Genomic DNA, 57671 nt, shown 5'->3' on the forward strand with positions numbered 1-57671 from the left:
TCGCCGGTTTTGCCTTATTCCATTGTATGTAAAAGGCTGTTATGTGGTGTGAACATTACAAAACGCTGGTTTTGCCTTATTCCATTGTATGTAAAAGGCTGTTATGTGGTGTGAACATTACAAAACGCTGGTTTTGCCTTATTTCATTGCATGTAAAAAGCTGTTATGTGGTGGGAAGCCAACAAGAATTGCATAAGCAATTCTTGCAAGGCAAAACGCTGGTTTTGCCTTTATTGTCGAAAACCGTCAAAGATCTTTTCTGCATCTGTCATGCTTTGACATATTTCGCAGGCCGGATTCGGTATACTTGGTTTCGGAAAGAGAGGAAGGAAACAGACATGAGAGTTTATCTTGATGTTTACTTCATCCTGAACCTGATTTTGAACCTGTTTCTAATGGGGATTACAGGACTTCTTCGAGGAAAGCGCAGTTCCATATCACGAATTGCAGTGAGTGCCTGCCTGGCGGCGGTGTTATCAACGGCAATCTATGCAGTATCTTTTTTGATACATCGGCAGATATTTTTGCTCAGTCTGTTGACAGTATATGGAATGGTCTGGTTTGGCTTTCGTGAACTTGACCGGAGAGAACGTAGAACCGATCTGTTAGTACTGTTGATCGTTGCTTTTGTGACGGGTGGTTTGTTAAATGCGCTGCATGCTATTGGAGCATTAGTGGGCAGTAGTCCAAGATATTCTATTTGGTTTATCTTGCTTGGACTGTTAGGGATCGGCATTGCTTTTTGCGTGCTGGCGCGAGAACTGCAAGGAGCGTATAAGCGGTGTCAGACAACCGTTCAGGCGGTGCTATGTCATGAAGGCAGGGAATATGTGCTTCGTGTACTGTTTGATACGGGAAATGGCTTGGTATCGCCGTATACCGGTGAGAAAGTAGCGGTGTTGTCGGCTGATTTTGCTTCGGGATTGTCGTTAGACCGCACACAGAATCCGGTGTATATCCCGTACCATTCGATCGGCGGTAGTGGCATTTTGCCGGTATACCGTATTGACAGTGTAACGTTTGCCGGTCGTACACCGATTGTACATTTGCCGGTTGCGATCAGTGATGAACTGGGCGGAGAACAGGAAATACAAATGATCTATTAACAAGATTAAAGTGTCGTATTTTGACATAATAGGAACATTGAACACAGAAAGGGGATTGTTATGCTTAAGATATCAGTGGCGAATCGATTTCAACTTCGTATCGCTTCGGAATTTGGAGGAATCTTTCGAAGTAAAAACGGTACGGATATTCATTACATAGGAGGAGCGGAAATATTACCGGCGCCATTTTCGGCAGAAGAGGAAAAAGAAATATTAGCAAAACTAGGGAGCAGTCATGACAAAGAGGCAAGAAGCAGTCTGATCGAACATAATCTCAGACTTGTTGTGTATATTGCAAAAAAGTTTGAGAATACAGGGATAGGAGTAGAGGATTTGATTTCTATCGGGACGATCGGCCTTATTAAAGCGATCAATACCTTTAATCCACTCAAAAATATTAAATTAGCAACATATGCTTCCCGTTGTATTGAGAATGAGATATTAATGTTTTTGCGGCGTAATAACAAGGTGAAGTATGAAGTGTCGATCGATGAGCCGTTGAATGTCGACTGGGATGGTAATGAGTTGCTTTTATCTGATATTTTAGGAACGGACGAAGACGTCATTTCTAAGGGTCTGGAAGATGAGGTGGATCGACGGCTGCTTAGACAGGCGTTAGGTTTATTGAGTGAACGGGAACGTTCGATCATAGAGCTTCGTTTTGGCATTGACAGAAAGGATGGAAAGGAATTTACACAAAAAGAAGTGGCAGATATGATGGGAATTTCCCAGTCCTATATTTCTAGGTTAGAAAAGAAGATAATGAAGCGGCTGAAAAAGGAAATCCTACGCATGCAGCAAGTATAAAAAATATAAATTTGTAAATCCTACTTTATAACAGAATAAGCCGTGGAGGAAGGGTTATGGGAATGTATAAAGTAGAGATTTGCGGAGTAAATACTGCAAAGCTGCCCTTACTGAGCGAAGAAGAAAAAAAGGAACTATTTGATAAGATTGGTAAGGGTGACCGAGCTGCAAGAGAAACTTTTATTAAAGGAAATCTGCGTTTGGTACTTAGCATTATACAGCGTTTTTATAATTCCGGGGAGAATATTGATGATCTGTTTCAGATTGGCTGCATCGGATTGATGAAAGCAGTGGATCATTTTGATGTTACAATGAATGTCAAATTTTCTACGTATGCTGTTCCTATGATCATCGGTGAATTGAGACGGTATTTGCGAGATAATAACAGCATCCGTGTCAGTCGGTCGATCCGTGACACTGCCTATAAAGCAATTTACACGAAGGAAATGCTAATGAAGCAGTCGGACCGTGAACCAACAATTGAGGAGCTGGCAAAGATATTGGAAATTCCGGCAGAGGACATTGTATTTGCGCTGGATGCGATCCAAAGTCCGGTTTCATTGTACGAACCGGTATATGCAGAGAGCGGAGACACCCTATACATTTTGGATCAAATCAGTGATAAAAAGAACAAAGAAGAAAAATGGGTCGAGGAGATATCTTTAAAAGCAGCGATAGACCGTTTGGCTGACAGAGAACATCAGATCATTAATATGCGTTATTTTGAAGGAAAAACGCAAATGGAAGTAGCAGAAGAGATTCAGATCTCGCAGGCACAAGTGAGCCGCCTGGAAAAGAAGGCCCTTCGGGAAATGAAGAATTATCTTGCATAAAAGATCATATATTAGAGATAAGAAATCGTCCGTGTGGAAAGGGGAAAGTGGTGCGTTTATGTGAGCTTCGTGACAAAGAAGTGATCAATGTATGTGATGGAGAACGCTTAGGAAATGTGTGTGACATAGATTTTGATGAAAAAACAGGGCAGATCTGCACACTCATTATTCCGGGACCTTGCAAGGTGTTAGGAATCTTAGGTCGAGACCATGAATACATTGTCCCCTATCAGTGTGTTTGCCGCATTGGATCGGATGTAGTGCTGGTTCAAGTGGATACGGAAAAATGCCTCAAAAAATGTAAATGGGATTGACGATTCCTTGTAACAAAAAGGGGTTTTGCCTTGCGTTTTTAAGATGTGTTCTCTATAATAACAGAAGAGAACAATTGCATATCACGACAACGGATTAACCGGTGGTATGCGGAAAGAGGTAAGAAATGAAATGTCCATTTTGTGGAGAAGATGATACCAGAGTGATTGATTCAAGACCGGCTGATGAAAATATGTCGATTCGCCGCAGAAGACAATGCGATAAATGTCAAAAACGTTTCACTACTTATGAGAAAGTGGAGGCAATTCCGTTGGTAGTGATCAAAAAAGATCAGACTAGGGAACCTTATGATCGCACCAAAATTGAAAAAGGTGTATTCCGTTCCTGCCACAAACGGCCGATTTCGGTTCCTCAGATGAACCACCTTGTGGATCAGGTTGAGGCAAAGGTATTTAGCAAGGAAGAACGAGAGATACCAAGTAGTTATATCGGAGAACTCGTTATGCGATATTTGGAAGAGCTGGATGCAGTTGCATACGTACGTTTTGCATCGATCTACCGTGAATTCAAAGATGTCGATACATTTATGGAAGAATTAAAAAAGATTTTAGACAAATAACTCAAACTTCGCACATAAATTTTAGCTATGCACCTTGAATTGTGGTATCTAACTGATTAACAAATATACAAAGAGACTGTGGCTGAAGCCTTCCTATAACCATCAAGTGGTAGGAGGTGTGAACCAATCCACAGTATCTCCAATTAGTATAGCACAAACAGACCTTGGAGAGGGGCTATAAACACTACTACTATATAATACGAGAAGGAGATGATTATCGTGGAAATACAGCATAAGGGCTGGGATTGGGATGCAGTGAAGTCTGAATCATGGAATGAAATTTCAGAAGAGTTTTTACCTGTGGCACTAAGCTGGGTTAGAAAGTATCACTCAGTATTGGATATTGGAACAGGGAAGGGAAGGCACGCCTTTTTCTTTGCAAAAAATGGTTTTAAGGCGAGTGCAATAGACTTATCGGAAAGTAGCATCACATATGTGAAAGAGCAGATAAAAGAAAAAGGTCTCGATAATATAGATGCGAGAGTGGAGGATATGACGGAGTTATCATATGAAAATCAAAGTTTTGATTGCGTCATATGTTTTCATACAATCTATCATACCAGTTATGATGGAGTTGTTAAGGCATTGAGGGAGATAAATCGAGTTTTGAAGGATAAAGGAGAGGCATTTATTTCATTTAATACAAAGGATAATCCACATTATGTTAAAGAAAAAACGGTGGATGGATATACGATGATAGCAACGGAGGGACATGAAGCCGGTATCCCGCATTGCTATGTGGATGAAAATGACTTGTTTGAATTACTTCAGGATTTTGAGATTCTGTCAATGAATAAAGAAATTAATTATGTGAGAAAAGGAAAAGAAACACATGGTGTTCATTTTTATGTTCACGTTGCGAAAAAATAGCAGATGTGTTTGAGGTACAGGATTATATGATTCTGGATGACTTATAAAAAACCGTTTGATAGATTTAGAAATCTGCTTATCATTTTGAGTCTCTTGTGTTATACTTTATTCACAGCATGAGCCTCCGGTTTGTAATTGTTTTTTGGCAACTCAATTATACCAAAACCATTGATTTCATGCTGTTTTTATGCTAGTTATTATTGAATTTTCAAAGTGCATAGGCACATTTTAATGTGCGAAGAGTTTGAGATAATAATATTTTAAGTTGACAGAACACAACATGTGTATTAAAATATCAAATGAAAGAGAGAAAGTTCTATAAGATAAAGTGAAAGGACGTTATGTTCTGTGAAACTTTTTGTGCCGCCATTCAGGGGATTGACGGCTGTATGATTCAAGTAGAGGCAGATGTGTCTGATGGACTGCCTTGTTTTTCTATGGTCGGATTCTTGGCTTCCGAGGTAAAAGAAGCGAAGGAACGAGTATCTATTGCAATCAGAAATAGTGGTTTTCGTATTCCTCCCAAGAAAATAACAATTAATCTGTCACCGGCGGATTTTCGTAAAGCGGGAACAGGGTATGATCTTGCGATCGCAGCAGCGATTTTAGGTGCGTTAGGTTACTTTCCGCAGGAATATCTGGAGGGCGGTATGCTTTTGGGCGAACTGAGTCTGGATGGAACAATCCAGCCGATCAATGGAGTTCTTCCTATGGTGTATACGGCGTTAGAGCATGGCTGCAATTATTGCATTGTACCAGCTGATAATATGAAAGAAGCTCAGATCGTGGAGGGAATCCGGGTTGTTGGAGTGCATTTGCTTTCAGAAGTCATTGATTTTTTGCAAAATGCTCCGGATATCCATGTAGACACAGAACGTGTGGAATTTATAGGCAATTTGAGAGAGGATTTGCCGGATTTTCGGGATATTTGTGGTCAGGCAGCCGTAAAACGAGCAGTAGAAGTGGCTGTGGCAGGTAGACATAATATATTGATGGTGGGGCCTCCCGGCTCCGGCAAGACGATGATTGCAAGAAGGATACCGGGAATTATGCCACCATTGTCTTTTGAGGAACAGATGGAAATTTCCAAAATTTATAGTGTGAGCGGTTTGCTGGATGAAAAACACCCGCTTGTAATGGAACGTCCCTTTCGTTCACCACACCATACGATTCCACAGACAGCACTTGTCGGGGGTGGACGATATCCGAAGCCGGGTGAGTGCAGCCTGAGCAGCGGTGGTGTTCTGTTCTTAGACGAATTACCGGAATTTCAACGACAGTCTGTGGAGGTGCTTAGACAGCCATTAGAGGAAGGGTTTGTCACGATATCAAGGTTGGAAGGATCATACCGATATCCGGCCAAATGCCAGCTTGTGGCTGCAGCTAACCCGTGCCTATGTGGATTCTATCCTGACCGGCGCAAGTGTAACTGCACCACAGCACAGATCCGTAAATATTTTGGCAGAATCAGTCGTCCGATCTTAGATCGCATCGACATATGTACGGAGACGGTTTCGCTAAATTATGATGAATTGGAGAATCGTGGAGAGGAGGAATCTTCCGCACAGATTCGGGAGCGTGTTATGGAGGCACAAAAAATTCAAACAAAACGGTACGAAGGAGAAAGCTTTCGGTACAATGGAGAACTGACGGCGCAGGGGGTAAAACGTTATTGCGTTCTTTCGGCAGACGCTGAGGCATATTTACGGGGGATTTTTGATCAAAAGTCACTGACTGCAAGAGGGTATCACAAAATATTAAAGGTAGCAAGAAGTATTGCAGATCTAGATCACAGTCAAGAGATTAAACGTCATCATCTAAGTGAAGCAGTTTGTTACCGAAGTTTTCCGCAAGACAACACAGATGTCAATGTCTAAAGAAAGGAGTAGGCTGTGGAGCAGGAATTATTTGCCTATTGGCTGTATACATTACGAGGGATTGGTGCTAAGAAAAGACATGAATTGCAACAAATTTATGGAAATGCAGAGCAAATCTATTATGGTGACAAAACAAAGCTAAAAGAATCACCTGTTTTTTCGGAGCAGGATAAAACGCTGCTTGGTAAGCCGGAGACGGTCAAAGAAATCAAACATAAAATGCAAAGAATGGAACAGCGGGGGATTCGGTTTTGTTCACAGGAAAGCGAGGCGTTTCCGAAGAAACTACGTTATATTCCGGATCCGCCGTATGCGTTGTTTTACCGCGGAATGCTGCCGGATACCGATAGACCGGCGATCGCTATTGTTGGTGGACGCAATACCGGTTATGAAAGTAGAGAGATTGCAGCCGGATTTGGCAGACAATTGGCAGAAAATGGCATTGCGGTCGTAAGCGGATTGGCGCGGGGTATTGACATCAGTGCACAAAAGGGTGCTTTAGACATTCCGGGAGGAAAGACATATGGTGTGCTTGGAACAGGTGTTGATATCTGTTATCCGCGAGAACATATCGAACAATATATGCTGATGCAGAGACGGGGAGCGGTAATTTCGGAGTATGCACCCGGCAGCAGAGGATTTCGGAGTAACTTTGCCAGACGAAATCGAATCATCAGCGGTTTATCAGATGGCGTACTTGTGATCGCAGCCAGAGAAGGGAGTGGCTCATTGATCACGGCAGAGTGTGCATTGGAACAGGGCAAAGAAGTATTTATTGTGCCGGGAAATATTTTAGATCCAAGTTATGCGGGCGGTAATCAACTTCTTAAATCTGGTGCTGCTGTTGTGACAGATATTCAAGATATTTTAGATGGTCTGGGTGCTTTCTGGGACATAAATTACAGTGCTCAGAAGAAAAAAAATGAGGTAATGCTTGAAACTGCTGAAAAAATAGTGTATGCTATTTTAGGTTTTGATGGGATACATATATCGGAAATTGTTGCACAGACAGGACTTAGTGTACCGCAAACGATGGAAGTATTAGCGTCCTTAGAACAGAAGAAGTTGGTTAATATGGTGGGCCAACATTATTATGCTTTAAAAATTTAAGAGATCAGTCGTATTTTCAAAGTATGGTAAGAAAGAAGGGAAAGGCAGGTAGTAACATGGCTAAAAATCTGGTGATCGTCGAGTCTCCTTCTAAGGCAACAACGATTAAGAAGTTTTTAGGAAGTACCTATGAAGTCGTAGCATCTAATGGACATGTTCGTGATTTACCCAAAAGTACACTTGGTATTGATATAGAGAATGATTTTGAACCCAAGTATATTACAATCCGCGGAAAGGGAGATTTGTTGGCAAAATTGCGCAAAGCTGTGAAAAAGGCTGATAAGATATATCTCGCAACTGACCCGGACCGAGAGGGAGAGGCAATTTCGTGGCATTTGTCCAAGGCACTAAAATTAGATGATAAAAATACCAGTCGTATTACCTTTAATGAGATTACCAAAAATGCAGTGAAAAAGTCGATCAAAGAGGCAAGAGACATTGATATGAACCTTGTGGATGCACAGCAGGCAAGACGCGTGTTAGATCGAATGGTGGGTTATCAGATCAGCCCGGTTCTTTGGGCAAAGGTTAAGAGAGGTCTTAGTGCCGGACGTGTTCAGTCGGTTGCATTGCGTATCATTGCTGACCGTGAAACAGAGATCAACAATTTTATTTCCAAGGAGTACTGGACTCTGTCGGGAGAGTTTCGCGCAGAAAAGGACAAAAAGCCGTTTGTCGCAGATTTTTATGGAACGACAAAAGAAAAAATGCCGATCGAAACAGAACAGCAGCTTGATGATATTATCGCTGAATTGAATCAGTCGGAATTTACGGTATCTGATATGAAGACTTCTACAAGAAGAAAGAAAAGTCCATTGCCATTTACCACAAGTACTTTGCAGCAGGAGGCGGCAAAGACGTTGAACTTTTCAACGCAGAAGACAATGCGCCTGGCGCAGGGACTTTATGAAGGTTTTGCAATCAAGGGGCGCGGGACGATCGGTTTGATCACGTATCTTCGTACAGATTCGACACGTATTTCAGATGAAGCTAAGGCGAGTGCCAAAGAATATATAGAAGAAAATTACGGTAAAGATTATGTGGCGCAGACTGCAGCTGCCCGAAAAGATAATAAAAAAATTCAGGACGCACATGAGGCAATTCGACCTACTTATGTAGATCTGTCGCCAACTATGGTCAAGGAGGCATTGTCAAGAGATCATTTTCGTTTGTATCAGTTGATCTGGAAGCGTTTTTTGGCAAGCCAGATGGCAGGGGCCAGTTTTGAAACGACTTCGATCAAGATTGATACGGATAAGTATCGTTTTACGACTGCCGTATCTAAAGTAGTATTTTCCGGTTATCTGACTATTTATCAGACGGAAGAAGATAAGATAGAAAAGAAGTCTTTATCCCGCAATTTGGAGAAAGGCACAAAACTTAAGGCTGGAAACTTTGAAAAGAGTCAACACTTTACACAGCCACCTGCACATTTTACAGAGGCGTCTCTGGTAAAGACCCTGGAGGAACTTGGTATAGGAAGACCAAGTACGTATGCTCCGACGATCTCAACGATCATTAATCGGCATTATGTTGCGAAAGAACAGAAAAATTTATATATCACAGAACTTGGAGAAGTTGTAAATTCCATTATGAAAAAATCTTTTGCGAGTATTGTTGATGTGAATTTTACAGCATATATGGAAGGTCTGTTAGATCGTGTCGAAGATGGGTCGGTTGCATGGAAAACGGTCGTACGTAACTTCTACCCGGATCTTCATGAAGCGGTGGAAAAGGCACAGAAAGAACTGGAAGAAGTTAAGATTGAAGATGAGGTAACCGACGTCATTTGTGAGGAATGCGGACGAAATATGGTGGTTAAATATGGTCCGCATGGTAAATTCTTAGCATGCCCTGGATTTCCAGAGTGCCGCAATACGAAACCATATTTGGAAAAGACAGGTATTCCATGTCCAAAATGTGGCGGGGAGATTGTGATCCGCAAGAACAAAAAGGGAAGACGTTATTATGGATGTCTCTCATATCCTGAATGCGAGTTTATGTCATGGCAGAAACCGTCTACGGAACATTGTCCGGAATGTGGCGGCCCGATGGTCGAAAAAGGTAATAAGCTTGCCTGTATGGATAAACAATGTGGATTTTCAAAGAGTATGCCGAAGAAAACAGAAGAATAAACAGCGTCAAGGAGGACACAGAAAGAGCAGATGGAACTGTAAGGATAGTTATGTCTGCTCCTTTTTTTTAATTTTCACTTGTAATTTATGCGGTTTATATTATAATTAATTATGTGTATTTCTATGTTTAAATAACGCGGACAACCTTACCACCTTGATTTACAGGGTTGGAGATGATGTCCCGGCATATTGCAGATATAGAGCAGTGGATAGAAAGGAGTTGGAGCTATGATATCATCGGGAGCATACAACTACATCAATGTGTTGGAAAAGACATGTGATGCAAGTTGGACTAGAAATTCGTTGATTTCCAACAACATAGCAAATGTGGATACCCCTAATTACAAGCGTAAAGATCTAAAGTTTGAGGAATACTTAAGCAGCGCGGTAACACTTGGGTCTTCTTTGGATGAGGATATTGCAAATGTTGACCTGGATACGCTGACTGGGACCACCTATACAGACTATGGCAATGTTGATTATCGTTTGGACGGTAATAATGTCGACATTGATACGGAAAGTGCGGAATTGGCTAAGAACCAGATCAAATATTATACAATGTTAGATTCGGTCAGTCAGGAGTTTTCGCGTCTTAAGATGGTTATGCAGAAATAATTTGTGTTTCTGAGTGCAGGCTGTAAGCATGAGAGTAAAACAGTTATACAGAAATGGAGAGAACTATGGGAAATGTTTTTTCAGCGATGAACATCAGCGCAACCGGTATGACCGCACAGCGCACTCGTTTAGATGTGATCTCGCAAAATATTGCTAATGTGAACAGTACCAGAGATGCTGATGGTAACGTGTACCGTCGCAAATCTGTTATTTTCGAGGAGAAGAGCTACCCGACATTTAGCGACACGCTCGCCGGTGCAACCGGAATGATGGGTAAGGGAGTTAAGATCTCTGAGATTTTTGAGGATACGGAGGAGCCACTTAAGATGGTGTATGATCCGACGCATCCGGATGCCGATGAAGACGGATATGTTTATTATCCGAACGTAAATACAGTGACAGAAATGACAGATATGATTGATGCCAGTCGTTCTTATGAAGCAAATGTCACTGCGTTCAATGCTTCCAAAAATATGGAATTAAAGGCATTGGAGATTGGGCAGTAATTAAGAGAAAATAACAAAGGAAAGGTATGAAATAATATGGATCTAACGGCATTATCAGGTGTTGATCTGATGACAGCGTTTCAGACGCCGCAGGTTGCTTCCAAATTGACTGACAAGTCTGACTCGATGTTAGTGGAGTCGGAGCAACAGGGAACTGCGTTTGACAGTGTGTTTCAGTCTGCACTGAATCTTATCGAAGAAACCAATGCATACAGCAATGCTGCGGAGGAAGAGGAAATTAAATATGCATTAGGAGAATCCGATAGCATACATGATCTGCAGATCGCACAACAGAAAGCGAATGTATCATTGCAATATACGGTTGCAGTGAGAGATGCAGTTGTTGATGCGTATAAAGAAATTATGAATATGCAGTTCTAATAAAACCCGATACATAAGGGAGTAGGAGAGTCTTGTTATGCAGGAAAGAATTAAACAAATCCCCACGAAATTTGTGGAATTTTGGAATAAATATACCGGAGTGCAGAAGACGATCATTATAAGTGTGATCTGTGTTGTTCTTCTCGCGATCGGACTTACAACGTATTTTGTATCCCGACCGACTTGGGTAAAATTTAATGAATTTAATAATCTAAATGATGCGAATGCAATGGCAAAGGCATTGGATGATGCAAATGTTTCGCACAAATCTTCAAAAGATGGATTGACCTTATATGTCCATGATGATGATATGACGGATGCGTTGTATACAATGAGCGATAACAATTTAGTAGATACCGGATATACATGGGACAGTGCATTTAACAATTCCATGTCGACAACAGAGAGTGAAAAGGACCAAAAGCGTATTTTGGCGTTGCAATCTGATATTCAAAAGAGTATGGTAAAGTATTCTTTTATTGATGATGCGGATGTGTTTATCGATGTTCCGGAGAGTACATACAGCATTTTGGATGAGGAAGGTAAAACATCTATTACAGCGCGCATTACCGTAAATAAAGAAAATGAAGATAAGCTTGATCAGGCGACAGCACAGGCGCTTGCATACTGGCTTGCAAATGCCGTTGGAACGGATGTTGAGAATGTTATTATCAACGATACCGATGGAACATGCTGGTATAATGGTTCGACGTCCGGTGGCCTTGGAACAGCCATAAATGGCGGTGTTGATGAATATTGCGAAAAATTACGTAATACGATGGCGTCCAACGTGACTGATCTTTTGGTGAAATTAGATTACGATGATGTGCAGGTTGGTACGCAGGGTATCGCTTTTGATATGACGAAAGCAGAAGAACTTTCGAAGGAATATAAGGTTGCAGATGGTCGAGATTATGGTTATCCGACAAAACTGTATAATTATGTACAGGAGGGAAGCAACGGTGTATCGGGCGAACCGGGAACCGGTTCCAATGATGACGATACGGATACCGTGATCAATAAAGGAAACAATTCGTCTAATTCTGTTAAGATTGAAAAATATGAGGGACTTCTGACAGATGAAACGATCAAAAACATTAAGAAAGAAATACCGACGGTACAGAAGGATCAATCCAGTCTGGCTATCGTAGCACTGCGTTACAAAGTATATAATGAGGCAGATCTGGAGAAAGATGGCAGTTTGGATAATATGACCTTTGAAGAGTATATTGCAGCCAATAATAAACGTACGGAGATCCAGCTGACTACGGAACAGATCCAATTAGTAGCGAATGCGACAGGTGTAGATACCGGTAAGATAACGGTGTTAGCATATGAAGTACCAAAATTTGTAGCAAAGACAGACACATCCCGCTCTTTGAAAGATTATTTAATGATCATCTTAGCGGTACTTATCATTGCACTTTTGATATTCGTTGTACTTCGCGGAACAGCACCGGTTAAGGTGGCAGATGAAGAGCCGGAACTTTCGGTGGAGCAATTGCTTGCCACAACCAAAGAGAACCAGTCCTTAGAGGATATAGAATTTAGTGATAAATCAGAAACGAGAAAGATGATTGAGAAATTTGTGGATGAGAATCCGGAAGCGGTGGCACAGCTGCTGCGTAATTGGCTGAATGATGATTGGAGCTAAGCGGCAGAAGAACATGAATTAGACAGTTTTCGAGAAAAGAGGGTGAAACATGGCAAGATCAGAAGAACTTAGTGGTGTACAAAAGGCGGCAGTCCTGTTGATCGCATTGGGACCGGACAAGTCTGCAAATGTTTTTAAGCACCTTAAGGAAGATGAAATTGAACAATTGACACTGGAAATATCCAATACCAGAAGTGTCTCACCGGCAATGAAAGATCAGGTGTTGGATGAGTTCTATGATGTGTGTCTGGCACAGCAGTATATTGCAGAGGGCGGTGTTGCCTATGCGAAAGATCTGCTTGAGAAAGCATTGGGAGCAGAACGTGCCAAAGATGTGATCGGAAAATTGACTGCATCTCTGCAAGTTCGACCGTTTGAATTTGTTCGAAAGACAGATGCCAGCCAATTACTTAACTTTATTCAGGATGAGCATCCACAGACAATTGCACTCATTTTATCCTATCTGTCTTCCGGACAGGCATCTGCAATTATTTCTGCATTGCCGCCGGATAAGCAGACGGATGTAGCAAAACGTATTGCGCAGATGGACCGTACATCACCGGATGTGATCAAAGAGGTCGAGAAAGTATTAGAACAAAAGTTATCTTCTTTGGTCAACCAGGATTACACCGTGGTTGGTGGTGTCGATGCTATCGTAGAGATTTTGAATACGGTTGATCGTGGAACCGAAAAACATATTATGGAGAGCATGGAGATCGAGGATCCGGAGCTTGCCGACGAGATCCGCAAGAAGATGTTTGTGTTCGAGGATATTTTGTCCTTGGACGACCGCTCTGTGCAGCGTGTACTTCGTGAAGTGGATAATAACGAATTAGCGATCGCCCTCAAAGGTTCTAATGAGGAAGTACAGAACCTTATCTTCAGCAATCTTTCCAAACGTCTTGCCAGCATGATCAAAGAAGACATGGAGTTTATGGGACCTGTGCGTATGAAAGATGTTGAGGAAGCACAACAGAAGATCGTCAATATTATTCGCAAATTGGAAGACTCTGCAGAGATTATCATTTCCAGAGGTGGAGGTGACGAGATCGTTGTCTAATGTAATAAAATCGGTCTACTTTAATGTGGATGCAAAGCAGAAGCATATCATTGATTCGGAACAACGAATGGAAGAGCTGATCCCACAGATGTATACAGCGGAGGAATCAAAACAGGATTCCTATACATTTCAACCGCTTACGGCTGAGGAGTTAGCATCGGGACAGGCACAATCGTTTCAAGATGGGATACCGGTCATCCACATGGATGATGTACGCGAGGAAGAACGCCAAAAACTATCTGATGAAGTGAACGAACAGGTAATGCAGGAAAAGAATGACATTCTTGCAAAGGCGGAGGCAGAAGCAGAGGAACTCGTACAACATGCGACACAACAAGCTGAACAGATTAAAACTATGGCACATTCTGAGGGATTTGATGCCGGTAAGCAGGAAGGACTTGCGGCTGCGGAGGAACAGTTACAGCAGATAGAAGAGGAACTGCATCAGTCGGTGGAGCAGGAGTTAGATCAGATCAGACAGCAGAGACAGCAGATGGAACCATTTTTTGCGGATCTGACAGCAAAACTTGTCGAGAAATTAACCGGACAGGTGTGTGCAGAAAATAAAGAGGTAATTTTACATCTGATCCAAAATGCAGAAGGCACGTTGGATCGGCCTAAACAGGTTGTTCTTCGGGTTTCAGGAGAAGATATGGCAGTTGTGTCAGGACATAAAGCGGAGTTAAAGGAACAGCTCCCGGAGCAGACGGAATTTGATATTTTAGAAGATGCCAGCTTGTCTGCCAATCAATGTATTATTGAGACAGAGGATAAAATGATTGACTGCAGCTTGGATGTACAGTTACAGAATCTGCAGGAAAAGCTGCATACTTTGGCGTTATAAGAGCATCGCATACAGAAAAGTTAGTTTGCCGCAGAGATAGAGGAAAAGGAGTGAGACCGGATGGATTTCATGGATTTATCGAAATATAATATATTGTTGGAACAGTCCTATGAAAAGCGTCTGGGCAAAGTGGCGAAAGTAGTCGGCCTTACGGTGGAATCGATAGGACCGAGCGCAAAATTGAATGATTTATGTCACATTATCACCAAAGATACGAATCAGGTGATCAATGCAGAAGTGGTAGGATTTCGTGATGATCGTGTATTGTTGATGCCGTATGATTCTACAGAGGGTGTTGGCGTTGGCAGTCGCGTAGAAAATACGGATGCACCGCTTCAGGTAATGGTCAGTGATGATATTTTGGGATGTGTGTTAGATGGACTGGGCAGCCCGATGGATCATCATGAGATTCAAGGTGGGGTGCCTTATTCAGTTGAAGCACAACCGCCGGATCCATTGACAAGACAGCTGATCGATGAAGTGCTGCCGCTTGGAGTGAAAGCGGTAGATGGTCTGATCACGGTAGGTAAAGGACAGAGAATCGGCATCTTTGCTGGTAGTGGCGTTGGTAAGAGTACGCTGCTCGGTATGTTTGCCCGCAATACAAAAGCGGATATTAACGTGATCGCACTGATCGGAGAGCGTGGCAGAGAGGTGAGAGAGTTTATTGAACGTGATCTTGGCCCGGAAGGAATGAAACGATCTGTGATGGTCGTCGCAACTTCCGATAAGCCGGCACTGATCCGTAAGAAAGCGGCGATGACAGCTACGGCGATCGCAGAGTATTTTCGAGATCAGGGCAAAGATGTACTCTTGATGATGGATTCCTTAACTCGTTTTTCAATGGCACAAAGAGAGATTGGCCTTGCTTCCGGCGAGCCGCCGGTTTCCCGCGGTTACCCGCCAAGTGTTTATTCGGAAATGCCCCAGCTTCTCGAGAGAGCCGGGCGTTCGGATAAAGGTTCTATTACTGGTCTGTATACGGTATTGGTCGATGGTGATGATTTTAATGAACCGATTGCAGACACCGCACGAAGCATTTTGGATGGACATATCGTACTGGATCGAAAGATCGCACATTCGAATCATTATCCGGCGATTGACATATTACAGAGCATTTCTCGTGTTATGAGCAGTATTGTGACGGATGAACACAAAAAGGCGAGTGGCCGGTTAAACAACGTATTGGCGACATATCGAGAGGCAGAAGATCTGGTCAATATCGGTGCGTATAAGCCGGGATCCAATAAAAATATTGATTATGCCCTGGAAAAGATAGATGCGGTGAATGACTATTTGATGCAGGGAGTCAATGAAAAATTCACTTTTGAGGATGAAGTAAAAATGTTATGTGACATTTTCGAGGAGGAATAGTCTAAATGGCAAAGTTTGTGTTCAAAATGCAAAATATTTTGGCTGTTAAAGAAAAGCTGGAAAGTCAGGCAAAAGCTGAGTACGGTTTAGAAATTTCCAAATTACGGGAAGAAGAGCAAAAAAAGATTTTGCTGGAACAAAAGAAACTGTATTATGAACAGCAGTTGACGGAATGTTTGCATGATACATTGGACATGCCGAGGATCAAGCAGTATGAGCAAGCTGTGGAGGATATGAAGATCTGTATTCGTGAGCAGCAGCACATCATAAAACAGCAGGAAGAGAAAGTTGCCAAAGCGAGAAAAAAACTGGATGATGCCATGAAAGAGCGTAAAACATATGAAAAGTTAAAAGAACGCGCTTTTGAAGAGTTTAAGCTGGAGCTGAATGCTGCAGAACAGAAAGAAGTAGATGAACTGGTAAGTTTTCGACATGGCAGCAAGATAGAAAGTGAGGATTAAGAAAATGGCAAAAAAAGACGATAAAAAGATTAAGGGGATTGATCAGCCGGAAAGTGCAGGAAGTAAACTGGTGACTGCGCTGATCGCATTGATCATTATCATAATCTGGCTTGTGGTTTTTGCTTTTTTGATAAAGCTGGATGTGGGAGGTATCGGCAGTAATGTGCTGTATCCGGTACTGAAGGACGTTCCGCTTGTTAATAAAATATTGCCGAGTGTTTCAGAGGAACAGCAGGCAGAGGAAGGCAACTATAAATATACAACATTAAAGTCGGCAAATGCCCGTATTGAAGAGTTGGAGGGACAACTTGCTTCCGAATCCGGAACGACCAGTGCAAATTCGGATTATATCAAAAATCTGGAGGCGAAGGTCAAACAGCTGCAGAAGTATAAAGACGATGTAGACGCATTCAATAAGCGGGTGGCGGAATTTGATGAAAAGGTAGTATTTACAGACAATGCGCCGGATGCTTCGGAATACCGCAAGTATTACGAAGAAATTTCACCGGACAATGCAGAGAAAATATATCGACAGGTTGTAAAGTCTGAGCGTTCTACAGAGAAGGCAAAAGAGTTGGCAACTTATTATTCGAATATGGAGGCGGCTTCAGCGGCGCAAACGCTGCAGGAAATGAAGGAAGATCTGGATCTGGTGTGTGATATAATTGAAAATATGCCGGAGAAAAAGGCTGCTGCGATCCTTCAGGAAATGGATAGCACATTTGCAGCACAGATTTCAAAAAAGATATCTGCCATCGATAAATAATGACAGATGTTGGTATGCCATAGTATGATGTATATGACAATGGAAGTGTGATCACGAACTTTGTCGTTTACATAAAATAATTGCAATGATCTTTCAGAGATATATTGCCAGAAAAGGAGGTGAAAATGTGACAGTACCAGGAGTTCAGTCAGCTCTTTCCGTAAAAAATGCAGGAGTGGAAATGCTTACCGAATCTGCCAAGACACAGGCTGTGAGCGGAAGTGATCAATTTGGTGCCGTGATGCAGCAGTCTATGACAAAGCAGTCTGCGGATAAATCTTCAAAGACGGTCGTCAAAGATGCCGGAGACGATGCCGGATATAAGATACCGGTTGTCAGTGACGGTCAGAATGTGAAAGTAGCACAGTCGCAAAATTTACAATTAAATGATACCGGTAATGTCAATATATCCGGTGAATTGGTAGAGGATATTGTGCAAGATGTACTGAAGCTGGATGATGATCAGATGGATGCAATATTAGCGGCGATGGGTATTACCGTGTTGCAATTATTAGATCCTCAGATTTTACAGCAATTTGTTCTTACCGCAGAAGGTGCCGGAGACATCACTGATATGTTGACCAGTGAAACGATGTTAGCAGACTATCAGATGATCCTACAGCAATTTGCACAGATGCCGGAGGGCGTGTCAGAAATCTTAGCACAGATGGAGCCGGTATCAGAAGATGATGCCGATTTACAGGGGATTTTACAGGAATTAACCGCTGTAAAGCCGGAGCAAGCGCCTGTATCAGATGGGGAAGTATTACAGAAAGCGGTTAATACGCAAGAACCAGCTATACTTGGCCAGACGTCTTCATCGGATTCGTCAAAAACAATGTCAGGCGAATCGAATGCTTCATCAACCGAGAGTTTTGTACAGACAAGTCAGCCGCAGACTGACGCGTCGGTAGAAGCTGTACCGTTTGCACAGCAGTTTGATCTGCAGGGGGCACGTGAAGTGCAGGACGCACCGATGCCAAATCAATCTGTACAGATTATTGAGCAGATTGTAAGACAGATACGAGTATCTGTAACAGATACGACATCAACCATGGAAATGCAGCTTAATCCGGAGCGTTTAGGCAAGGTATTATTAACCATTTCTGCCAAAGAAGGAATGATGACTGCTAACTTTACCGTGCAAACGGAAGAAGCGCGGTTAGCACTCGAAAGCCAAATGTATCAGTTGCGCGATACACTAGAGCAAAAGGAGATCAAAGTAGAAGCAGTATCCATTTCGGTATCTGATTTTTCCTTTGCACAAGGAGGCGGGGATGATGCAGATTCAAAAAATCTGGAACAGGGCGATGGAAAGAGTCGAAGATTTCAATTCGAAGATTCAGAAGAGGAGGCACAGGAAGCTTCTGACAAAGAAGCAGAGCGTGTAAGAAAGAGTGTCATGAGAGATCATGGCGGAAGTGTTGATTTTACTGCTTAAGGCAGTAGCTTTACAGATAGAAAGGAGGCAAAATGAGTTCGATAGCAGATGTTGTAAATGGTAAGCTAAACATTTCAGAAAGTTCTCAGGAAACAGAGCGCAAAGTTGGATCAGAGCTTGGTAAAGAAGAGTTTTTGCAATTGCTAGTGACGCAAATGAAGTATCAGGATCCATTGGAACCGACGGATAATACCGAATATGTATCACAGCTTGCACAATTTTCAGAGTTGGAGCAGATGCAAAACTTAAATTCTACGACGAGCAATACCTCTGCTTTTACATTAGTTGGCAAAGAAGTGTATATTGAGGATCAGTCCGAAGCAGGTGATGTAACGAAAGTTCAAGGCACTGTAGAATATGTGTCGATTCAGAATGGCAAGGCTTACGTTTCGGTTGATGGCACATTGTATAAATATGACAGCATTGTTAAAGTATTGGATGATAATTATGTCATTTCTAACAATATCCCATCTGTACAAAAACAGGCATTGACATATCGTCATCATGATCCGCAGGATGTAACGGTAGAGGGTATCTCACTCGGTTCACACGGTTATGAAGCCACTAGTTTTGCAGTTGCATTGGTTTCTTCATCCGGGGATACGAAGGCCGTTGATTCAAAGTATTTGTCATACAAGGATGGCAAATTAACGATCAGCAAGGATGCATTCAGTCAAAAGGATGCAGGTATCTATACGGTTGCATTTGTCTTTGATGATGCTAACAAGACAATTATTTCAGACAAGGTCACGATAGAGGTTAAGGGGATCAAGCCGGATAATTCTGATAAAACAGAGAATTCTGACAGCAACACATAGAAAGATGATGCGGGAAAGACAGTATCAGAGTGATTCACGGAGGGATTACTTAGGTAATAAGAAAGAGGTGATGTGAAGATGCAGCGTTTACATAATGGTTATGCAAAATCGATCGAGCAGATGACTGGGCGGTATTTGCAGTCTCAAAGATCGGATAACAAATCTTCTTCCACCAATGAGCAGCTTTCCTTTCAGGAGGTTTTGCACGAAGCAGCGGAGATTAAGCAGGATGCAGTACCTGATCTAAAGTTTTCCAAACATGCCGGCGAACGATTGATCGCACGGAATATCAATCTTTCAAGAGAACAGATGCAGCGTTTGGCAACAGGAACCACGAGGCACGAGAAAAAGGAATTGGAGAGTCTTTGGTGTTGGTAGATGACTTGGCATTTATTGTAAATGTCAAAAATAATACCGTGATCACTGCAATGGATGATTCCTCGGAGGGAATCTTTACCAACATTGATGGGGCAGTTATCGGGTAAAGGGAATACATACAGCCGGACCTTAAGGAGGCAGTGAAATTCTGAATGCCAGAGGAATTTCAAGACGTATTCCTAAGTTATAAGTTTAGGAGGACAATAATTATGATGAGATCACTTTATTCTGGTGTAGCAGGTTTAAAAACACACCAGACCAAGATGGATGTTATAGGTAATAACATTGCAAACGTAAATACAGTTGGATTTAAGTCGAGTTCTGTTAATTTTTCAGACACTTTTTATCAGACAATGTCAGCTGCAAGTGGTTCGAATGCAGAAACCGGGACAGCTGGTGTAAATGCCAAGCAGATTGGTCTTGGATCTACGGTGGCAGCCATTACCACTAATATAACAGAACCCGGAGGAACCTCTACGACAAACCGTGCGTTGGATGTAGCGATCAACGGTGATTCTTTTTTGATCGTAAAATCCGGTGGAGAGACGTATTTTACCAAATCCGGTGCATTGAACGTTGATGATGCAGGAACATTGTATTGCACGACCAATGGAGCAACGGTACAAGGGTGGCTTGCTGATAGTGATGGTAATGTCGTTCGTGATAGTGTCAAGGATTTAACGATCATGACTGAAGATAATATGTATGCCGCACCAACAGCCACAGAAAATATCACCTTGTCTGGTAATATTGACAAAAATGATAAAAACTTACAGCTTACTACGGCAACGCAGGGAATTAACACAAAAGAAGGATTCCGCATGACCTTTACGTTCTATGATCGTATCGGTGAGGAGTATACGGTACAGATGTATCTGCAGGATTCCGGAACACCGGGAACCTATGATTTGGTTGTGAGTGATGTATGCAATTCCGAGGGAGATTCCATATTTGTGAAGAAGACAACCACGACGACGAATGGTGTCGAAACAACGACCTATTCTGCGACAGGTGTTGTTGTACAGCTCGGTGGAGCAACCTATACGGTAAATGACAATGATATTGATAAGGTAACAGGAAAGTATACCTTATCCGGTACCGGAACAGCTTCACAGGTATTGTTTGACTCAACCAGTGGTGAGTTTGCCGGAACGAAAGAGGCTGGTCTAACCAGACCGGCAACCTCTGTTTATGCCAACAAATCTATTTTGTTTAATGTGGTTACGGTGCCGGCTAACAGCGGTATTGATGATACGTTTACACATTATAATTCACAGAATGATTTAGGTGGTGTAGAAGTTGACGTAAGTTACTTGACACAGTATTCTAAGGGAGGCGTTGGAAACACATCGTATACCAGAGGTGATGCTAATGGCAAGGGAGCAGGTAACATTGCCGGTGAGATGAGTGGCCTTTCTATTAATCAGTCCGGCAAGATCATTGGAACTTATACCAATGGTGAAAAGAGAGTACTTGGACAGATTGCGGTAACAACATTCTCAAATCCTCGGGGTTGGAAGCAGTGGGAGACAGTTTGTTTGCAGCATCTATGAACTCGGGATTGTTTGATGGAGTTGGTATGGATATTACCAGTGACGGTGGTAAATTTACGGTTGGTGCGTTGGAAATGTCTAATGTTGATCTGTCTACAGAGTTTACGCAGATGATCACGACACAGCGTGGTTTCCAAGCTAATTCCCGTATTATTACAACTTCAGATACAATGCTGGAAGAACTGGTAAATTTGAAACGTTAACAGTATGAAACATACAGGATCAGCATGATGAATACTCCGTGGTAACAGGTATTTTGCAATATGGATAAATGGTTGCATAAATGTAGACCACCTATTGCGAATATCTGTTGCCATTTTTACATTGTGGGAAGAAAGGTGAAGGTATGATTGACGTAACAAAAATGAATGGTATGAACATTACAATCAATTCTGATTTGATCGAGACAGTGGAAGATACGCCGGATACAGTGATCACATTGACTACCGGTCGGAAAATAATTGTAAAAGAGAGTAGACAGACGATAAAAAATTTAGTAAAATCATTTAAGAGAGAATGCACTTTTATGGAATGACATAGAAAGTACAACAAAATGAAATAAGGTGGTGGCTTAAGTGGATATAGCAACTTTAGTCGGATTGATTACCTGTGGGGTCATGGTATTTTTGGGAATTGTTACCGGTCCGGAGAAAATGGCAGGTTTCCGACACTTTTATGATTTGACATCCATTTTCATTACGCTTGGTGGTTCTGTTTCTTGTATGATCATCCAATCTAAGAGTTTTGGAAAGTTTATTGAGGATATCAAATCGATTCGACTGGCAATGAAAGTTCAGCAGGCACATGAGGCAGAGGTGATACGCAATATTATCAACCTTTCCAATGTTGCAAGAAAAGAAGGCTTGCTTGCTTTGGAGGAAGCGGCGAATAACATAGAGGATGATTTCTTAAAGAAAGGAATCATGCTGATCGTTGATGGTACCGATCCTGAGCTTGTCCGCAGTATTATGGAGACTGAGCTGGGAGCGATCGACGCAAGACATAATGAAAAGATCAATTTCTGGGCAAACTGGGCGGGAATGGGTCCTGCTTGGGGTATGATTGGAACACTGGTTGGTCTGGTAAACATGCTGTACAACATGGATGATATGTCTACGATAGGTCCGAATATGGCGGTTGCCCTGCTTACGACTTTGTATGGTTCGTTACTTGCTAACTGGTTATGTGTACCTATTTCCTTCAAACTTAAAATGAATAATGAGTTGGAAATTAAAATGAAGGAAGTTATGGTAGAGGGGCTTTTATCAATCCAGGCAGGAGAGAATCCTCGCGTGATCGAGGAGAAACTGAAGTCCTTCCTGGCACCATCTGTTCGTGAACAGATCAATGAGCAGGATGGAGCCGCAGAAGGTGGTGAGGCGTAAATGGCAAAGAACAAAGAAGAGACAGAAATTAAGACAGACGGATGGAAAGATACGTTCTCTGATCTGATGAATTTGTTGCTCTGCTTCTTTATTCTCTTGTATTCCATGTCTTCGATCGATGAAGCGAAGTACGCTGAACTGGTCGCTTCTCTTTCAAATAGCGTTAGTATATTTAGCGGTGGAGAAAAAGCAATTGGTCAGGGTCAGCTTATTTCCAGCGGTGCAACACAGTTGAATAATTTGGATGAATATTATTCAGATATGGGTAAACAGGCTCAGGAAACTGAGAATGCAGATGATCCAATGGCAAAGCTGGAGGCGAAACAGGCACAGGAAAAGAAAAAAAGAATGGATGAGCTGTACGGTGATGTTGTAGGGCAGACAGAAAAGAAGCAATTGGATGATGATTTGGATGTCACGATAGATGACGGATATAATTATGTTATGTTATCTCTGAATGGCAGTGTGTTGTTTGAATCGGGAAGTGCAGAGATTCAAAAAGATGCCAAAAAGATTTTGAACCGTATCGGAGATGTACTTAAAATGTATCCGAAAAATACGATCAAGATTGAAGGTCATACAGACAATGTACCGATTCACAATGCAAATTATTCCAGCAATTTATGGCTTTCCACGGCAAGGGCAACAAAAGTACTGGAATATTTCCAAAAGCGGGGATTGAATCCCAATAATTTGGAAGCGTCCGGATGGGGTGATGTTCATCCGATCGCAAGTAATAAAACAAAGACAGGGCGATCTAAGAACCGTCGTGTTGAAATTAAAATATATGGAATGTCAGAAAATTGACAATAGTATATAATGGAGGCTTATTTATCATGAAGAAAAATATTTTTAGTGTCATCATAACGGCATTGACAGTTATCAATGTTGTCCTTACAGCAATTTTGTTTTTTGTGATGGTGCCAACGTTTACAAAAACCAACAATCTTTTGACGCAGATCGCATCTGCAGTGAATTTAGATCTGAATGTAGATGGGGATTCCAAAGGTGATGAGAACTATTCTTTAAAAGATCTTGAGACCGTAACGGTTGCGTTTGACTCTCAGCAGACACTTAATTTAAAAATAGGGTCTGATGGCAAGACTCATTATGCTCTTTTAGACGGTTACAGCCTCTCTGTTTATAAAGATGCGGATGACTATAAGGATGTCAGTGATATTTTGACGAACAATCAGGCAGAGATCACTGATATTATCCGTGCAGTGATTCAAAGCCATTCTTCGGATGACATTTCAGAAGATGTGATCAAAAAAGAGGCGTTAGAGCAGATACAGCAGCATTTGGATTCTAAAGCTGTGAAGAAGGTTATGTTGACGAATTTCATGTATCAGTGATAGACAACGAGAAAAGTAATGGTTTCTTTTCTTTGAAATTTGTGCTATGATATTATAGTTGCAAAGACAATATATGTTATTGATAATTATAACAGGGATGTGAGGTGAAGAGAATGGGAGACACCCTGTCTCAGGAGGAAATTGATAATCTGCTCAGTGCATTGAGTACCGGAGAAATCAATCCGGATGAATTGGATGAGGCAGATGTAAAGAGTGTTAGAAATTACAATTTCGCCAGACCATCGAAGTTTTCCAAAGATCATTTGCGGACTTTGGAGATTATATTTGAAAATTACGGCAGACTGCTTTCGACGAATTTACCTGCATATTTGCGTAAGACAGTGCAGGTTGATGTGATGAATGCGGAAGCAAATGCGTACTCGGAGTTCTTAAATGCATTGTCCAATCCTGTGCTTCTAGGAGTAGTTGATTTTGCTCCGTTGGAAGGCAGCGTGGTAATCGAATTAGCATCTAACCTTGGCTTTGCGATTGTTGACCGTCTGTTGGGTGGTGGTGGAGAACCGCTGGAAAGGACTAGAGAGTTTACCGAGATTGAGTTGATTATTTTGGAGCGTGTTTTGGAAATATGCACCAATTTAATGATAGATCCATGGGCAAGCGTGGTGGAATTAAATCCGCGTCTTGAGAGGATTGAAACAAATTCACAATTTGCCCAGTTTATTTCGCCAACAGAAATGACGGCAATCGTCACGATGAATATTCATGTTGGTGAGGTTGAGGGCTTGATGAATGTGTGTATTCCATATTCCTGCGTTGAGACAGTGATCGACAAATTAAATACCAAATATTGGTACTCAACGATCAAGGCAAAGGATGATGGAAGCTATACGGAAATAATTGAAAGCTTGATTGACAATGCCAAGATTCCAGTAAGGGCGATGTTGGGTAGAAGCTTGATCTCCGTAAATGATTTTATGAATCTTCAGATTGGAGATATTATCAAGTTAGATACCAAGACTGACGACGAGTTGGAGGTTTATACCGGGAATATTAAAAAGTTTTATGCTTTACCTGGTGCAGCTTCGGATTCTTACGCTGTAAGAGTGACGTCAGTAATAAGGGAGGAGCAATAAAGTATGGATGGAATGTTATCTCAGGAAGAAATAGATGCATTAACCGGCGGTGGTGGTGCAGCGACTAAGACCGCTTATGCCGGAGAGACGCTAAGTGATGCTGAGAGAGATGCAGTCGGAGAGATTGCTAACATTAATATGGGAACAGCAGCAACAACATTATCAACGCTGTTAAATACCAAAGTTACCATTACAACACCGAAAGTCTCTTATGTGACTTTAGATGACCTGTCATTACAATATGATAGACCATGTGTGTTTATTCACATCTCATATATTGATGGAATAGACGGTAACAACATATTAATCTTAAAAGAGCACGACGTAAAAGTGATCACAGATTTGATGATGGGTGGGGATGGTTCGAATACAGATGGTGAATTGTCGGAGATGCATTTAAGTGCGATCAGTGAGGCGATGAACCAGATGATGGGATCAGCGGCCACGTCATTATCATCAATGCTGGAGAAGAAAGTAGATATTAGTCCACCAACTGCAAGTTTGGTTGATCTGAATGACTCCATGACAGATGATACCGAAATTTCAAATTTCTTGCAGGGAGAAATGGTTCAGGTAGCATTTGATATGGAAATTGGAGATCTGGTTGATAGTCAGATCATGCAGTTATATCCGTTTGAGTTTGCGCGCGATTTGTATCGCAAATTTATTGGTGAATCTAAATCTGAAATTGAAGAGCCGCAGCCACAGGCGAGTCAGCCGACACCTGCAGCTACACCGGAACAGACGGTCAATGTGCAGAACGTACAACCAGCAGTGCCGCCGACACCGGATATGCAGCAGATGGCAGGAGCAATGCCGGTTCAGTCGGATATGATGCAGCAACAGCCATATGCAATGCCGAATGTCAATGTACAGCCGGCACAGTTTCAGCCGTTTAATGCAGGGGTAAGTCCGCTGATGCAGCAGGAAAATATTGATTTGATCATGGACGTTCCTTTGGAAGTGACGGTTGAACTTGGACGAACAAATAAATCCATCAAAGAGATTTTAGACTTTTCTCCGGGTACGATCATTGAGCTTAATAAGTTAGCAGGGGAACCGGTTGATGTTTTGGTCAATGGTAAATTTGTTGCTAAGGGCGAAGTAGTTGTTATTGAGGAAAATTTTGGTATACGAATTGTAGAGATATCAAAATAAAGAGTAGGATACATAAAGAGCTGGAGGTGTAGGAATGTTATTGATGACGGCTAATTTTTCTGCACTGTCCAGCTTTTTTAAGTTGATCGGCCTGTTGATCTTATTGATCGTACTGTTGTTTGCCGCATCTTTTGTAAGTAAATGGTATGCCGGGGCGATGTCAGGTAAGAAATATGCAGGAAATATTAAGATTATTGAAACATATCCCATTGGTCAGGGAAAAATGATACAGATCATACAGGTTGGCAAAAAATATATTGCATTAGTGCAGACAAAAGATTCGGTTGTCTTTTTGACTGAGCTTACGCAAGAGGATCTTTTGATAAAGGAGCCGGTGCAAATGCCTAGGACAGAAGGTTTTTCTGAGATGTTTCAGGAAATACTGAAACATAAAAAAAAGCCGGATAAACAGTGATCTGTTATATGAAGATTGAAGTGTGAAATGATAGCAATATGATAGAAAGGTACCAAGGGACAATTGAGACAGAATATAAGAAAAAGATTTTTTTTAAAGCACAGAACGATGCGCGCAATTACGATATTAGTCGTTTTTTTATGTGTATGGTTTGCAGCGTCTCCTTCGTATGCGTTGGCAACGTCTGATCGCGTTGACAGTACAACAAGAAATCAAATATCCGGGAATGCGGATGACGATGATAATACGTTAGATTTGAATATTACATCCAATGCCGGCAGCGTTACGTTGGAATCTACTTTACAGATTTTGATCCTTCTTACGATCTTGTCGCTTGCACCTTCCATTTTGATCATGTTGACGTCGTTTACGCGTATTATTGTTGTCTTTCATTTTTTGAGAACAGCAATTGGAACACAGACAACGCCACCAAATCAGATATTGATCGGTCTGGCATTATTTATTACATTTGCGGTAATGAGTCCGGTGTTTAATGAAGTAAACACTAATGCGGTTCAGCCGTATATGGCTGGCAATCTGACACAGAAGAAGGCATTAGAAAAGGCTTCGGAACCTTTGAAAACATTTATGTTAAAGCAAACTAGAGAAAAGGATCTCAAATTATTTATGACGATCAATGACATTTCATCGGATGATATTGAGAGCTTTGATGATCTTTCTCTTATTACGGTCATACCGGCATTTATTATCAGTGAACTTCGAACTGCGTTTATTATTGGATTTTTATTGTATCTGCCGTTCATCGTTATTGATATGGTAGTGGCTTCGACACTGATGTCAATGGGTATGATGATGTTGCCACCGACGACAATATCCCTGCCTTTTAAGATACTATTGTTTATATTGGCAGATGGATGGAACCTATTGATCGGACAGTTAGTGCAGTCGTTCCATTAACCATCAGAGGAACGAGTAGAAAGGAGACTGTGCAATGAGTGAGAGTCTTGTGTTAGACATATCCCGTGAGACGATCTGGACAACGGTTGAATCAGCAGCTCCGCTGCTACTGATCTCGCTGATCATTGGATTGATCATTAGTATTTTTCAAACAGTTACTTCTATTCAGGAACAAACGCTGACTTTTGTGCCAAAGTTTTTAGCAATCATGCTGGTGTTGGTGCTGTGTGGCGGCTGGATCATGAATAATATGGTAGATCTATTTGAAGCATTGATGAAAAATATACCTCAATATATTAAGTGAGTGATCGGTGAAGAGGACATAAAAGAAGACGGTCAGGTTATGGATCGTTTATCTGCAAATAACATCGAACAGATAAGGAGAGACGAACATTGAATTTTACGGTTGAATACTTAGAATATATTTTATTGGTATTTATTCGGGTGGCTTCCGTTGTTTTTGTTGCTCCTTTTTTTGGTTCCAGTGAAATTCCGCGACGTGTAAAAGTTGCTATCGCGTTTTTTCTATCGTTGACGGTGATGAACCAGGTTGATTACAAGGCTGTGGAATATGCAAATATATTAGAATATTCCGGATTAGTGCTTAAAGAAGCGATTACCGGTATTATTATTGGTCTGGGATCCAGATTGTGTCTCTATATCTTTAATTTTTCCGGTAATATGTTGGATATGGAAATTGGCTTCTCGATGGTTCAGGAAATGGACCCGACAACAAATGTAAATTCAACGATCACATCAAATTTTTATATGTATATATTTATGCTTTTGTTTTTAGTATCAGACATGCATTATTTTATTATTGATGCTATGATGGATTCTTATCAGCTTGTACCAATTGGAGGTGCAAAATTTTCGGTCGATCTGTATCATATCATGGTGACATTTATCACTAATTATTTTGTCATCGGTTTTCGAATTGTGCTTCCTATTTTTTGTTGTATGCTTGTCATCAATATTGTGCTTGGCATTTTGGCAAAGATTGCACCACAGATGAATATGTTTGTCGTTGGAATGCAACTTAAAGTGTTTGTGGGGCTTGTGTTGCTATTTCTGACGATGCAGTTGTTTGCCGGAGCAGCAGACTTCCTTTTTGATGAAATGCATACATTCACAAAATATTTTGTGCAGGCGATGGCAGCGTAGACGATAATAGTTGGCGTTGCTATTTTGTTGCAAATACGGTATAGTATAAAGAGGGTGTTTTTGCATCTTTATCAGAACAAAGCGATGATATTGGAGAGGAAATGTATGGTTAGGCATGGCAGAATACGGTATGATCTGCAGCTTTTTGCCAAAGATGGCGAGGGCGGCGAGAAAACCGAAAGCGCAACTCCCAAAAAACTGGAAGATGCCCGCAAAAAAGGTCAAGTGGCGAAAAGCATGGATGCCATAACGGCTGTGTCGTTGCTGGTGTTTTTCTTTTTGTTAAAGCTATTGATGGCATTTTTGGGCAGCCAATTTAAGGATGGTTTTTCGTTGTTTTTTGGGAAGATCAGCGATGTCACTAAGGATGAGTTTAATTTGCAGATGGCATGTGCTATATTGCAGCAACTGATCCAAAAGATCACGATCATCTGCCTTCCTTTTTTGCTGAGTACATTTATTGTTGCATTTGCCGTAAACATTGTACAGGTTAAATGGAAGGTTTCTTTTGAACCGATAAAGCCTAAGTTTGACAAATTTAATCCGGTTAATGGTGTGAAGCGTCTGTTTTCAAAAGACAAGATCATGGAATTGCTTAAATCCATTGCTAAGATTTGTGTCATAATTTATGTTGTTAAAAATTACCTGGAAGACAAATGGGCATTAGTGATGAATATGTATTCCTATACGTTGACTCAGGGTTTAGAGTTGTTGGGAGATATCATCATTAATATTGGATTGCGTATCAGTGCATTATTTGTTGTCATCGCGGTAGTGGATATCGTTTATCAGAAATGGAAATTTCAGGAAGATATGAAGATGACCAAGCAGGAAGTTAAGGATGAGTATAAGCAGTCCGAGGGAGATCCCAAGGTAAAAAGCCAACAGAAATCCCGTATGCAGCAGGCATCCAGGCAGCGTATGATGCAAGAACTTCCAAATGCGGATGTTGTCATTACGAATCCGACACATCTGGCTGTGGCGATACGTTATGACAAGGAGAAACACGAGGCACCGGTTGTGGTTGCCAAAGGTGCTGATTATTTGGCGGCGAAGATCAAGGAAACGGCATCAAATTATCAGATCGAGATCGTGGAGAATAAACCATTAGCGAGAATGCTATATCATAATGTTGAGATTGGAGCTGAGATTCCGCCCGAATTATACCAGATGGTGGCGGAAGTGTTGGCGTATGTATATAATCTGAAAGGGAAAACGGGATAACGTTTCTTTCAGAAGACGATTAAAGGAGATACATGATGAAACGGACTGATTTAATGCTGGGATTATATATCCTGGTACCTATCATCTTTTTGATTATACCAATACCATTGTTTTTGCTGGATATTTTGATGATGCTAAATCTGGCAATTGCATTGTTTATATTGTTTAATGCGCTGTTTTCGACAGAGGCGTTGAATATGTCGAGTTTTCCGACATTGCTGCTGATGACAACGTTGTTTCGTATTTCGTTGAATGTAGGATCGACGAGAAATATTCTGCTGAAAGGAGAGGCAGGTAACGTAGTTCAGGCGTTCGGCGAGTTTGTCGGTGGTGGAAATCTGATTGTTGGCGGTATTGTGTTTTTAATCTTGATCATTGTACAGTTTATCGTGATCAATAAAGGTTCTGAGCGTGTGTCGGAAGTAACAGCACGTTTTACGTTGGATGCCATGCCTGGTAAACAGATGGCGATCGATGCCGATTTAAATACGGGTGCGATCACAGATGAACAGGCTAAGGAACGCCGTCAAAAGATTCAGGACGAATCTACTTTTTTCGGAGCGATGGATGGTGCTTCGAAGTATGTAAAGGGTGATGCGACAGCGGGGTTGATAATCACAGTGATCAATTTTGTCGGCGGTCTTGCTATCGGTGTTATGTCGCAGGGATTAGAAATGACAGAGGCATTGCAGAAATATTCCATACTCACGATCGGAGACGGTTTGGTCAGTCAGATACCATCATTGGTTATTTCGTTGTCAACCGGTGTGCTGGTAACAAAAGTATCAAAGGAGTCGGATCTTGGAAATGTGTTGATCACACAGTTGTTTTCGACGCCGAAGGTATTGTACATAGTCGGAGCGACGATGGCGTTACTTGGATTGACGCCGCTTCCAACATTAATCTGCTTTATTTATGCAATCTTGTTCATTGCTGCCGGTCGAGCTATCGAATCGGCGATGGAAGTACAAAATATTGAGACAGAGGTTGACGAGGAAGAAGAGACAGCAGAGGAGATCAGAAGACCGGAGAATGTAGTCTCTTTGCTGCAGGTAGATCCGATCGAATTGGAATTTGGTTACGGAATCATTCCTCTGGCGGATGTGAACCAAGGTGGTGACCTGTTGGATCGAGTTGTTATGATACGTCGTCAGGTCGCACTGGAACTGGGATGTGTTGTTCCGATGATCCGTCTGAGAGATAATATCCAACTTAATCCGAATCAGTATGTGATCAAGATCAAGGGCGTACCGATCAGTGAAGGCGAGATTTTATTTGATCACTACATGGCGATGAATCCGGGGTTTGTGGAAGAGGAAATCACGGGTATTCCAACATTCGAGCCGTCGTTCCATCTGCCGGCGATCTGGATCACGGAATCGCAGCGAGAACGTGCGGAATCTATGGGGTATACGGTAGTTGATCCGCCATCGATCATTGCAACACATCTTACAGAAGTGATCCGCAGTCATTTAGATGAGTTGCTTACGAGACAGGATGTGCAGAATTTGATCAATAACATTCAGGAAGCAAATACAACGTTGATATCTGAACTTGTACCTAAAATGCTGAGTGTTGGTGAGATACAGAAAGTATTGCAGAACCTGCTTCGTGAAGGAATTTCAATTCGCGATCTGGTGACGATCTTTGAAACACTTGCCGATAATGCGACAAGCACTAGAGATACGGATGTTTTGACGGAATATGTCCGACAAAGTCTGAAACGGGCGATCTCGAATAAATACTTCCCGCCTAATGAGATGACCAGTGTTGTTACATTGGATCCAAAAATTGAGCAGGAAATTATGGGATCTATCAAACAGACAGAACAGGGTACTTATATTAATTTAGAGCCGGACAAGACGCAGACGATCCTAAAGTCGGTTGGAGAGGAAATGGAAAAAATGGAAGAATTGGGAAAAAATCCAATTATTGTTACATCGCCGATCGTTCGGCTTTATTTTAAGAAACTGACGGAAGAGCAATTTCAGGATTTGATCGTTGTATCTTATAATGAAATTGACAGCAATGTAGAATTACAATCAATAGGGATGGTGACAGTATAGTGGTTATCAAAAAGTATATAGCACAAACAGAAGACCTTGCTACACAGATGGCGCAAAATGAACTGGGGAAGGATGTTGTTATTATGAATGTCAAAAAAACAACGCCCAAGGGCTTGTTTAAGTTGTTTCGCAAACCTCATGTAGAGCTTACGGCGGCAATTGACGATACAGCAGAGAATGCTGAAAAACCGGATTTTAGTAAACTGCAGGAGGCAATTCGAAGACGGTCAGAATATACGGCGCCGGATTCTAAAGCAGCTATGCAGGAAGCAAAACGGAAACAAATGCAGCAAAATGATCAAATTCTTCCGGATGAGCCGGACGAAAGGGTTAACGAGTCTGTGATCAATGAGCAGAAGATGATTGAACAAAAGTTGTCAAAACTGCAGAATCTTTTGGAAAAGCAGATGGGGACTGCGAAAGAGACGGAAACCAAGCAGAATGATAAAACAGATGACAAAATGGACGCTTATTTTCAGATGATCAAGAAAAAGATGCTTGAAAATGAGGTTCAGGAACAATATGTGGATCAGATCCTAAAAGAGGTAAAGAGCGGTTCCAGAAAAGAATGGACGTTAGATAATGTGTTAGCGGGGGTATATCAAAAGATCATATTAAAAATTGGTCAGCCACATTTGATCGACGTTAAAACGACAAAGACCAAATACATTTTCTTTGTAGGTCCGACGGGTGTTGGTAAGACAACGACAATTGCAAAGATTGCTTCCACATTAAAACTCACAAAAAAAACCAGGGTTGCGCTGATCACAGCAGATACGTATCGCATTGCCGCAGTAGAGCAGCTAAAAACCTATGCCAATATTTTGGGTATACCATTAGAAGTTGTTTATTCGGCAGATGAAATGGATAAAACCATTGATGAACTAAAAGAGTTTGACCTTGTATTTGTTGACACGGCAGGACGTTCACATCAAAATGCAGAACAAGTGCAGGATATTAAAAAGATCTTAGATAAAGTGCCTGAAGAAGATAAAGAGGTCTATCTGGTACTAAGTGCAACTACAAAATACAAGGATTTGAAGAAAATATCAGAAGTGTATCGTAAGATCACAGAATATTATTTGATCTTTACGAAATTAGACGAAACGGATACCGTTGGCAATATTTTTAACATCCATATGTTGACCGGTGCACAGTTATCTTATGCGACGTGGGGACAAAATGTGCCGGATGATATTGGAAAAATGGATGCACAAAAAATAACAAAACAGCTTTTAGGAGGGAATGGCTGATGGATCAAGCTGAGCGTTTACGCAACATTATAAAAAATCAAAATAGAAGACAGCATTTAGCCAAAGTCATTACCGTTACAAGTGGCAAGGGCGGCGTTGGAAAGTCTAATATATCTGTTAATCTGGCTATTACTCTCAGTAAAATGGGTAAGCGAGTAGTTATTTTAGATGCTGATTTTGGTCTTGCGAATATTGAGATCATGCTCGGAATCCGGCCGAAGTACAATCTGGCCGATATGATGTTTCATGGTAAGGGAGTTTGTGACATCATTGCGTCAGGCCCGGAAAATATTGGATTTATTTCAGGGGGATCCGGTATTCGGGAGATGACTAATTTATCGCGTGATCAGATACAAAATCTAGTTCGTTCCGTATATGAATTGGATCAGGTAGCTGATGTGATATTAATTGATACCGGTGCGGGTATTTCGGATTCTGTGATCGATCTGGTGCTCTGTAGCAGTCAGGTGCTTCTCGTTGTGACACCGGAGCCTACGTCGATCACGGATGCCTATGCTCTTTTGAAAACTTTGCAGCGACAGGAAGAGTTCGAGGGCGGCAAAATGAAGATTCATATGATCAGCAATCGAACGCAGTCAGAAGATGAGGGCAGAGAATTATATCGAAAGTTGAGTGCGGTGTCTAGTAAATTTTTGCAGATGGAGATGGAATACCTTGGAAGCGTTCCACATGATTTCAAATTGCAAAATGCCGTAATGCGGCAGGAACCGGTTACGATTGCTTACCCGAATGCACCGGCAAGCAAAGCGATCAGTCGGATTGCCAGACAAATTATCAACCAACCGGCGAACACGCCTGGAGCATTTACAGCAAAAGGTTTATCTGGTCTTTTTGCGCGTATGTTTCGGAATGGTCAGCGGTAAAAGGGGAATACGTCATGAAAAATATTTTAATTGTAGATGACTCTGCACTCATGAGAAGAGTACTCTCTGATATAATAGATGATAACAAGGAACTCAATGCAGCATATCTGGCAGAGGACGGTGTGGAGGCACTGGAAATTTTAGACTCTGGAGCAAAGGTTGATGCTATTGTTTTAGATATCAATATGCCTCGAATGGATGGCATTGCCTTTTTGAAAGTGTTGAATGAGAGACATCAACGTGAGAAGGTGTTAATCGTCAGCACATTAGCTCAGAAAGGCGGCGCGGAAACTATTCGTGCGTTGGAGCTCGGTGCTTTTGACTTTATTACAAAGCCAACAAGTCTTTCCGAAGCGAAGGGTCCTTTCTTTATCAATATGTTCATAAGGATGCTTTATGTGGCAACGGGATTATCTACGGCAGGATTGGATACCGGAGAGGAGCAGTCGGTTCCGAAACCGGAAACACAGAAAACTGTGTTTAAGAAATTGTTTCACATACAAAAAGCACCTGTCATGCAGAGAAAGCGTGGCGGCGTAGCAGGAGAGGTGAAAGCAGATCGTTCCAAGCATTCCAAAGAACCGCTGGTGCTGGGTGCAAATAAGATCGTAGCACTTGCCTGTTCCACAGGGGGACCGAAAGCATTGCAACAGGTCATTCCAAAACTGCCGTCGAATCTCGATGCGTCAGTTGTCATTGTACAGCATATGCCGGAAGGATTTACCGGATCGCTTGCAAGACGTTTGAATGAACTAAGTGAGATCACGGTCAAAGAAGCAGAGCATGGTGAACCGTTGCGGAAAGGAACTGTTTATATTGCAAAGGGCGGTTTTCAGTTTCGCGTAATGGAGAAAAATAAGCATGAGCAGTATTTGTCCGTTACGATCGAGGAGGCCAGAAATGCATTAAAACCCTGTGCAGATATTATGTATGAGTCGTTGATGAACGTCTCCTGTGATGAGATAACCTGTGTGGTTTTGACCGGAATGGGCTCTGATGGGACAGACGGTATTTTACAATTGGAACAAGTCAAGCAGATTTATGTAATTGCGCAGGATGAAGAGAGCAGTACGGTGTATGGTATGCCACGAGCGATTGCCACAGCCGGAGCTGTTGACGAAGTTGTCGAGCTGCAGCAGATTGCAGAAACAATCATTAAACACGTGGGGGTGCAATGAAATGGATGTAAGCCAGTATTTAGAAATTTTTATCGATGAAACAAAAGAACATTTGCAAACGCTTAGTGATCAGTTGATGATCTTGGAGACAGAGCCGGATAACATGGAAACGATCAATGAGATCTTCCGTGCAGCGCATTCTTTGAAAGGAATGGCTGGAACAATGGGCTACAAGAGAATGCAGCGTTTGACGCATGACATGGAAAATGTATTTCAGGAGATCAGAAGCGGTAACATGAAAGTGCAGCCGGAATTGATTGATGTACTGTTCCGTGGACTGGACGCATTGGAAGGCTATTTGGCTAATATTTTGGAATCAGCCGATGAGGGTACGGAGGATAATGAAGAAATTATCAACACCTTAAATTCCATTGCGGATAAAGCCAAAGGTGGTACCGGAGAGGTGCCGGCCCCGACACCGACAGCAGCACCGAGTGATGATAAGTCTGCTGCAAGTGATGGGAATAAAGCGAAATACGAAAACATTCGTATTAGCGATTATGAGAAAGCAACATTTGAAAAAGCAAAAGAAGAAAATCTCAACATATTAGGAATTACGGTATACTTGCAGGATAGTTGTATATTGAAAGCGGCGAGAGCTTTTTTGGTATTCAAATGTTTGGAAGAGCTTGGCGAGGTTATGAAAGCCGAGCCGAACGTACAGGATATTGAGGATGAAAAGTTCGATTATGATTTCAGTTTGGTGTACTTTACAAAAGAGTCCGCCGAGAAAGTAAAAGCAGCAATTGAAAACGTATCGGAGATCAAAGAAGCGGTTGTTGGAACGTTTAAGGTACAATTAGAAGGGGCTGAGGAAGCAGCACACGAGGAGTCGGTGCAGACCGCGGGAAAAGAATCAAAGCCAGCGACGAAAACCGAGGACAAACCAAAAGCGCAGGCTGCAGCAGCGACACAGAAGAAACCGGAAAAGAAAGCAACTTCTAAGGCAAAACCGGCGATTGGTCGTACGGTACGTGTGGATATTGAAAAACTGGATGTTTTGATGAATCTGGTGAGTGAGTTGATCATTGCGAAGAATGGATTAGTTTCCAGCAGTGCAACGAATGAACATAGAAACGATAATGGATTTAATGAGCAGATTGAATATTTAGAAAGTGTAACAACGAATCTGCATGAGTCTGTTATGAAGGTACGTATGGTGCCGATTGAAAGTGTTTTGAATCGTTTTCCACGTATGGTTCGAGATCTCAGCAAAAAGCTCGACAAAAAGATGGAACTTCATATGACGGGTGAGGAAACAGAGTTAGATCGTACCGTTATTGATGAGATCGGAGATCCATTGCAGCATTTGATCCGCAATGCAGCAGATCATGGCTTGGAATCGAATGAAGAGAGAATTGCACTTGGCAAACCGGAGGTCGGCAACATTTTCCTCGATGCATATCAGGATGGCAATAATGTTATTATTGAGGTCCGCGATGATGGTGCCGGCATAAATGTAGATGAGGTACGACAAAAAGCAGTAGATAAAGGAACGATCACAAGCGAACAGGCAGAGTTGATGTCTGACAAAGAGATCGTTGAATTATTGTTCCGTCCAAGTTTTTCAACATCTGAAAAAATTACAGATATTTCCGGTCGAGGTGTTGGTCTTGATGTCGTTAAGACAAAGATTGAAGGTCTTGGTGGTAATATTGAATGTAAGAGTGTATTGGGTGAGGGAAGTAGTTTTATTATCCGTCTGCCACTTACACTGGCGATCATTCAGGCTCTTATGGTTGAGCTTGGCACAGAAAAATATGCAATTCCGCTTGGTAATATTGAAATGATCGAAGATATTCCGCTTGAGGATATCAAACATGTTCAGACGAAAGAAGTGATCAATTTACGCGGAAATGTTATTCCGTTGATCCGTCTTGATAATCTTTTAGATGTTGAACCGGTAGAAAACGAGGAAGAGAGTCTGACGGTTGTTATTGTCCGCAAGGGCGATAAGCAGGCTGGTCTTGTCGTTGACAATTTGATCGGTCAGCAGGAGATTGTTATCAAGTCAATCGGTAATTACATTAATTGCAGCAAGATGATAGGTGGTGCAACCATTCTTGGTAATGGAGAGATTGCATTGATTCTTGAAGTAAATGCATTAGTATAGGGGGAGGTACATCATGGAAGAGATAGCAGATATTCAGAACTTAAACGTTGTGGGAGAGAGCAAGCAGTATATAGTGATCAAATTGGATGATGAATATTATGGCATAGATATCAGTTATGTGGATAATATTGTTCGAAATCAAAGGATCACACGTATACCAAAGGCGCAGAAGTATTTTAAGGGGGTGATCAACCTTCGTGGTGAGATCATTCCAGTGATGAGCTTGCGGTTGAAATTTGACCTGAAACCGGACGAATATACCAATGCGACACGTATCATTATTATTAAGTTAGAACCGCAGTCTGCTGTAGGCTTAATTGTGGATGAGGTAAAAGAGGTTTTGACTCTGAGTGAAAATGATATTGAGAAAAATACTGCGATTGATATGAACGATGCTAAAGCACAGTATTTGAGTGGTATTGGTAAAAATGGTGATAATTTAATATCTTTATTAAATATGTCTAGCGTAATTGTAGGCACAGCAGAAAAATAAACCAAGGGGCTGACAGAATCGAGGTGTGCATATGACGAACACAGAGGGCTTAGATAATATGAATTTTGATGTACTTACGGAAATTGGCAACATTGGTGCCGGCAATGCGGTCACTGCGTTGTCGCAAATGATCAATGCAAAAGTTGACATGTATGTTCCACAAGTAAAAATGTTGACATTCCAACAATTAGCTAATGTGATCGGTGGCGAAGAAACATTGGTTGCGGGAATCATGCTTTCCTTAGAGGGAGACATTGAAGGTTCTATGTTATTTATGCTTGGTTCGGAAGATGCACATCGTTTGGTGGAACAATTGCTTGGCATGAAGCCGCAAGCGGATGATACTTTTTCAGAAATGGAAATGTCAGCGTTGATGGAACTTGGTAATATTATTACCGGTGCTTACTTATCGGCGATTTCTAAAATGACAAATTTAACAATATCTCCGTCGGTTCCGTATTTATCTGTCGATATGGCGGGGGCAATTTTGAGTGTGCCCGCCATAGAGTTTGGAAAATTAGGTGATCAGGCACTTTTGATCGAGTCACGATTTCGAGACATGGATGTAGATATTAGTGGTTATTTTATTATGATTCCAACGCTGGATTCTTATGATTCTATCATGCGGGCATTAGGGATTAGTTGATAGAGATCAGCAAAGGAAGATTGCTGGAAAGGTATGGTTGCCACTATGGGAGAAATGATAAAAGTTGGAATGGCTGACTTAAATATATGTATAGCTCCGGATGCGTTGACAACGCTGGGACTGGGGTCTTGTGTTGGTGTGGCTTTGTACGATGCACAGATGCGGATTGCCGGGCTTGTACATATTATGCTTCCGGACAGCAGTAAAGTACGTCAAAATGAAAATAAGGCGAAATTTGCAGATACCGGCATTGAATTGCTGATCGAACGCATGAAAGAGAGAGGGGCTGCTGTTAATCGTCTAACAGCTAAAATTGCAGGAGGCGCGCAGATGTTTGCATTTAAGTCAGATAATGATATGCTGCGTGTTGGACAGCGGAACGTTGAAGCAGTTAAACAAAAGTTAGCACAATTAAATATTAAGATCCTGGCAGAGGATACCGGCTTGAATTACGGAAGAACAGTTGAGTTTTATCCGGCTAACGGTGATTTTGTAATTAAATCTGTTGGAAAACCGGTACAGACGATCTAGGGAAGGAGACTTTTTGGTGAAGGCAGAATTTATTCCAAAAGTGATCACATTACTGGCAGGTGCAGTAGTGTGTATTGTAGCTATTGTGAAACAGATGGATGTGACTTACAGCCTGGAAGTGCTGTTAGCGACATTGATCGTCTTTTATATTATTGGGATCATTGCACAAAAAATTATTTTGAAAGTGGAGCAGAGTAATCGCTTTATCCGAAGCAAACGTGATGAAGAATTGCGAGAGCAGGAAAAAGAGCAGCAAGAACAACAGGATGAGCAGACACAAACAGGGGAACAGACTGATTCTGACCAGGAAGAACCATAAAATATTTTATAAACGGGAATGGTGGTTAGTTGCAGGAGGGATGGAGTTACTCGATGGACGAGAAAAAAAGGATTGCCCTTTGGGAAGAATATGCCCGTACAAAGAGCAGCAAGATTCGCGAAAAACTAATTTTGGAATATGCCGGTTTGGTCAAGATTGTTGCCGGAAGACTGGGAATGTATTTGGGTTATACTGTAGAGTATGATGATTTGGTGGGATATGGTATCTTTGGTCTGATCGATGCGATCGACAAGTTTGAACTGTCCAAAGGTGTAAAATTTGAGACGTATGCCAGCCTTCGAATACGTGGTGCAATTATTGATCAGATCCGAAAGATGGATTGGATCCCGCGTACAATCCGTCAAAAACAAAAAAAGATAGAGACAGCCATGCAGGAGCTGGAGCGAGAGCTGGGAAGAACACCTAACAGTGAGGAATTGGCGGAATATTTAGAGGTTACAGTAGAAGAAGTAGAACAGATGATCTCGCAGGCTAACTTATCCAACTTGATTTCTTTGGATGAGTATTTAGAGCAGGGGAGTGATGTTTATACAGAACCTAGTGGGCGCCCGAGGTTTGACCAGCCGGAACAGGTTGTAGATCGACAGGAAACAAAGCGTATTCTTGCAGAAGCGATTGATAAACTGACGGAAAAAGAGCAGAAAGTAATTGCGCTGTATTATTTTGAAGAGCTTACGCTCAAGGAGATCAGTAATGTGTTGGAGGTTTCGGAATCCAGAGTCTCACAATTACATACTAAAGCTTTAAAAAAGATGAAAGAACGCTTGGGAGACCAAATAGATCTGTTTGGAATAGGAAACATATAGACGAGGAGTACAGATCGGATTCATCCATTTGTAGCCCTCGTTTTTCATTGCAGCAATAAAGACGATGTATTAATGGTACTTGAATCTGTTTTTGTGGTACAAGGCCAAAACACAGAACGTCGTGGGCTGAGGAAGGAGTGTGAATATGAAAAGAAATGCATATTTTCGACTAATACACAAAGCAGATGGCATTTTTTTGCAGAGTTTTGTATCACAAGAAGGTGGAAAAGAGCTTTCTGTAGACGACGTGATCTGGTATTTAGATCAGAAAAAATACGCAGAAAATGTCTCTTCGTTGGAAGTTCAGGACTTTGTGCAGCGTTCAGTTATAGGTCAGACACTTTTGAAAGTATCGGATAATTCTGAGGCGTTGCCAGAGAATGAAATGGTACGTATTACAATAGATCCGCATAGTTATCTGGCAAAGATCCGATTGTATCCGTCCTCTGATAAGGGATCACGTCTGACCGAAGAAAATGTGTTATCTCTGCTTGCACAGAATGATGTGCATCACGGCATTTTAATGCAAAACCTTACATTGCTTCTTAAGGCAGAACTATACTGTACGGATGTATTGATCGCAAAAGCTGTGCTTCCGGTGCAGGGAAAGTGCGCTAGTATCACATATCATTTTGATGTACAGAAAACGAACACTCCAACGATGAAGGAAGATGGTTCGGTAGATTTTCATAGGCTGGATATGATCGAGCGTGTTGAAAAGGGACAGCTTCTTGCAACGTTGACGCCGGAAACAGCACCGATTCCGGGAACGGACGTTCGCGGAAATGTGATACAACCTGCAAAATTAACGCCAGTTGTACTCAAGCATGGTAAAAACATACACTTATCAGAAGATCAGTTGGAAATGTATGCGGATTGTGCCGGAAATGTTACACTGGTGAATGATACCGTGTTTGTTTCCAATGTCTATGAAGTTCCGGCAGATGTCGGGACATCCACCGGAGATATTGATTATGATGGCAGCGTTGAGGTGAGGGGTAATGTGTTGACCGGTTACACGGTAAAAGCAACCGGAGATATTACGGTAAATGGTGCGGTTGAGGGAGCAACTTTAATCAGTGGTGGTAAAATTGTCATAAAGCGTGGAATGCAAGGCATGGAAAAAGGCGTTATGAGGGCCGGGGGAGATATCATTTCTAATTTTATTGAAAGTTCCAAGGTACATGCAAGTGGAAGAATTATCACCGATGCGATCATGCACAGTGATGTGGAGGCTGCAGATGAAATTATTGTCAATGGCAAGCGCGGATTGATCGTCGGCGGAAAGATCCATTCGGGGCTCAAGATCACGATGAAGACAGCAGGATCTACCATGGGGACCCAGACGGAACTGGAGATTGGAATAGATCCCACGCTTTTAGAGCGCTATCGATGTATTGAAAGGGATATGGAAAAAATTTCTGCAGAACGTGATACACTGTTGCAAAATATTGATATTCTCAAAAAACGCCTGAAATCTAACGGCAAGCTCGATGAGGATAAATTAACATTGTTAAAATCATCGGCAAAGCGTGTTCAGGAGATTGGACCACTGATTGTGCAGATGTCGGAGGAATACGATGAGCTGGAGGAAGAAATTGAATCCACACAAAATGGTGGACGTATTGTTATATCTGAAGTTGCATATCCTGGTGTGAAAATGACCATTGCAAATGTGTCCAGTTTCATCCATAATGAAACTAAACATAGCGCATTTGTTCGCGATGGAGCAGAAATACGCGTACGTGCGATCTGATCTATCCGTCAAGTTTGTTTTTGTGAACAACACACAATGAAAAGGGATACCTGTAGCTTATTGCCTGCAGCTGGAAAGGATGAGTGATCATTATGTCATTAACACTTGATTATGTTTCGATGCCACCGAAATCACAAGAAATATCACAAATACAAAATGCAGAACAGATTCGTTACGAACATGGTCAGCAGGAGATGGCGGCGCAGTTCCAACAGTCAGTTAAGAATCAGTCGGAGCAGACGATACGCAGGGCTAAGGCGGAAAATGAGCCGAATCGTTATGATGATGAAGAGCGTAAGCGTAGACAGAAGCATTCGGGCAAACAAAAGAATAATTCGTCTGACAACAAGAAAGAAACGAAAAAAGAACCGCATTTTGACATGCGCATTTGAGAAGAAAGGTAGAAAAAGTAAAATGATTTTTTTGGAAATAGTAATGATCGTGATTGGACTTGGTGCTATTATTTATAGCACAAAAATTACGGATGGTGTGGAGAGTTCAGATATTAAAAGTGTTGTTGATGGGCAGGATCAGATGGAGCAGCTCCGTCATAAAATAGAGCAGTTTAATGAAGAAATCACACGCAAACAGGAAGAGAAACTAGAGGATACATCGGAAAAAATGAATACGATCTCAAACGAAAAGATTATGGGGATCAGCGAATATTCAGATCAAGTGATTGATAAAATTGAGAAAAATCATGCAGAAGTTGTATTTTTGTATGATATGTTAAATGAGAAACAGGCAGAGATTCAAAAACTGATTCACGAAGCAGATTCCTCGAAAGTTCAGTTTCAGGATGAACTTGCAAAGTCTTATCAAAATGTGAAGGACATTGTGGATCCGGTAGAGGTAAGTGGAAAAGATGCAAAAAAGACCGGTAACGAACAGTCTGATAGTGATCTTTCAGAGGAAGATTATGATCTGCAAAAGCTGAGTGACAAAGAGAGACAGGCTTTTGACGAAGAATTTTCTATGCAGAAAGAAGAGAAAAAAGTTAATCATAATGAGGAGATACTCGCACTTCATGACAAGGGATATTCCATCTTAGAGATTTCTAAAATGTTAGAAATGGGACAGGGCGAGGTCAAATTTGTATTAGATATGTACGCATAGCATTGAGAGCGATCATGGAGGAAAAACAGATGAAACATAAAAAAACATTTTGGAGAGGTTTTGGAGCCGGTGTCCTTTTCGCGACAGTTATTTTGGGCATTTCGTGTTTGCTCAGAACATCGGATGCGCAGGTGGTAGCTCGCGCAAAGAAACTTGGTATGGTCTATGAAACCTCTGATAGCAACGCATTGGCGTTAAAATCCAAAGATCAGGAGCAGAAAGCAACGAAAGAGCCGGAACAGACGGACGCTGCTGCAACGCAAAAGCCGGTGCAGAGCATAGAGCCGGCCGCTAGTGAAGATCCATCCAAAGTGCCAACGCCGGAACCATTGGGAGATTCAGGAAATGACACGCAAACCAAGAAAGCTTCAACTAAGAAATCTATTGACAATGATAAAACTATGCAGAATGAGAAAAAGAAGATGGAGAAAGAAGTCAAAAGTTCTGCTAAAAAGTTAAAGATCGTATCGGGTGATATGTCACAGACTGTTAGCAAAAAACTAGAGCGGCTGGGAATTATTGATGATGCCGAATCGTTTGATAATTACATGAATCGTAATGGATACAGTCAAAATATCACGGTGGGATCGTTTTCTATCTCGCCGGATGACACATATCGGGATATTGCAAAGAAGATTACTAAATAAATTTGCATCAGACAGAAGATACGATGTGTTCTCATGTATTATATAAATGCTATTGGATAACAGGAAGGTAGGATCAATATGAAATTTAGACCGTGTATAGATATTCACAATGGATCGGTTAAGCAGATTGTCGGCGGGACATTGAGTGACCGCGGAAATCAGGCAGAGGATAACTTTGTGTCTGAATACGATGCTGCCTTTTACGCCAATATGTATCGTGAAGATGGACTGACAGGGGGACACATTATTTTATTAAATAAAGCGGATAGTGAATATTATGAAGCAGATCTGGCACAGGCAAAAGAAGCATTGACAGCGTTTCCGAGGGGGCTGCAGATTGGCGGTGGTGTGAACTTACAAAATGCGGAGTCCTTTTTGGATATGCAGGCAAGTCATGTGATCGTTACGTCTTTTGTGTTTCGGGATGGCAGGATCGATTGGGATCATCTGAAACAATTAGTATCCCTGGTAGGACGAGAACATTTGGTGTTGGATCTTAGCTGCCGGTTTGTTCAAGATGACTATTATATTGTGACAGACCGTTGGCAGAAGGTTACAAAACAGCATTTTTCTGTCGAAACATTAGAAATGCTGTCGGAATATTGTGATGAATTTCTAGTGCATGCTGTTGATGTTGAAGGGAAAACTTCAGGAGTTGAAAAGCAGGTGATCCAGCGAATGGGCCAATTTCAAGGGTGTCCAATGACTTATGCAGGTGGTATACACAGTCCGCAGGATTTACAGTATATTGCAAAAGCTGCGAATGAAACGGTGGATTATACTATCGGTAGCGCATTGGATCTGTTTGGAGGATCGATCGCCTATAAAAGCATTGTATCCGGTGAATTTGCGGGTGCGATGTAACAATTTTGTAACAAATTTGTAAAACGACTTGCATTTTTCAGAAAACATGATATAATTGTTACATAAATGTTAAGAAATTGTATTAATTTCGCAACAAAATTTGCTGCTTTATAAGTGGCGGAATGGGGATTATTTATGTTTAAGAAATTTGCAATGTTTGTACTGATGATTGGAATGTTGTTCAGCTTCGGGCTCGTACAACAGACAACCGTTTCTGCTGACAGTGCAGTGACTGTTTCAGAAAATACAACAGAGAATAATACAGAGACAATGAGTGTGCCGGTCGTGTCCAGTGCTCCGGTTGCAACAAAGCAGCCGGTTGTTACGAAGACACCGGCAAGAACAAAACAGGTAAAGAAAACAATCGCTAAGTCTAAGAAGACCAAAAAATCAAAAGTTAAGAAAACACGAGCTAAGTACAAGAAATCAGACTTGAGACTTATGGCAAGTATTATTAACTGTGAAGCAGGCGGTGAAAGCTATCAGGGACAGGTTGCTGTTGGTATAGTTGTAATGAACCGCGTAAGATCTAAGCAGTTTCCAAATACCATTCGTAAAGTGATCTATCAGCGTGGACAGTTTTCACCGGTACGTAATGGTATGCTTCGCAAAAAATTAGCACAGTATGATGCCGGAAAGATTCGTTCCAGACAGTGGAAATCATGTATTAAGGCGGCGAAAACAGCTTTGAACGGTCAGACGATCGTCAAGATCAAAGGTAAGACACGTAGCATGAAAGGGGTTCGTTTCTTTAGTGTTGGACTTCCAAATGCAAAATTTCGCTTGGGTGGACATCGATTCAAATAAGAAGATGGATTAGGACAGCGTATGATGCAATACACTGTCCTTTTTATTTTTAGAGGAAACTTTTCGATTCTTATAATCTAAAAAATACTCTGCGAGAATGCGATCACTGCACAGAGGAAGGTTGCATAAGCTGAAGATAAGCCGGAGGTAGATATTATTTTACTTCTTGGAAAGAATGTGATATGATAGTAGGCAATGATAATATGGCTGTGTTAGCGAATGGTTAGATAAGCAGTGGTCATATGATAATTAAGGAGGAATGGATAAAAGTGAGTAACCCAGAGGATATCAAGGATGATCATGAAAAGGAAACAGTTGTTTCCCGTAATTTTATTGAAAATATAATTGATAAGGATTTAGAAGACGGCGTCTATAGCAAAATTGTGACGCGTTTTCCACCGGAGCCAAATGGTTATCTGCATATTGGACATGCGAAATCTATTATTTTGAATTCGGGTCTGGCAAAGGAATATGGCGGAGATTTTCATCTTCGTTTTGACGACACCAATCCGATGAAAGAGAAAGCAGAATTTGTTGAGTCGATCATGGAAGATGTTCGCTGGATCTGTGGTGATCTGGATAAGGAAATGGTCTTTTTTGCATCCGACTATTTTGATCAGATGTATGAATGCGCAGTAAAGCTGATCAAAAAGGGAAAAGCATTTGTGTGTGATCTTAATGCTGAGCAGATGCGTGAATATCGTGGTACACTCAAAGAGGCCGGAAAGAATAGTCCATATCGAGATCGTTCTGTTGAAGAGAACTTGGATCTGTTTGAACGCATGCGCAATGGTGAGTTTGAGGATGGATCATGTGTACTTCGTGCCAAGATTGATATGTCCTCTCCGAACATGAATATGCGTGATCCGGTTATTTATCGTGTGGCAAGAATGCATCATCATAATGCCGGAGACAAGTGGTGTATTTATCCGATGTATGATTTCGCACATCCGATCGAAGATGCGATCGAGGGTGTGACACATTCGATCTGCACGTTGGAATTTGAAGATCATAGACCGTTGTATGACTGGGTAGTTCGTGAATTGGAGTTTGAGAACCCGCCAAAGCAGATTGAGTTTGCAAAATTATATTTGACGAATGTTGTAACCGGTAAGCGTTACATTAAGAAGTTAGTAGAAGATGGTATTGTAGATGGATGGGATGATCCACGTCTCGTGTCGATCGCTGCGCTGCGCCGCCGTGGTTTTACACCGGAATCTATCCGTAATTTTATGGAGTTGTCTGGTGTATCAAAAGCACAGAGCTCTTCTGATTATGCCATGCTTGAGTATTGTATCCGGGAGGATCTCAAGATGAAACGTCCGCGTATGATGGCGGTTCTTGATCCGGTCAAGCTTGTTATTACAAATTATCCGGAAAATGAGATTGAATATCTGGACGTTGCAAACAATCAGGAAAATGAGGAAATGGGAACCCGTAAGGTGCCATTTGGACGCGAATTATATATTGATCGTGCTGATTTTATGATCGAACCGCCGAAAAAGTATTTCCGTTTGTATCCGGGCAATGAAGTTCGATTGATGAATGCATATTTTGTAACTTGTACCGATTATATTACAGATGATGACGGGAATGTGACAGAGATTCATTGTACGTATGATCCGGAGACTAAGAGCGGAAGCGGTTTTACGGGAAGAAAGGTAAAAGGAACCATTCAATGGGTATGTGCCGAGACAGCCGAGAGGGCAGAAGTTCGTTTATACGAAAATATTGTCGATGAGGAAAAGGGCGTGTACAATGAGGATGGAACCATAAATGTTAATCCAAACTCGTTGACAATACTTGAAAATTGCTATGTGGAGCCAGCGTTAGCAGAAGCAAAACCTATGGATAGTTTTCAGTTTGTGCGTCAGGGATATTTCTGTGTAGATTCCAAAGATTCTACAGAGGATCATCTCGTTTTTAACCGCATTGTATCGTTAAAGAGTTCATATCGTCCAAAATAAGGAGGCAAAAGCGACATGGGGTTATTTTCAGGTTTGGAAAAATTTGGCTTAGGTAAGCTGGAAAAAATGGATGTTTTCGAAGAAGAAAAGAAAAGAGATGCAGTCGAACATCCGAAAAAGGATCAAAAGCCACAGATTCAAGAAGAAGATTTATTGTTTGATAAATCATTTACTTGTCCGGTATGTGATGAGGAATTTCATTCAAAAATGGTGCGTACCGGTAAGGTAAAGTTATTGTCGGCGGACAGTGATCTGCGACCAAAATATCAGATGGTTGATTCGTTAAAATATGATGCATTAGTGTGTCCACACTGTGGCTATGCTGCATTAAGCAGATTCTTTAAGTTTATGCTTCCTGCACAGGCTAAGATGATTCGTGAAAACATCACGGCTAATTTTAAGGGAATCGACACATCGGCAAGTACATATTCTTACGATGACGCAATTATGAGACATCAGCTTGCACTTGCAAATGCTGTTGTCAAAAAGGCTAAGACAAGCGAAAAAGCATATACTTGTCTGAAAATGGCATGGCTATACCGTGGCAAAGCAGAAAATCTTCCAAAAGATAGTAAAGACTATCAGACACAGATCATAGAATTAAAAAAGCAGGAGTTAGAATTGCTCAAAAATGCTTGTGAGGGATTTAAATCTGCATATAGCAAGGAAACGTTTCCAATGTGTGGCATGGATGAGATCACGATGATGTATTTGATCGCAGATCTTTGTCGTAGAATTGGACATTTTGACGAATCAAAACGGTGGATTTCCAGTGTACTTACAAGCCGCGGCGCGAATGAGCGCATTAAGAACAAGGCGAGAGATCTTAAAGATATGGTTGAAAAGGATGTGGAACGCTTGTCCAAAGTAAAACATTAAATTGTTTCATATTCGCAATGTTACATAAAAAAATGAGGACATCACGGAAAACCTGTGATGTCCTTTTTTTAGGGTATAGGAAAATGCTCGTAGCGCAGAGGGAAGCCAACAAGAATTGCTTTAGCAATTCTTGCAAAGCGCTGGCTTTGCTTTTTTATGCGTATATGTCGCAAATGATATGCAATGTTATCTGTCTGCTTGAAATAAAGCAGATTATTCTGCAATAATGGTATGATTTGTTTTTATAATACTTCTTGGTAGTGCATCTTTAGAATTTTTCCATGGTGCATTTTCGTTTCGATAATCAAATTTATCGGTAAACCACTCCAGATCATCTGTCACACGCTTCATATTATCCAAGTATAGGCGGTTGAGATCATCCAAAAAAGTATCTAATTTCCTACCGGACCATTTGGTGCAGGCTGCAGTGCGCAGATCTGCATAGTGCTTGGTACAAACACCCTTTCCCTGTTGAAAAACTGCCCGAAAATCTGAATCTTTATCATAACAGTAGAGTACAGTGTCAAGATAACGATCAAAGATTCGATGCATACGGTTACAGACATAGCAGGAATTTTCCAGCGTTTCTAAATACTCTGTCAGAGGATCGGTTTCTTTTTTTCCAAATAATCCTTTTTTAGGAGATGTTTGTGATTTTAGTAATGTTTCAATGCGATCATTTGTGCGTTTCATATGAGTATGAAGCATTAAAGCGAGCCCCAGACGATTCTGATATCCGTACATTTTTTGAATATGGTGGCTGCAAAATCCAGTTTCATTGGTTTCCATACGGACATCATCTTCCATATAGCTTGGTCCCATGACAAACTCAATGGATTCTTTTTCAAGATCTTCATATAATTTACAGACCGGGCATTCGCAGTCGGTGCGGAATGCATCTCCGACAGGAATCGTAAACAATTGTTCTTTCAAGTATTTTCCTCCATTCCTAACGCTGCGCTCTTTTACTGTGTCTGATCGTACGGCGTTATTTTCTTTTTCTTATATTTTACAGGAATTGCGGGAAAAAGAAAAGGGAAAGTAAGAAAATACAAAAAGTGAGAAAATAAGAGAATAAGAAAGAAAATAAAAGAATAATATGAAAATAGACAAAAATACAGAAACGCTCTATATTGCATATCCAAAGAAAATGAAATATATTATGCATATGGTTAGCACTCGAATATAGCGAGTGCTAGTAACAGGAAATCAAAAAGGAGGTTTTTAGAATGAAGTTAGCACCTTTAGGAGACAGAGTCGTATTAAAGCAGCTCGAAGCAGAGGAGACAACAAAATCAGGAATTGTATTACCGGGTAACGCACAGGAGAAACCACAGCAGGCGGAGATCATTGCAGTTGGACCTGGCGGAATTGTAGATGGTAAAGAGGTTGAGATGCAGGTTGCAGTTGGTGATAAAGTAATTTATTCCAAGTACGCCGGCACAGAAGTAAAATTAGACGGCGAAGAGTTTATTGTAGTTCGTCAGAATGATATTGTAGCAAAAGTAGTTGATTAAGGAGGAATCTAAAATGGCAAAAGAGATTAAATTTGGTGCAGATGCCAGAGCCGCATTGGAAGCGGGCGTAAATAAATTAGCAGATACTGTTAAAGTTACATTGGGACCAAAAGGAAGAAACGTTGTTCTAGACAAATCTTTTGGGGCTCCATTGATCACAAACGATGGTGTTACGATCGCAAAAGATATTGAGTTAGAAGATGGTTTTGAAAATATGGGAGCACAGCTTGTAAAAGAGGTTGCTACTAAGACAAATGATGTTGCCGGAGATGGTACTACAACAGCTACCGTACTTGCACAGGCAATGATCAACGAAGGAATGAAGAACTTAGCAGCAGGTGCTAATCCAATCATTCTTCGCAAAGGAATGAAGCAGGCTTGTGATTGTGCAGTAGATGCGATCGCACAGATGAGTTCTAAAGTAACCGGTAAAGATCAGATTGCAAGAGTTGCAGCAATTTCTGCAGGAGATGATTCTGTTGGAGAGATGGTTGCAGATGCAATGGAAAAGGTTTCTAACGATGGAGTTATTACAATTGAAGAGTCTAAGACCATGAAGACAGAACTTGACCTCGTAGAAGGTATGCAATTTGATCGTGGTTATGTTTCCGCATATATGGCAACAGATATGGATAAGATGGAAGCAAATCTTGATAATCCATATATTTTGATCACAGATAAGAAGATCTCCAATATTCAGGAAATCTTGCCACTTTTGGAAGAGTCTATGCAGGCTGGTGCCAAATTATTGATCATTGCAGAGGATGTAGAGGGCGAGGCATTGACAACCTTAGTTCTGAACCGTCTGCGTGGTACATTAAATGTTGTTGCAGTTAAGGCTCCTGGTTATGGTGACCGTAGAAAAGCAATGCTTGAGGATATTGCTATTTTGACAGGTGGTACTGTGATTTCCGAGGAAGTTGGATTGGAATTAAAAGATACCACATTAGCACAGTGTGGTCGTGCAAAATCTGTAAAAGTTCAGAAAGAGAATACTGTTATCGTTGATGGTGAAGGCGATAAGGCAGCGATTGAGGCAAGAGTATCTCAGATCCGTGCACAGATTGAGGAGACAACATCTGATTTTGACCGTGAGAAATTGCAGGAGAGACTTGCAAAACTTGCCGGCGGTGTTGCAGTTGTTCGTGTTGGTGCAGCTACAGAAACAGAGATGCAGGAAGCTAAGCTTCGTATGGAAGATGCTTTAGCAGCAACAAAAGCAGCTGTTGAAGAAGGTATCATTTCCGGTGGTGGATCTGCATACATTCATGCATCTAAGAAGGTTGCAGCTATGGCAGCTAACTTGGAAGGAGATGAAAAGACCGGTGCCAACATTATCTTGAAAGCACTGGAAGCTCCGCTTACAACAATTGCATACAATGCAGGTTTGGAAGGTGCTGTTATTATCAACAAAGTACGTGAATCTGACGAAGGTGTTGGTTTCAACGCATTGACAGAAGAGTATGTTGACATGGTTAAGGCTGGTATCGTAGATCCTGCTAAAGTTACAAGAAGTGCATTACAGAACGCAACAAGTGTTGCATCTACACTTCTTACAACAGAATCTGTAGTATCAACGATCAAAGAGGATGTTCCAGCAATGCCGGCAGGAGGAGCAGGCGGAATGGGTATGATGTAATCCGGATCCTTCAAAGTATATCGTTGTAGTATATAGAGCATAATTTATGTTCTGAATAGGCTGCTCTTTTGCAGATCCCAAAGGATTGCAAAAGAGCAGTTATTTTTTCAATATACAGAGAAATCAGAGGTATATTATTTTTTCAAGGGACACTCTTGAGAAAATAATGTAAATTTGTTACAATATTATTGTACCGAACGTAGAATGGAGATTGAGATATGGAACCATTATATTCAGAGACCTATTTAGAGGCCATGATGCCGAAGGAACGCAGACAGAAGCGTAACCTGATGATTGCAATATGTATCATTTTGCCTATTGTTGATCTATTGGTGTTGCATAGTGCGCTGCTTCTTTTTTTTGTTGTAGTAATTGATGCGGTAATGATCGTACTTCTGCCTAAGAAACAGACTGCGTATGAGTATGTGTTTGTAGACGGACAGATTGATTTTGATGCAATATATGGTGGTGAGCAGCGTGTCAATATACAGAAGATTGATTTAGAAAAGGTTGATATTGTGGCACCGGAACAGTCACATGCTTTAGATTCGTATCAGCAGATACCGTTAAAGGACTGCTCTTCCGGATTTGACAAGGACAGGCATTATATAGCGGTATACCGTGGAGATGATGGAAACAGTGTACGGATACGTTTCACGCCGGATGAAACACTTTTGAACAATATGAAAGCAAAAGCAAGAAGTAAAATTCAGAGTTGACAAACGTAATGGAATGGCGTATACTTTTCAAAATATTTTAAAGAATAAACATGCATAAGGAGGAAAACAAAAATGGGTACGATAATCGGTGATGGCGTAACCTTTGACGACGTATTATTAGTTCCACAGTATTCGGAGGTAATTCCGAATCAGGTATCATTGAAGACAAATTTGACCAAGAAGATTCAGTTGAACATTCCTATGATGAGTGCAGGAATGGATACGGTAACAGAGTATCGCATGGCAATTGCGATGGCAAGACAGGGTGGTATTGGAATTATTCACAAGAATATGTCTATTGAGGCACAGGCTGATGAGGTAGACAAGGTAAAACGTTCGGAGAATGGTGTTATCACAGATCCATTTTATTTATCTCCAGAGCATACATTGGAAGATGCTAACCGTTTAATGGCAAAATTTCGTATTTCCGGTGTGCCGATCACAGAGGGTAAGAAATTAGTTGGTATTATTACAAACCGCGATCTTAAGTTCGAGACAGATTATACGAAGAAGATCAGTGAAGTTATGACTTCAGAAGGTTTGATCACTGCAGAGCAGGGAATTACGTTAGAGGAAGCTAAGAAAATCCTGGGAGCTTCCCGCAAAGAAAAGCTTCCATTGGTAGATAAAGAGGGCAATCTGACAGGACTTATCACGATCAAGGATATAGAGAAGCAGATCAAATATCCGTTGGCAGCCAAAGACTCTCAGGGACGTCTTCTTTGTGGTGCTGCAGTTGGTATTACAGCAAACGTATTAGATCGTGTAGCTGCTTTGGTAGAAAAGCATGTTGACTGTATCGTGTTGGATTCTGCACATGGACATAGTGCAAACGTGCTTCGTTGTGTCAAGATGATCCGTGAAGCTTATCCGGATCTTCAGATCATTGCCGGTAATGTGGCAACGGCTGAGGGAACAGAAGCTTTGATCAAAGCCGGTGCTGACTGTGTTAAGATTGGAATAGGACCGGGATCTATTTGTACAACACGTGTTGTAGCAGGTATTGGTGTACCACAGATGACAGCGATCATGAATGCTTATGAGGCAGCTAAAAAGTATGATGTACCGATCATTGCAGATGGCGGTATCAAGTATTCCGGAGATATGACAAAGGCCTTGGCAGCCGGAGCGAGTGTCTGCATGATGGGAAGTATCTTTGCAGGATGTGATGAAAGCCCTGGAACATTCGAGCTGTTCCAAGGACGTAAATATAAAGTTTATCGTGGAATGGGATCTATTGCAGCAATGGAGAATGGTAGTAAAGACCGCTATTTCCAGACAGATGCTAAGAAGCTTGTTCCAGAAGGTGTAGAAGGACGTGTGGCATACAAAGGAACTGTGGAGGACACCGTATTCCAGTTGATCGGTGGTATCCGGTCCGGTATGGGTTACTGTGGAGCACAGGATATTCCTACATTGCAGGAAACATCTCGGTTTGTTAAGATTTCCGCTGCTTCTTTGAAAGAGAGTCATCCACATGACATTCACATTACAAAGGAAGCACCAAACTATAGCATTGAAGGAAATTAAGAAGTGAATGACCGATGAAGAAATGGACTGCAAGGCAAAAATTACAAATGAAGCGTCAGATTGCGCTGATCAGTGCTGTCACATTAGTTGTGTTGTTACTGCTTACAGGCAGTTTGACGGCCTACCAGTCGATTCGGGCAGAGCAATGGAGAAAGCAGGAAGAGAAAGAAAGACAGGCGTTGTTTGTCAAGGTTACCAAGCCGGAAATACGTCCTGCGCTTCTTACTCCTAATAAAAATTCCAGACCACAGACTAAGCTAAAAAAAGTCAATGGAATCGTTGTTCATTATACAGCGAATCCCGGTACTGATGCGATGGCAAACCGTAATTATTTCGAAAGTCGAAAGGACAAGCCGGATCAGACAAAATATAAAGTGAGCAGTCACTTTATCATTGGCTTGGATGGGACGATCGTACAGTGTATTCCGCTGGATGAGATTTCGTATGCATCAAATGATCGCAATAAAGATACGGTTTCTATTGAATGTTGTCATCCAAATAAATCTGGCAAGTTTTCTGCGGCTACACAGACCGCTTTGATCCAGTTGTGTGCCTGGTTATGCGGAAACTATGGGATGGATACGTCTGATATCATCAGGCATTATGATGTGACGGGAAAGATGTGCCCGAAATATTATGTGAAACATAAAGATGCATGGACTACCCTTAAAAAGAATATTTCTATAGAACTTTCTCGGTATTCAAAAAAGGAAACCGAGAAGTAACATATGAATGATATTGTACAAAACAGAGAATAATCACACGTTATTCTCTGTTTTTTTGTAATATTTATCAATAGATTTTTTTGAGTTATACGATATAATTATTAATAATATGGGATATAAAAATACGTATGTAAGCTGTTTGGAATGGAGGGAAAATGACCAGAACAGCGAAAATAATGGTTATAATGTTTTTTTGCCTGACCGGACTGCTTACGGTTGAGCAGAAAGCGGCATCTGCACAAAGCACATTGGAAAAGAATGTCATTTACGATCAGGACAAGATAGGAACGTATCAAAATGAATTGGAACAATCAGCAGATCCATCTGTATCGGTTGTTGGTGTGAAAGTGCGATTAAAGCAATCGCTTGGTTATGATGTCATTACCTATGCTGCAGATACTTGGAACAAAACTGCAGATGGTACGTGGAAGTATATTGGAACAGAAGTGGACGGAGAGCAGGGACAGTTTGGTTCGAAGATGCATTCTTATTCCTCAATTAATATATTGGGGTATACCTCTCCACGTTTTGGCATTATTACGGGTATGATGCGTAATTATATGTCTAAGAAATTGCCGGAAGAGTATTCGGTTGTTACACGTAAAATCGTACGAGGTACAGAAACTTCAAGGACGACGCAGTATTCTTTTCAAACACAAGAGCAGTTAGCAAAACAGAAGGATTCTCTGCTGCATGCTCTTCGAGGGAATGGAGAGGTGATTTCTGTATGCGAACATGTAGCAACAGGCACATCTTATGAATACACGATCTATCCGGCACAAACTATTGATGTTTCTCAAAAGAAAATTGCTATCAATACGGGCAGTTGCGCTGTTGAGCAGGTCGGCACGGCATTTTTTGATGGTTCTCATTATTATTTGTATAAACTGCCAAAACTGTGTGCACCGACAGGATATACGATGGATCTGGAAGGCTGGTATGACCAAAAGCAGGGAGGAACAAAATACGAAGAGGGTTCTTTGCTGCCTGTGAATAAGACACTCTATGCCAGATACACGTTGACAAAAAATAAGTATTCCGTGATATGTATTGATAAGATACGGGATAGTAAGGGCATTGAGCTTGGGAGAACAGAATGGATGCAGGAATATGCCACGACAGCAGACGGTGCGTCCAGAGGAAGTGTGCCGTTACCGGATACATATTACGAAGGTGTACGTTATATTGGTGCAACGAGACAGTCAGTCGGTACGGCACAGACAATTGTTTATCGTTTTTTTGATTATGCCGATTATGCAGTGACAGTTGTAGATGTTGTAAAATCAACGGCAGCAAAAGATGTTGTTTTAGGTTCGCATCAGATACAGTGTCCTTATCAGAAATTTATTTCCGGAGGAGAACTGGTGGGTGATAATACCGAAGAAGGAGCGTATTATTTGGGATATGTATATCGTTCGGATACCTCAGATCGTGTTTTGACAAAGGGAACGACGGTCTATCGGTATTTTAGTCCGATCACGTATGATGTGTTATTTGATGGTAATGGAGCGACAGAAGGAGAAATGGAACCGATGCAGGGATGTCGGTATGGTTTGACTTATACGTTGCCGTTGAATTCTTTCAAACGGAATATTAAAGTTCGTTTTGATCTGCAAGCAGAAGATGCTGTATTTGGAGACGATGAGATATCTATTGCATGTCCTTTTGAGGGGTGGTCAGACAAAGAAGATGGTTCTGTACTGTTTCAAAATGGAGCATCATTTTTAAATCTTTTGGATTGTTCCGGGACAAAACAATGGTATGCACATTGGGGCGAAGCTGCTTATACCGTGCAAAAGATGCCAAATCGCATGGGATATCAATTCGCAGGATGGTCTACAGATCCCAATGCGGTGCAGGGACAGTCTGCGTTTTCATTTTCTGAAGATACAACATTGTATGCAATCTGGAAAGCAGATGTTGTAGAGTATCATGTTGAATATTACAAAGAAAAACTCGATGGACTTTTTGAAAAAGCAGCTTCGTATGCTTTTCATGGTTATACCGGTAAAGAGATTTCTGTTGAGAATGTGGAGCAATTATATCCCGGATACTATATTGATGCGACATCGTCGACATTATCCGGACGTATTAAAGGAGACGGAAGTCTTGTGCTGTCCGTATATTATCGTCGTAATTCCTATTCACTGCAGTTCCATTTGGAAGGTGGAAGCCTGCCGGCAGAATACAGGGAATTGAAAGGAAAATATGAAGAGACGATCACAATTCCTAAGGAAACACCGAAGAAAGAGCGTTGCGAATTTTTAGGATGGACAGCAGATCGCGGTAGTACACAAATATACATCAAGGCAGGAGAAACGTATCATATACCAAATCATGATCAGATTTTGTATGCGGTATGGAAACCGGATAGTTATAAGGTTAAGTATATGTTGGACGATCATTCCAATGAAGTTGTTATAGAAAAAGAATATGCATATGATGAAGAATTGGATATGCCGGAATGTACCAGTGACAAGAAAGGGTATCAGTTTGTTGGCTGGAAATTTATGGATAGAGAAGATGCAGGCTGTTACCAGGCGGGAGATCGATTAGAAAGCCTTTATCGGGTTAAAGATGAGGTGATCCGAATGTATGCTGTTTGGAGACCGGTACAAGGTAATATTATATTCGATGCCAATTTTGAGGAGGAAGAAGATGCAGTAAGCGGAACGATGAATCCCATTTTTTACCAATATGAAAGTGAATGCTTGATTCCAGACAATAAATATAAGTTGGCGGGTTATACGTTCGCGGGTTGGAGTATGAAGCGTGATGGAAGTGGCAAACGTTATCATACCGGAGATGACCTTAAGAATGTATTTGATACAGAAGGAGATCATACGTTATATGGAGTGTGGAAAACAGCAACCGATACACCGTTTCGGATTCGGTTATGTAAAACAAATGTTGCAGGCGACAAAGAAATCGAAGAAGTGCTTCATCTGCAGGGAGAGACTAATTGTTCGGTCAGACAGGCTTTGTTTGACTTTTATGAAAT

General features: G+C 41.4%; 60 protein-coding genes (1 of these 60 running past the window's edge). 59 read left to right on the plus strand and 1 reads right to left on the minus strand.

The window, feature by feature from the left end; genetic code table 11:
- The first annotated feature begins 338 nt into the window (after nucleotides 1-338).
- The 53 genes from DW981_RS00005 to DW981_RS00260 all read left to right on the plus strand — a co-directional run bounded on the left by DW981_RS00005 (nucleotide 339) and on the right by DW981_RS00260 (nucleotide 48540).
- Nucleotides 339-1106: a sigma-E processing peptidase SpoIIGA gene (locus DW981_RS00005; RefSeq protein ID WP_118690143.1), complete on the plus strand. Its 768-nt coding sequence runs from the start codon at nucleotides 339-341 to the stop codon at nucleotides 1104-1106.
- Between the two features lie 60 nt (nucleotides 1107-1166).
- Complete coding sequence (gene sigE, locus DW981_RS00010) at nucleotides 1167-1913, plus strand: RNA polymerase sporulation sigma factor SigE (RefSeq protein WP_022025449.1); 747 nt, start codon at nucleotides 1167-1169, stop codon at nucleotides 1911-1913.
- A 56-nt stretch (nucleotides 1914-1969) separates the two neighbouring features.
- Entirely contained in the window at nucleotides 1970-2746 is a 777-nt protein-coding gene (gene sigG, locus DW981_RS00015; RefSeq protein WP_022025448.1) for an RNA polymerase sporulation sigma factor SigG, read from the plus strand.
- A gap of 47 nt (nucleotides 2747-2793) precedes the next feature.
- On the plus strand, nucleotides 2794-3060 hold the full coding sequence (locus DW981_RS00020) for a YlmC/YmxH family sporulation protein (protein WP_347474464.1): 267 nt from the start codon (nucleotides 2794-2796) through the stop codon (nucleotides 3058-3060).
- A 125-nt stretch (nucleotides 3061-3185) separates the two neighbouring features.
- A complete protein-coding gene (gene nrdR, locus DW981_RS00025; protein WP_022025446.1) occupies nucleotides 3186-3638 on the plus strand; it encodes a transcriptional regulator NrdR in 453 nt (150 codons plus the stop codon).
- A 219-nt stretch (nucleotides 3639-3857) separates the two neighbouring features.
- Nucleotides 3858-4508 (plus strand): class I SAM-dependent methyltransferase, encoded by a 651-nt coding sequence (locus DW981_RS00030; protein ID WP_182434049.1) that lies wholly within the window; start codon nucleotides 3858-3860, stop codon nucleotides 4506-4508.
- A gap of 341 nt (nucleotides 4509-4849) precedes the next feature.
- Nucleotides 4850-6385 (plus strand): YifB family Mg chelatase-like AAA ATPase, encoded by a 1536-nt coding sequence (locus DW981_RS00035; protein ID WP_022025444.1) that lies wholly within the window; start codon nucleotides 4850-4852, stop codon nucleotides 6383-6385.
- A 15-nt stretch (nucleotides 6386-6400) separates the two neighbouring features.
- Nucleotides 6401-7495: a DNA-processing protein DprA gene (dprA, locus tag DW981_RS00040; RefSeq protein WP_118506336.1), complete on the plus strand. Its 1095-nt coding sequence runs from the start codon at nucleotides 6401-6403 to the stop codon at nucleotides 7493-7495.
- A 56-nt stretch (nucleotides 7496-7551) separates the two neighbouring features.
- Nucleotides 7552-9630, plus strand: coding sequence for a type I DNA topoisomerase (topA, locus tag DW981_RS00045; protein WP_022025442.1), 2079 nt, complete (start codon nucleotides 7552-7554; stop codon nucleotides 9628-9630).
- Between the two features lie 228 nt (nucleotides 9631-9858).
- Nucleotides 9859-10245 carry a flagellar basal body rod protein FlgB gene (flgB, locus tag DW981_RS00050; protein ID WP_022025441.1) on the plus strand — a complete coding sequence of 129 codons (387 nt, stop codon included), beginning with the start codon at nucleotides 9859-9861 and terminating at the stop codon, nucleotides 10243-10245.
- 65 nt (nucleotides 10246-10310) lie between these two features.
- Nucleotides 10311-10751, plus strand: coding sequence for a flagellar basal body rod protein FlgC (gene flgC / locus DW981_RS00055; protein ID WP_022025440.1), 441 nt, complete (start codon nucleotides 10311-10313; stop codon nucleotides 10749-10751).
- A gap of 36 nt (nucleotides 10752-10787) precedes the next feature.
- Complete coding sequence (gene fliE, locus DW981_RS00060) at nucleotides 10788-11132, plus strand: flagellar hook-basal body complex protein FliE (protein ID WP_118506337.1); 345 nt, start codon at nucleotides 10788-10790, stop codon at nucleotides 11130-11132.
- A gap of 37 nt (nucleotides 11133-11169) precedes the next feature.
- Nucleotides 11170-12786, plus strand: a complete 1617-nt coding sequence (locus tag DW981_RS00065) for a hypothetical protein (protein WP_118506338.1) — start codon at nucleotides 11170-11172, stop codon at nucleotides 12784-12786.
- Nucleotides 12787-12835: 49 nt separating this feature from the next.
- Nucleotides 12836-13846 carry a flagellar motor switch protein FliG gene (gene fliG / locus DW981_RS00070; RefSeq protein ID WP_022025437.1) on the plus strand — a complete coding sequence of 337 codons (1011 nt, stop codon included), beginning with the start codon at nucleotides 12836-12838 and terminating at the stop codon, nucleotides 13844-13846.
- Entirely contained in the window at nucleotides 13839-14690 is an 852-nt protein-coding gene (locus DW981_RS00075) for a FliH/SctL family protein (RefSeq protein ID WP_182434050.1), read from the plus strand. Before fliG ends, DW981_RS00075 begins: the two co-directional genes overlap by 8 nt.
- Nucleotides 14691-14750: 60 nt before the next feature.
- Nucleotides 14751-16064 (plus strand): flagellar protein export ATPase FliI, encoded by a 1314-nt coding sequence (gene fliI, locus DW981_RS00080; RefSeq protein WP_118506340.1) that lies wholly within the window; start codon nucleotides 14751-14753, stop codon nucleotides 16062-16064.
- Between the two features lie 5 nt (nucleotides 16065-16069).
- Nucleotides 16070-16525 carry a flagellar export protein FliJ gene (gene fliJ / locus DW981_RS00085; RefSeq protein ID WP_022026249.1) on the plus strand — a complete coding sequence of 152 codons (456 nt, stop codon included), beginning with the start codon at nucleotides 16070-16072 and terminating at the stop codon, nucleotides 16523-16525.
- Between the two features lie 4 nt (nucleotides 16526-16529).
- The gene (locus DW981_RS00090) at nucleotides 16530-17291 is read left to right on the plus strand and encodes a hypothetical protein (RefSeq protein WP_022026248.1); all 762 of its coding nucleotides are present in this window, start codon (nucleotides 16530-16532) and stop codon (nucleotides 17289-17291) included.
- A 127-nt stretch (nucleotides 17292-17418) separates the two neighbouring features.
- Entirely contained in the window at nucleotides 17419-18732 is a 1314-nt protein-coding gene (locus DW981_RS00095; protein ID WP_182434051.1) for a flagellar hook-length control protein FliK, read from the plus strand.
- Between the two features lie 32 nt (nucleotides 18733-18764).
- Nucleotides 18765-19550 carry a flagellar hook capping FlgD N-terminal domain-containing protein gene (locus DW981_RS00100; protein ID WP_118506342.1) on the plus strand — a complete coding sequence of 262 codons (786 nt, stop codon included), beginning with the start codon at nucleotides 18765-18767 and terminating at the stop codon, nucleotides 19548-19550.
- Nucleotides 19551-19628: 78 nt separating this feature from the next.
- Complete coding sequence (locus DW981_RS00105; RefSeq protein WP_347474465.1) at nucleotides 19629-19928, plus strand: hypothetical protein; 300 nt, start codon at nucleotides 19629-19631, stop codon at nucleotides 19926-19928.
- Complete coding sequence (locus DW981_RS15985) at nucleotides 19919-20035, plus strand: hypothetical protein (protein WP_347474466.1); 117 nt, start codon at nucleotides 19919-19921, stop codon at nucleotides 20033-20035. The genes DW981_RS00105 and DW981_RS15985 overlap by 10 nt, the downstream gene beginning before the upstream one ends.
- A 102-nt stretch (nucleotides 20036-20137) precedes the next feature.
- A complete protein-coding gene (locus DW981_RS00110; protein WP_243034618.1) occupies nucleotides 20138-21481 on the plus strand; it encodes a flagellar hook-basal body complex protein in 1344 nt (447 codons plus the stop codon).
- A complete protein-coding gene (locus DW981_RS15460; RefSeq protein WP_147352570.1) occupies nucleotides 21451-21684 on the plus strand; it encodes a flagellar basal body rod C-terminal domain-containing protein in 234 nt (77 codons plus the stop codon). Before DW981_RS00110 ends, DW981_RS15460 begins: the two co-directional genes overlap by 31 nt.
- 143 nt (nucleotides 21685-21827) lie before the next feature.
- Entirely contained in the window at nucleotides 21828-22016 is a 189-nt protein-coding gene (locus tag DW981_RS00120; RefSeq protein ID WP_022026242.1) for a flagellar FlbD family protein, read from the plus strand.
- A gap of 40 nt (nucleotides 22017-22056) precedes the next feature.
- On the plus strand, nucleotides 22057-22866 hold the full coding sequence (locus tag DW981_RS00125; protein WP_022026241.1) for a motility protein A: 810 nt from the start codon (nucleotides 22057-22059) through the stop codon (nucleotides 22864-22866).
- On the plus strand, nucleotides 22867-23673 hold the full coding sequence (locus DW981_RS00130; RefSeq protein WP_118506345.1) for a flagellar motor protein MotB: 807 nt from the start codon (nucleotides 22867-22869) through the stop codon (nucleotides 23671-23673). It begins immediately after the preceding gene.
- A 29-nt stretch (nucleotides 23674-23702) separates the two neighbouring features.
- On the plus strand, nucleotides 23703-24221 hold the full coding sequence (locus tag DW981_RS00135) for a flagellar basal body-associated FliL family protein (protein WP_022026239.1): 519 nt from the start codon (nucleotides 23703-23705) through the stop codon (nucleotides 24219-24221).
- Between the two features lie 113 nt (nucleotides 24222-24334).
- Complete coding sequence (gene fliM, locus DW981_RS00140; RefSeq protein ID WP_022026238.1) at nucleotides 24335-25315, plus strand: flagellar motor switch protein FliM; 981 nt, start codon at nucleotides 24335-24337, stop codon at nucleotides 25313-25315.
- A gap of 3 nt (nucleotides 25316-25318) precedes the next feature.
- Nucleotides 25319-26473, plus strand: coding sequence for a flagellar motor switch phosphatase FliY (fliY, locus tag DW981_RS00145; protein ID WP_118506346.1), 1155 nt, complete (start codon nucleotides 25319-25321; stop codon nucleotides 26471-26473).
- A gap of 34 nt (nucleotides 26474-26507) precedes the next feature.
- Nucleotides 26508-26888 (plus strand): flagellar biosynthetic protein FliO, encoded by a 381-nt coding sequence (locus DW981_RS00150; RefSeq protein ID WP_022026236.1) that lies wholly within the window; start codon nucleotides 26508-26510, stop codon nucleotides 26886-26888.
- Between the two features lie 255 nt (nucleotides 26889-27143).
- A complete protein-coding gene (fliP, locus tag DW981_RS00155; RefSeq protein WP_347474473.1) occupies nucleotides 27144-27806 on the plus strand; it encodes a flagellar type III secretion system pore protein FliP in 663 nt (220 codons plus the stop codon).
- A 34-nt stretch (nucleotides 27807-27840) separates the two neighbouring features.
- On the plus strand, nucleotides 27841-28110 hold the full coding sequence (fliQ, locus tag DW981_RS00160) for a flagellar biosynthesis protein FliQ (RefSeq protein ID WP_022026234.1): 270 nt from the start codon (nucleotides 27841-27843) through the stop codon (nucleotides 28108-28110).
- An 89-nt stretch (nucleotides 28111-28199) separates the two neighbouring features.
- Complete coding sequence (fliR, locus tag DW981_RS00165; RefSeq protein ID WP_118506347.1) at nucleotides 28200-28970, plus strand: flagellar biosynthetic protein FliR; 771 nt, start codon at nucleotides 28200-28202, stop codon at nucleotides 28968-28970.
- A 105-nt stretch (nucleotides 28971-29075) separates the two neighbouring features.
- Complete coding sequence (flhB, locus tag DW981_RS00170) at nucleotides 29076-30194, plus strand: flagellar biosynthesis protein FlhB (RefSeq protein WP_182434052.1); 1119 nt, start codon at nucleotides 29076-29078, stop codon at nucleotides 30192-30194.
- 35 nt (nucleotides 30195-30229) lie between these two features.
- The gene (flhA, locus tag DW981_RS00175; RefSeq protein WP_182434053.1) at nucleotides 30230-32260 is read left to right on the plus strand and encodes a flagellar biosynthesis protein FlhA; all 2031 of its coding nucleotides are present in this window, start codon (nucleotides 30230-30232) and stop codon (nucleotides 32258-32260) included.
- Nucleotides 32260-33513, plus strand: coding sequence for a flagellar biosynthesis protein FlhF (flhF, locus tag DW981_RS00180; protein WP_022026230.1), 1254 nt, complete (start codon nucleotides 32260-32262; stop codon nucleotides 33511-33513). Before flhA ends, flhF begins: the two co-directional genes overlap by 1 nt.
- Complete coding sequence (locus tag DW981_RS00185) at nucleotides 33513-34397, plus strand: MinD/ParA family protein (RefSeq protein ID WP_022026229.1); 885 nt, start codon at nucleotides 33513-33515, stop codon at nucleotides 34395-34397. Before flhF ends, DW981_RS00185 begins: the two co-directional genes overlap by 1 nt.
- A 14-nt stretch (nucleotides 34398-34411) precedes the next feature.
- The gene (cheB, locus tag DW981_RS00190; RefSeq protein WP_118506349.1) at nucleotides 34412-35575 is read left to right on the plus strand and encodes a chemotaxis-specific protein-glutamate methyltransferase CheB; all 1164 of its coding nucleotides are present in this window, start codon (nucleotides 34412-34414) and stop codon (nucleotides 35573-35575) included.
- Nucleotide 35576: 1 nt separating this feature from the next.
- Nucleotides 35577-37688, plus strand: coding sequence for a chemotaxis protein CheA (locus DW981_RS00195; protein WP_118506350.1), 2112 nt, complete (start codon nucleotides 35577-35579; stop codon nucleotides 37686-37688).
- Between the two features lie 13 nt (nucleotides 37689-37701).
- Entirely contained in the window at nucleotides 37702-38181 is a 480-nt protein-coding gene (locus DW981_RS00200; RefSeq protein WP_022026225.1) for a chemotaxis protein CheW, read from the plus strand.
- 31 nt (nucleotides 38182-38212) lie between these two features.
- Nucleotides 38213-38827, plus strand: a complete 615-nt coding sequence (locus DW981_RS00205; protein ID WP_118506351.1) for a chemotaxis protein CheC — start codon at nucleotides 38213-38215, stop codon at nucleotides 38825-38827.
- Nucleotides 38828-38872: 45 nt separating this feature from the next.
- A complete protein-coding gene (locus DW981_RS00210; RefSeq protein WP_118506352.1) occupies nucleotides 38873-39358 on the plus strand; it encodes a chemotaxis protein CheD in 486 nt (161 codons plus the stop codon).
- Between the two features lie 16 nt (nucleotides 39359-39374).
- Nucleotides 39375-39677, plus strand: a complete 303-nt coding sequence (locus tag DW981_RS00215) for a hypothetical protein (protein ID WP_022026221.1) — start codon at nucleotides 39375-39377, stop codon at nucleotides 39675-39677.
- A 53-nt stretch (nucleotides 39678-39730) separates the two neighbouring features.
- On the plus strand, nucleotides 39731-40504 hold the full coding sequence (locus DW981_RS00220) for a FliA/WhiG family RNA polymerase sigma factor (protein WP_118506353.1): 774 nt from the start codon (nucleotides 39731-39733) through the stop codon (nucleotides 40502-40504).
- A gap of 145 nt (nucleotides 40505-40649) precedes the next feature.
- The gene (locus DW981_RS00225; protein WP_118506354.1) at nucleotides 40650-42260 is read left to right on the plus strand and encodes a FapA family protein; all 1611 of its coding nucleotides are present in this window, start codon (nucleotides 40650-40652) and stop codon (nucleotides 42258-42260) included.
- Between the two features lie 92 nt (nucleotides 42261-42352).
- Nucleotides 42353-42652 (plus strand): hypothetical protein, encoded by a 300-nt coding sequence (locus DW981_RS00230; RefSeq protein ID WP_022026218.1) that lies wholly within the window; start codon nucleotides 42353-42355, stop codon nucleotides 42650-42652.
- Between the two features lie 43 nt (nucleotides 42653-42695).
- Nucleotides 42696-43376, plus strand: a complete 681-nt coding sequence (locus tag DW981_RS00235) for a DUF6115 domain-containing protein (RefSeq protein WP_147352571.1) — start codon at nucleotides 42696-42698, stop codon at nucleotides 43374-43376.
- A gap of 29 nt (nucleotides 43377-43405) precedes the next feature.
- Entirely contained in the window at nucleotides 43406-44023 is a 618-nt protein-coding gene (locus DW981_RS00240; RefSeq protein ID WP_118506356.1) for a hypothetical protein, read from the plus strand.
- A gap of 78 nt (nucleotides 44024-44101) precedes the next feature.
- Complete coding sequence (gene hisA, locus DW981_RS00245; protein WP_118506357.1) at nucleotides 44102-44887, plus strand: phosphoribosylformimino-5-aminoimidazole carboxamide ribotide isomerase; 786 nt, start codon at nucleotides 44102-44104, stop codon at nucleotides 44885-44887.
- 135 nt (nucleotides 44888-45022) lie between these two features.
- Nucleotides 45023-45694, plus strand: coding sequence for a cell wall hydrolase (locus DW981_RS00250; protein ID WP_022026214.1), 672 nt, complete (start codon nucleotides 45023-45025; stop codon nucleotides 45692-45694).
- A gap of 269 nt (nucleotides 45695-45963) precedes the next feature.
- The gene (locus tag DW981_RS00255) at nucleotides 45964-47661 is read left to right on the plus strand and encodes a glutamine--tRNA ligase/YqeY domain fusion protein (protein WP_243034619.1); all 1698 of its coding nucleotides are present in this window, start codon (nucleotides 45964-45966) and stop codon (nucleotides 47659-47661) included.
- A 15-nt stretch (nucleotides 47662-47676) separates the two neighbouring features.
- Entirely contained in the window at nucleotides 47677-48540 is an 864-nt protein-coding gene (locus DW981_RS00260; protein ID WP_022026212.1) for a DUF2225 domain-containing protein, read from the plus strand.
- 213 nt (nucleotides 48541-48753) lie between these two features.
- On the opposite strand, the gene DW981_RS00265 is transcribed toward DW981_RS00260, so the two are convergent.
- Nucleotides 48754-49473: a DUF6062 family protein gene (locus DW981_RS00265; protein WP_022026211.1), complete on the minus strand. Its 720-nt coding sequence runs from the start codon at nucleotides 49471-49473 to the stop codon at nucleotides 48754-48756.
- Nucleotides 49474-49769: 296 nt separating this feature from the next.
- On the opposite strand from DW981_RS00265, the gene DW981_RS00270 reads away from it, so the two are divergent.
- From DW981_RS00270 to DW981_RS00295, 6 genes are all read left to right on the plus strand, one after another.
- Nucleotides 49770-50057: a co-chaperone GroES gene (locus DW981_RS00270; RefSeq protein ID WP_022026210.1), complete on the plus strand. Its 288-nt coding sequence runs from the start codon at nucleotides 49770-49772 to the stop codon at nucleotides 50055-50057.
- Between the two features lie 13 nt (nucleotides 50058-50070).
- Nucleotides 50071-51696, plus strand: a complete 1626-nt coding sequence (gene groL, locus DW981_RS00275) for a chaperonin GroEL (RefSeq protein ID WP_022026209.1) — start codon at nucleotides 50071-50073, stop codon at nucleotides 51694-51696.
- 218 nt (nucleotides 51697-51914) lie between these two features.
- Complete coding sequence (locus tag DW981_RS00280) at nucleotides 51915-52415, plus strand: hypothetical protein (protein ID WP_118506359.1); 501 nt, start codon at nucleotides 51915-51917, stop codon at nucleotides 52413-52415.
- Between the two features lie 72 nt (nucleotides 52416-52487).
- Complete coding sequence (gene guaB / locus DW981_RS00285; protein WP_118506360.1) at nucleotides 52488-53945, plus strand: IMP dehydrogenase; 1458 nt, start codon at nucleotides 52488-52490, stop codon at nucleotides 53943-53945.
- Between the two features lie 14 nt (nucleotides 53946-53959).
- Complete coding sequence (locus tag DW981_RS00290) at nucleotides 53960-54670, plus strand: peptidoglycan recognition family protein (RefSeq protein ID WP_118506361.1); 711 nt, start codon at nucleotides 53960-53962, stop codon at nucleotides 54668-54670.
- A gap of 155 nt (nucleotides 54671-54825) precedes the next feature.
- Nucleotides 54826-57671 carry the 5' portion of an InlB B-repeat-containing protein gene (locus DW981_RS00295; protein WP_118506362.1) on the plus strand. Its footprint extends 1495 nt past the window's final position, so the window shows 2846 of its 4341 coding nt (coding positions 1-2846); the start codon lies at nucleotides 54826-54828; the stop codon falls past the right edge of the window.

The organism is Clostridium sp. AM49-4BH (assembly GCF_003478335.1).
Classification (GTDB): Bacteria; Bacillota; Clostridia; order Lachnospirales; family Lachnospiraceae; genus Butyribacter.

Bases quoted from the DNA above. Each gene is read 5' to 3' on its own strand.
- DW981_RS00005 (WP_118690143.1), top strand. From the start codon at position 339: ATGAGAGTTTATCTTGATGTTTACTTCATCCTGAACCTGATTTTGAAC.
- sigE (WP_022025449.1), top strand. From the start codon at position 1,167: ATGCTTAAGATATCAGTGGCGAATCGATTTCAACTTCGTATCGCTTCG.
- sigG (WP_022025448.1), top strand. From the start codon at position 1,970: ATGGGAATGTATAAAGTAGAGATTTGCGGAGTAAATACTGCAAAGCTG.
- nrdR (WP_022025446.1), top strand. From the start codon at position 3,186: ATGAAATGTCCATTTTGTGGAGAAGATGATACCAGAGTGATTGATTCA.
- DW981_RS00035 (WP_022025444.1), top strand. From the start codon at position 4,850: ATGTTCTGTGAAACTTTTTGTGCCGCCATTCAGGGGATTGACGGCTGT.
- topA (WP_022025442.1), top strand. From the start codon at position 7,552: ATGGCTAAAAATCTGGTGATCGTCGAGTCTCCTTCTAAGGCAACAACG.
- flgB (WP_022025441.1), top strand. From the start codon at position 9,859: ATGATATCATCGGGAGCATACAACTACATCAATGTGTTGGAAAAGACA.
- flgC (WP_022025440.1), top strand. From the start codon at position 10,311: ATGGGAAATGTTTTTTCAGCGATGAACATCAGCGCAACCGGTATGACC.
- fliE (WP_118506337.1), top strand. From the start codon at position 10,788: ATGGATCTAACGGCATTATCAGGTGTTGATCTGATGACAGCGTTTCAG.
- DW981_RS00065 (WP_118506338.1), top strand. From the start codon at position 11,170: ATGCAGGAAAGAATTAAACAAATCCCCACGAAATTTGTGGAATTTTGG.
- fliG (WP_022025437.1), top strand. From the start codon at position 12,836: ATGGCAAGATCAGAAGAACTTAGTGGTGTACAAAAGGCGGCAGTCCTG.
- fliI (WP_118506340.1), top strand. From the start codon at position 14,751: ATGGATTTCATGGATTTATCGAAATATAATATATTGTTGGAACAGTCC.
- fliJ (WP_022026249.1), top strand. From the start codon at position 16,070: ATGGCAAAGTTTGTGTTCAAAATGCAAAATATTTTGGCTGTTAAAGAA.
- DW981_RS00090 (WP_022026248.1), top strand. From the start codon at position 16,530: ATGGCAAAAAAAGACGATAAAAAGATTAAGGGGATTGATCAGCCGGAA.
- DW981_RS00100 (WP_118506342.1), top strand. From the start codon at position 18,765: ATGAGTTCGATAGCAGATGTTGTAAATGGTAAGCTAAACATTTCAGAA.
- DW981_RS00105 (WP_347474465.1), top strand. From the start codon at position 19,629: ATGCAGCGTTTACATAATGGTTATGCAAAATCGATCGAGCAGATGACT.
- DW981_RS00110 (WP_243034618.1), top strand. From the start codon at position 20,138: ATGATGAGATCACTTTATTCTGGTGTAGCAGGTTTAAAAACACACCAG.
- DW981_RS00120 (WP_022026242.1), top strand. From the start codon at position 21,828: ATGATTGACGTAACAAAAATGAATGGTATGAACATTACAATCAATTCT.
- DW981_RS00130 (WP_118506345.1), top strand. From the start codon at position 22,867: ATGGCAAAGAACAAAGAAGAGACAGAAATTAAGACAGACGGATGGAAA.
- DW981_RS00135 (WP_022026239.1), top strand. From the start codon at position 23,703: ATGAAGAAAAATATTTTTAGTGTCATCATAACGGCATTGACAGTTATC.
- fliM (WP_022026238.1), top strand. From the start codon at position 24,335: ATGGGAGACACCCTGTCTCAGGAGGAAATTGATAATCTGCTCAGTGCA.
- fliY (WP_118506346.1), top strand. From the start codon at position 25,319: ATGGATGGAATGTTATCTCAGGAAGAAATAGATGCATTAACCGGCGGT.
- DW981_RS00150 (WP_022026236.1), top strand. From the start codon at position 26,508: ATGTTATTGATGACGGCTAATTTTTCTGCACTGTCCAGCTTTTTTAAG.
- fliQ (WP_022026234.1), top strand. From the start codon at position 27,841: ATGAGTGAGAGTCTTGTGTTAGACATATCCCGTGAGACGATCTGGACA.
- flhB (WP_182434052.1), top strand. From the start codon at position 29,076: ATGGTTAGGCATGGCAGAATACGGTATGATCTGCAGCTTTTTGCCAAA.
- flhA (WP_182434053.1), top strand. From the start codon at position 30,230: ATGAAACGGACTGATTTAATGCTGGGATTATATATCCTGGTACCTATC.
- DW981_RS00185 (WP_022026229.1), top strand. From the start codon at position 33,513: ATGGATCAAGCTGAGCGTTTACGCAACATTATAAAAAATCAAAATAGA.
- cheB (WP_118506349.1), top strand. From the start codon at position 34,412: ATGAAAAATATTTTAATTGTAGATGACTCTGCACTCATGAGAAGAGTA.
- DW981_RS00195 (WP_118506350.1), top strand. From the start codon at position 35,577: ATGGATGTAAGCCAGTATTTAGAAATTTTTATCGATGAAACAAAAGAA.
- DW981_RS00200 (WP_022026225.1), top strand. From the start codon at position 37,702: ATGGAAGAGATAGCAGATATTCAGAACTTAAACGTTGTGGGAGAGAGC.
- DW981_RS00205 (WP_118506351.1), top strand. From the start codon at position 38,213: ATGACGAACACAGAGGGCTTAGATAATATGAATTTTGATGTACTTACG.
- DW981_RS00210 (WP_118506352.1), top strand. From the start codon at position 38,873: ATGGGAGAAATGATAAAAGTTGGAATGGCTGACTTAAATATATGTATA.
- DW981_RS00220 (WP_118506353.1), top strand. From the start codon at position 39,731: ATGGACGAGAAAAAAAGGATTGCCCTTTGGGAAGAATATGCCCGTACA.
- DW981_RS00225 (WP_118506354.1), top strand. From the start codon at position 40,650: ATGAAAAGAAATGCATATTTTCGACTAATACACAAAGCAGATGGCATT.
- DW981_RS00230 (WP_022026218.1), top strand. From the start codon at position 42,353: ATGTCATTAACACTTGATTATGTTTCGATGCCACCGAAATCACAAGAA.
- DW981_RS00235 (WP_147352571.1), top strand. From the start codon at position 42,696: ATGATCGTGATTGGACTTGGTGCTATTATTTATAGCACAAAAATTACG.
- DW981_RS00240 (WP_118506356.1), top strand. From the start codon at position 43,406: ATGAAACATAAAAAAACATTTTGGAGAGGTTTTGGAGCCGGTGTCCTT.
- hisA (WP_118506357.1), top strand. From the start codon at position 44,102: ATGAAATTTAGACCGTGTATAGATATTCACAATGGATCGGTTAAGCAG.
- DW981_RS00250 (WP_022026214.1), top strand. From the start codon at position 45,023: ATGTTTAAGAAATTTGCAATGTTTGTACTGATGATTGGAATGTTGTTC.
- DW981_RS00260 (WP_022026212.1), top strand. From the start codon at position 47,677: ATGGGGTTATTTTCAGGTTTGGAAAAATTTGGCTTAGGTAAGCTGGAA.
- DW981_RS00270 (WP_022026210.1), top strand. From the start codon at position 49,770: ATGAAGTTAGCACCTTTAGGAGACAGAGTCGTATTAAAGCAGCTCGAA.
- groL (WP_022026209.1), top strand. From the start codon at position 50,071: ATGGCAAAAGAGATTAAATTTGGTGCAGATGCCAGAGCCGCATTGGAA.
- DW981_RS00280 (WP_118506359.1), top strand. From the start codon at position 51,915: ATGGAACCATTATATTCAGAGACCTATTTAGAGGCCATGATGCCGAAG.
- guaB (WP_118506360.1), top strand. From the start codon at position 52,488: ATGGGTACGATAATCGGTGATGGCGTAACCTTTGACGACGTATTATTA.
- DW981_RS00290 (WP_118506361.1), top strand. From the start codon at position 53,960: ATGAAGAAATGGACTGCAAGGCAAAAATTACAAATGAAGCGTCAGATT.